49 protein-coding genes, 1 tRNA gene and 2 pseudogenes (1 of these 52 cut by a window edge) are annotated in these 57,154 nt (G+C 65.5%); 30 read left to right on the top strand and 22 right to left on the bottom strand.

What is annotated here, in order from left to right; translation table 11 throughout:
• The 4 genes and pseudogenes from yidC to EPB08_RS21425 all read left to right on the top strand — a co-directional run.
• On the top strand, positions 1-1,040 hold the 3' portion of the coding sequence (gene yidC, locus EPB08_RS19575; protein ID WP_130620813.1) for a membrane protein insertase YidC. The gene continues 655 nt to the left of window position 1, outside the view; 1,040 of the gene's 1,695 nt are visible here — the last part of the coding sequence; its start codon lies off the left edge, out of view; its stop codon occupies positions 1,038-1,040.
• A 400-nt stretch (positions 1,041-1,440) separates the two neighbouring features.
• A complete protein-coding gene (gene mnmE / locus EPB08_RS19570) occupies positions 1,441-2,781 on the top strand; it encodes a tRNA uridine-5-carboxymethylaminomethyl(34) synthesis GTPase MnmE (RefSeq protein ID WP_130620812.1) in 1,341 nt (446 codons plus the stop codon).
• Positions 2,782-2,886: 105 nt separating this feature from the next.
• Positions 2,887-3,183 (top strand): annotated as a pseudogene (locus tag EPB08_RS21430) (DNA translocase FtsK); the annotation flags it as partial.
• 780 nt (positions 3,184-3,963) lie between these two features.
• A pseudogene (locus EPB08_RS21425) lies at positions 3,964-5,433 on the top strand (DNA translocase FtsK); the annotation flags it as partial.
• A gap of 17 nt (positions 5,434-5,450) precedes the next feature.
• Here EPB08_RS21425 and rtcR read toward each other — a convergent pair.
• Positions 5,451-7,052, bottom strand: a complete 1,602-nt coding sequence (gene rtcR, locus EPB08_RS19560) for an RNA repair transcriptional activator RtcR (RefSeq protein ID WP_130620810.1) — start codon at positions 7,050-7,052, stop codon at positions 5,451-5,453.
• 170 nt (positions 7,053-7,222) lie between these two features.
• Between rtcR and EPB08_RS19555 the strand changes: the two genes are divergently transcribed.
• From EPB08_RS19555 to rtcA, 4 genes are all read left to right on the top strand, one after another.
• Positions 7,223-8,773 carry a TROVE domain-containing protein gene (locus tag EPB08_RS19555; protein ID WP_130620809.1) on the top strand — a complete coding sequence of 517 codons (1,551 nt, stop codon included), beginning with the start codon at positions 7,223-7,225 and terminating at the stop codon, positions 8,771-8,773.
• A 514-nt stretch (positions 8,774-9,287) separates the two neighbouring features.
• Positions 9,288-9,428 (top strand) — tRNA-OTHER (locus EPB08_RS21110).
• Between the two features lie 281 nt (positions 9,429-9,709).
• Positions 9,710-10,930 carry an RtcB family protein gene (locus tag EPB08_RS19550; protein ID WP_130620808.1) on the top strand — a complete coding sequence of 407 codons (1,221 nt, stop codon included), beginning with the start codon at positions 9,710-9,712 and terminating at the stop codon, positions 10,928-10,930.
• 17 nt (positions 10,931-10,947) lie between these two features.
• A complete protein-coding gene (gene rtcA / locus EPB08_RS19545) occupies positions 10,948-11,961 on the top strand; it encodes an RNA 3'-terminal phosphate cyclase (protein ID WP_130620807.1) in 1,014 nt (337 codons plus the stop codon).
• Positions 11,962-11,964: 3 nt separating this feature from the next.
• Here rtcA and rbsK read toward each other — a convergent pair whose 3' ends face one another.
• The gene (gene rbsK, locus EPB08_RS19540; protein WP_130620806.1) at positions 11,965-12,858 is read right to left on the bottom strand and encodes a ribokinase; all 894 of its coding nucleotides are present in this window, start codon (positions 12,856-12,858) and stop codon (positions 11,965-11,967) included.
• Between the two features lie 97 nt (positions 12,859-12,955).
• Positions 12,956-13,390, bottom strand: a complete 435-nt coding sequence (locus EPB08_RS19535; RefSeq protein WP_130620805.1) for a hypothetical protein — start codon at positions 13,388-13,390, stop codon at positions 12,956-12,958.
• A 142-nt stretch (positions 13,391-13,532) separates the two neighbouring features.
• On the opposite strand from EPB08_RS19535, the gene EPB08_RS19530 reads away from it, so the two are divergent.
• On the top strand, positions 13,533-14,231 hold the full coding sequence (locus tag EPB08_RS19530) for a glutathione binding-like protein (RefSeq protein ID WP_130620804.1): 699 nt from the start codon (positions 13,533-13,535) through the stop codon (positions 14,229-14,231).
• A 123-nt stretch (positions 14,232-14,354) separates the two neighbouring features.
• Positions 14,355-16,643 (top strand): S9 family peptidase, encoded by a 2,289-nt coding sequence (locus tag EPB08_RS19525; RefSeq protein WP_130620803.1) that lies wholly within the window; start codon positions 14,355-14,357, stop codon positions 16,641-16,643.
• A 202-nt stretch (positions 16,644-16,845) separates the two neighbouring features.
• Here the strand turns inward: EPB08_RS19525 and EPB08_RS19520 are convergent, their stop codons facing one another.
• The 7 genes from EPB08_RS19520 to lptM all read right to left on the bottom strand — a co-directional run bounded on the left by EPB08_RS19520 (position 16,846) and on the right by lptM (position 22,587).
• The gene (locus tag EPB08_RS19520; RefSeq protein WP_130620802.1) at positions 16,846-17,460 is read right to left on the bottom strand and encodes a hypothetical protein; all 615 of its coding nucleotides are present in this window, start codon (positions 17,458-17,460) and stop codon (positions 16,846-16,848) included.
• A gap of 36 nt (positions 17,461-17,496) precedes the next feature.
• Positions 17,497-18,837, bottom strand: a complete 1,341-nt coding sequence (gene hslU / locus EPB08_RS19515; protein ID WP_130620801.1) for an ATP-dependent protease ATPase subunit HslU — start codon at positions 18,835-18,837, stop codon at positions 17,497-17,499.
• A gap of 129 nt (positions 18,838-18,966) precedes the next feature.
• Positions 18,967-19,500 (bottom strand): ATP-dependent protease subunit HslV, encoded by a 534-nt coding sequence (hslV, locus tag EPB08_RS19510; RefSeq protein ID WP_130620800.1) that lies wholly within the window; start codon positions 19,498-19,500, stop codon positions 18,967-18,969.
• Positions 19,501-19,736: 236 nt separating this feature from the next.
• On the bottom strand, positions 19,737-20,621 hold the full coding sequence (gene xerC, locus EPB08_RS19505) for a tyrosine recombinase XerC (protein WP_130620799.1): 885 nt from the start codon (positions 20,619-20,621) through the stop codon (positions 19,737-19,739).
• Positions 20,622-20,628: 7 nt separating this feature from the next.
• Positions 20,629-21,312: a DUF484 family protein gene (locus EPB08_RS19500; RefSeq protein WP_130620798.1), complete on the bottom strand. Its 684-nt coding sequence runs from the start codon at positions 21,310-21,312 to the stop codon at positions 20,629-20,631.
• Between the two features lie 64 nt (positions 21,313-21,376).
• Complete coding sequence (gene dapF / locus EPB08_RS19495; RefSeq protein WP_130620797.1) at positions 21,377-22,225, bottom strand: diaminopimelate epimerase; 849 nt, start codon at positions 22,223-22,225, stop codon at positions 21,377-21,379.
• A complete protein-coding gene (gene lptM / locus EPB08_RS21315; RefSeq protein WP_229238427.1) occupies positions 22,225-22,587 on the bottom strand; it encodes an LPS translocon maturation chaperone LptM in 363 nt (120 codons plus the stop codon). The genes dapF and lptM overlap by 1 nt, the downstream gene beginning before the upstream one ends.
• A 158-nt stretch (positions 22,588-22,745) precedes the next feature.
• Here lptM and EPB08_RS19485 point away from each other — a divergent pair, with 158 nt between their 5' ends.
• Positions 22,746-23,429 (top strand): hypothetical protein, encoded by a 684-nt coding sequence (locus EPB08_RS19485; protein ID WP_130620796.1) that lies wholly within the window; start codon positions 22,746-22,748, stop codon positions 23,427-23,429.
• A gap of 507 nt (positions 23,430-23,936) precedes the next feature.
• Here the strand turns inward: EPB08_RS19485 and EPB08_RS19480 are convergent.
• Positions 23,937-24,410, bottom strand: coding sequence for a GNAT family N-acetyltransferase (locus tag EPB08_RS19480; RefSeq protein WP_165418551.1), 474 nt, complete (start codon positions 24,408-24,410; stop codon positions 23,937-23,939).
• Between the two features lie 193 nt (positions 24,411-24,603).
• Here EPB08_RS19480 and EPB08_RS19475 point away from each other — a divergent pair, with 193 nt between their 5' ends.
• Positions 24,604-26,088, top strand: a complete 1,485-nt coding sequence (locus EPB08_RS19475; protein ID WP_130620795.1) for a RimK family protein — start codon at positions 24,604-24,606, stop codon at positions 26,086-26,088.
• A 290-nt stretch (positions 26,089-26,378) separates the two neighbouring features.
• Here EPB08_RS19475 and EPB08_RS19470 read toward each other — a convergent pair whose 3' ends face one another.
• On the bottom strand, positions 26,379-26,633 hold the full coding sequence (locus EPB08_RS19470; protein WP_130620794.1) for a hypothetical protein: 255 nt from the start codon (positions 26,631-26,633) through the stop codon (positions 26,379-26,381).
• Positions 26,634-26,800: 167 nt separating this feature from the next.
• Here EPB08_RS19470 and aroE point away from each other — a divergent pair, with 167 nt between their 5' ends.
• Positions 26,801-27,631: a shikimate dehydrogenase gene (aroE, locus tag EPB08_RS19465; RefSeq protein ID WP_130620793.1), complete on the top strand. Its 831-nt coding sequence runs from the start codon at positions 26,801-26,803 to the stop codon at positions 27,629-27,631.
• A gap of 34 nt (positions 27,632-27,665) precedes the next feature.
• On the opposite strand, the gene EPB08_RS19460 is transcribed toward aroE, so the two are convergent.
• A complete protein-coding gene (locus EPB08_RS19460; RefSeq protein WP_130620792.1) occupies positions 27,666-28,622 on the bottom strand; it encodes a transporter family protein in 957 nt (318 codons plus the stop codon).
• 402 nt (positions 28,623-29,024) lie between these two features.
• On the opposite strand from EPB08_RS19460, the gene EPB08_RS19455 reads away from it, so the two are divergent.
• The 4 genes from EPB08_RS19455 (at position 29,025) to EPB08_RS19440 (ending at position 32,946) form a co-directional block, all read left to right on the top strand.
• Positions 29,025-30,791, top strand: coding sequence for a peptide-N4-asparagine amidase (locus EPB08_RS19455; RefSeq protein WP_130620791.1), 1,767 nt, complete (start codon positions 29,025-29,027; stop codon positions 30,789-30,791).
• Between the two features lie 152 nt (positions 30,792-30,943).
• Positions 30,944-31,948 (top strand): energy transducer TonB, encoded by a 1,005-nt coding sequence (locus tag EPB08_RS19450; RefSeq protein WP_130620790.1) that lies wholly within the window; start codon positions 30,944-30,946, stop codon positions 31,946-31,948.
• Between the two features lie 47 nt (positions 31,949-31,995).
• The gene (locus tag EPB08_RS19445) at positions 31,996-32,286 is read left to right on the top strand and encodes a hypothetical protein (RefSeq protein ID WP_130620789.1); all 291 of its coding nucleotides are present in this window, start codon (positions 31,996-31,998) and stop codon (positions 32,284-32,286) included.
• A 123-nt stretch (positions 32,287-32,409) separates the two neighbouring features.
• Complete coding sequence (locus EPB08_RS19440) at positions 32,410-32,946, top strand: hypothetical protein (RefSeq protein WP_130620788.1); 537 nt, start codon at positions 32,410-32,412, stop codon at positions 32,944-32,946.
• Between the two features lie 4 nt (positions 32,947-32,950).
• Here EPB08_RS19440 and EPB08_RS19435 read toward each other — a convergent pair whose 3' ends face one another.
• The 3 genes from EPB08_RS19435 to EPB08_RS19425 form a co-directional block, all read right to left on the bottom strand.
• Positions 32,951-33,280 (bottom strand): low molecular weight protein tyrosine phosphatase family protein, encoded by a 330-nt coding sequence (locus tag EPB08_RS19435; protein WP_130620787.1) that lies wholly within the window; start codon positions 33,278-33,280, stop codon positions 32,951-32,953.
• On the bottom strand, positions 33,277-33,813 hold the full coding sequence (locus EPB08_RS19430; RefSeq protein WP_130620786.1) for a gamma carbonic anhydrase family protein: 537 nt from the start codon (positions 33,811-33,813) through the stop codon (positions 33,277-33,279). The genes EPB08_RS19435 and EPB08_RS19430 overlap by 4 nt, the downstream gene beginning before the upstream one ends.
• Before the next feature lie 154 nt (positions 33,814-33,967).
• Positions 33,968-35,710: a patatin-like phospholipase family protein gene (locus EPB08_RS19425; protein WP_229238426.1), complete on the bottom strand. Its 1,743-nt coding sequence runs from the start codon at positions 35,708-35,710 to the stop codon at positions 33,968-33,970.
• Positions 35,711-36,093: 383 nt separating this feature from the next.
• On the opposite strand from EPB08_RS19425, the gene EPB08_RS19420 reads away from it, so the two are divergent.
• From EPB08_RS19420 to EPB08_RS19375, 10 genes are all read left to right on the top strand, one after another.
• Positions 36,094-38,136, top strand: coding sequence for a M3 family metallopeptidase (locus EPB08_RS19420; protein WP_130620784.1), 2,043 nt, complete (start codon positions 36,094-36,096; stop codon positions 38,134-38,136).
• Positions 38,137-38,188: 52 nt separating this feature from the next.
• Complete coding sequence (xth, locus tag EPB08_RS19415; protein WP_130620783.1) at positions 38,189-38,968, top strand: exodeoxyribonuclease III; 780 nt, start codon at positions 38,189-38,191, stop codon at positions 38,966-38,968.
• Between the two features lie 22 nt (positions 38,969-38,990).
• Entirely contained in the window at positions 38,991-39,668 is a 678-nt protein-coding gene (locus EPB08_RS19410; protein ID WP_130620782.1) for a YecA/YgfB family protein, read from the top strand.
• 162 nt (positions 39,669-39,830) lie between these two features.
• Positions 39,831-40,664, top strand: a complete 834-nt coding sequence (locus tag EPB08_RS19405; protein WP_130620781.1) for a pirin family protein — start codon at positions 39,831-39,833, stop codon at positions 40,662-40,664.
• Positions 40,665-41,025: 361 nt separating this feature from the next.
• Positions 41,026-41,484, top strand: a complete 459-nt coding sequence (locus tag EPB08_RS19400; protein WP_130620780.1) for an SPFH domain-containing protein — start codon at positions 41,026-41,028, stop codon at positions 41,482-41,484.
• 164 nt (positions 41,485-41,648) lie between these two features.
• A complete protein-coding gene (gene rsmG, locus EPB08_RS19395; protein WP_130620779.1) occupies positions 41,649-42,284 on the top strand; it encodes a 16S rRNA (guanine(527)-N(7))-methyltransferase RsmG in 636 nt (211 codons plus the stop codon).
• Positions 42,285-42,323: 39 nt separating this feature from the next.
• On the top strand, positions 42,324-43,190 hold the full coding sequence (locus EPB08_RS19390; RefSeq protein WP_130620778.1) for a ParA family protein: 867 nt from the start codon (positions 42,324-42,326) through the stop codon (positions 43,188-43,190).
• Positions 43,191-43,192: 2 nt separating this feature from the next.
• Entirely contained in the window at positions 43,193-44,065 is an 873-nt protein-coding gene (locus EPB08_RS19385; protein ID WP_205746412.1) for a ParB/RepB/Spo0J family partition protein, read from the top strand.
• Between the two features lie 1,200 nt (positions 44,066-45,265).
• A complete protein-coding gene (locus EPB08_RS19380) occupies positions 45,266-45,982 on the top strand; it encodes a glycosyltransferase (RefSeq protein WP_130620777.1) in 717 nt (238 codons plus the stop codon).
• A gap of 99 nt (positions 45,983-46,081) precedes the next feature.
• Positions 46,082-46,450, top strand: a complete 369-nt coding sequence (locus EPB08_RS19375) for a DUF488 domain-containing protein (protein ID WP_130620776.1) — start codon at positions 46,082-46,084, stop codon at positions 46,448-46,450.
• Here EPB08_RS19375 and EPB08_RS19370 read toward each other — a convergent pair.
• Both EPB08_RS19370 and EPB08_RS19365 read right to left on the bottom strand, forming a co-directional pair.
• Positions 46,428-47,387: a patatin-like phospholipase family protein gene (locus EPB08_RS19370; RefSeq protein WP_130620775.1), complete on the bottom strand. Its 960-nt coding sequence runs from the start codon at positions 47,385-47,387 to the stop codon at positions 46,428-46,430. The two genes, EPB08_RS19375 and EPB08_RS19370, sit on opposite strands and share 23 nt — an antisense overlap.
• A gap of 127 nt (positions 47,388-47,514) precedes the next feature.
• A complete protein-coding gene (locus EPB08_RS19365; protein WP_130620774.1) occupies positions 47,515-48,498 on the bottom strand; it encodes a helix-turn-helix transcriptional regulator in 984 nt (327 codons plus the stop codon).
• Positions 48,499-48,641: 143 nt separating this feature from the next.
• Here EPB08_RS19365 and EPB08_RS19360 point away from each other — a divergent pair, with 143 nt between their 5' ends.
• Both EPB08_RS19360 and EPB08_RS19355 read left to right on the top strand, forming a co-directional pair.
• Positions 48,642-49,544 (top strand): hypothetical protein, encoded by a 903-nt coding sequence (locus EPB08_RS19360; protein ID WP_130620773.1) that lies wholly within the window; start codon positions 48,642-48,644, stop codon positions 49,542-49,544.
• A gap of 112 nt (positions 49,545-49,656) precedes the next feature.
• Positions 49,657-50,469: a DUF481 domain-containing protein gene (locus EPB08_RS19355; protein ID WP_130620772.1), complete on the top strand. Its 813-nt coding sequence runs from the start codon at positions 49,657-49,659 to the stop codon at positions 50,467-50,469.
• Positions 50,470-50,621: 152 nt separating this feature from the next.
• Here EPB08_RS19355 and hemC read toward each other — a convergent pair whose 3' ends face one another.
• The 4 genes from hemC to EPB08_RS19335 form a co-directional block, all read right to left on the bottom strand.
• Positions 50,622-51,539 (bottom strand): hydroxymethylbilane synthase, encoded by a 918-nt coding sequence (hemC, locus tag EPB08_RS19350; RefSeq protein ID WP_130620771.1) that lies wholly within the window; start codon positions 51,537-51,539, stop codon positions 50,622-50,624.
• 106 nt (positions 51,540-51,645) lie between these two features.
• Positions 51,646-52,350, bottom strand: a complete 705-nt coding sequence (locus EPB08_RS19345) for a LytR/AlgR family response regulator transcription factor (protein ID WP_130620770.1) — start codon at positions 52,348-52,350, stop codon at positions 51,646-51,648.
• Complete coding sequence (locus EPB08_RS19340; protein WP_130620769.1) at positions 52,331-53,404, bottom strand: sensor histidine kinase; 1,074 nt, start codon at positions 53,402-53,404, stop codon at positions 52,331-52,333. The genes EPB08_RS19345 and EPB08_RS19340 overlap by 20 nt, the downstream gene beginning before the upstream one ends.
• 45 nt (positions 53,405-53,449) lie before the next feature.
• A complete protein-coding gene (locus EPB08_RS19335; RefSeq protein ID WP_130620768.1) occupies positions 53,450-54,115 on the bottom strand; it encodes an alpha/beta hydrolase in 666 nt (221 codons plus the stop codon).
• 259 nt (positions 54,116-54,374) lie between these two features.
• Here EPB08_RS19335 and EPB08_RS19330 point away from each other — a divergent pair, with 259 nt between their 5' ends.
• Positions 54,375-56,810 carry a S9 family peptidase gene (locus tag EPB08_RS19330; protein ID WP_130620767.1) on the top strand — a complete coding sequence of 812 codons (2,436 nt, stop codon included), beginning with the start codon at positions 54,375-54,377 and terminating at the stop codon, positions 56,808-56,810.
• The last annotated feature ends 344 nt before the right edge of the window (positions 56,811-57,154 follow it).

Below are 57,154 nucleotides of genomic sequence, written 5' to 3'. Positions count from 1 at the left end.
AGAAGAGCTGGTGGCAGAACTTCAGCGACCCGTCCTCGCACAGCTTCTATGGCGCGGCCTGGTACAGCCCCGAAGACAAGATGTCCACGCTGCCCTTCACCGACTTCGCCAAGAAGCCGCTGAACCACGCGATCACCGGTGGCTGGGTATCGATGCTGCAGCACTACTTCTTCGTCGCCTGGATTCCGGGTGCACAGGACGCCAACACCTACAGCACCAGCGTGATCAACCCGGATACGGCCCAGCCGGTCTACCTGATCCGCGCCGTGGGTCCGTCGCTGAGCGTGGCCCCGGGCCAGAGCGTTGCCACTGCGTCGCGTCTTTATGTCGGTCCGAAGCTGCAGGGCACGCTCGACACCGTGGCGCCGGGCCTCGATCTCACCACCAACTACGGCTTGCTGACCGTGGTGGCGCAGCCGCTGCACTGGCTGCTGTCGCAGCTGCACGCGATCAGCGGCAACTGGGGTGTGGCGATCATCCTGCTGGTGCTGCTGCTGAAGGGCGCGCTGTGGAAGCTCACGGCCGCGCAGTTCCGCTCCGGCGCCAAGATGCGCAAGCTGCAGCCGCGCGTAACCGCTCTCAAGGAGCGTTACGGCGACGACAAGATGAAGATGCAGCAGGCCATGATGGAGCTGTACAAGAAGGAGAAGGTCAACCCGATGTCGGGCTGCCTGCCGATCCTGATCACCATGCCGGTGTTCTTTGGTCTGTACCGCGTGCTGATGGAAAGCGTGGAACTGCGCCACTCGCCGTTCTTCGGCTGGATCCATGACCTCTCCGCGCCCGATCCGTTCTTCGTGCTGCCGGTGATCTACATCCTGGTGATGCTTGCCACGCAGTGGCTCACGCCGGCTGCCGCGGGCATGGACCCGGCGCAGCAGAAGATGATGAAGGTGATGCCGGTGGTGTTCGGCTTCATGTTCCTGTTCTTCCCGGCCGGCCTGGTGCTGTACTGGGTGGTCAACGGCCTGACCAGCCTGACGCAGCAGTGGCTGATCACGCGCAGCGTGGAGCGCGCGGACGCGGCCAAGGCAGACTGAGTACCGCCGCAGGTTGGAGAAAAAGGCCGCTGATGCGGCTTTTTTCTTTTTGCGCCACGGAGGCGGCTCTCGTTCGTCGGCACAACTCACCTCCCCTCTTTCTGTAGGAGCGCACCCTGTGCGCGAGGCCTTTCGCCTCGGTCTTCGGGTGTTGTTGTTCTGGCTTGGGCCTGGCCTAAGGCTGGGTTGGAGCCAGGTTGCCGATTAAGCCGCGGGCAGAGCGTTAGTGGTGGGTGGCTACCGAAGTTGGCCACCCGCTCTGAAAAATGAAGAACATGCTTACCGGTGCGAGGTACGGCCGCGCACAGGGAAAAGAAAAGCGGGCAAGGACACGATCACGCGGCCCGCAGGCGCCAAACCAAACTCCTCAGCAGCGCGACCACCCTGCATAATTCGATTCATGATTTCCACCGACACCATAGCCGCCATTGCGAGCGCACCCGGCGCCGCCGGTGTCGGCATCCTGCGCGTGTCAGGCCCGGCCGTGCCGGCTATTGCCTGTGAGCTGCTCGGTCGCGAGCCGGAGCCGCGTCGCGCGCACTTCACACCTTTCCGCGACCGCGACGGTGAATTGATCGATCGCGGCCTGCTGCTCTATTTCCCGGGCCCCGCCTCTTACACCGGTGAACACGTGCTGGAACTGCAGGGTCACGGCAGCCCCGTGTTGCTCGATGCGCTTTTGCGTCGTGTCTGTGCGATGGGCGCGCGGTTGGCCCGGCCCGGCGAGTTCACAGAACGAGCCTTCTTGAACGGCAAACTCGACCTGGCGCAGGCCGAAGCCGTGGCCGACCTGATTGCCGCGCGCTCGCAGGCGGGCGCGCGTGCCGCCCTGCGTTCGATGGAAGGCGTGTTTTCGCACAAGGTGCACGAGCTGCTGCAGTCGCTGATCGGATTGCGCGTGCACATCGAAGCAGCCATCGATTTTCCCGAAGAGGAAATCGACTTCCTCGCCGATCCCGCGATCATGCAGAAGCTTGATGCTTTGCGCGCACGGCAGGCCGAACTCCTTCGTGAAGCGCAACGTGGTGTGCGGCTCAACGATGGCCTGCGAGTCGCGATCATCGGACGTCCAAATGCCGGCAAGTCCAGTTTGCTGAATGCACTGTCGGGCAGCGATCGCGCCATCGTCACCGACATTGCCGGTACCACGCGCGACGTACTGCGTGAGCACCTGAGCCTCGATGGCATTGCGCTTGAGCTCGCCGATACCGCAGGCCTGCGCGAAACCAATGATCCGGTCGAACAGGAAGGCGTGCGCCGTGCCCACGGCGAACTCGCGCGCGCCGATGTCGCCTTGCTGGTGACCGATGCGCAGCACGCCGAACACGATCTCTCGCTGCTGGCAGACCTGCCGACCAGCGTCGAGCGCCTGGTACTGGTCAACAAGATCGACATCGACCAGGCCGGTGCGCGCTACGAAGAACGCGACGAAGCGATCTGGGTCTGGGCGTCAGCGAAAACTGGCGAAGGCCTGGACGCCTTGCGCGATCACCTCAAGCAACTGGCCGGCGCCGGCAGTGGCGAAGGAGCCTTCAGCGCACGCCGCCGCCATGTGCTGGCGCTGGAACAGGTCGAGTACCACCTCGATCGCGCAGACGAAGTGCTGCGCCTGACCCAGGCCGGCGAGCTTGCCGCCGAAGAACTGCGCCAGGCCCAGCACGCCCTAGGCGAGATCACCGGCACCTATACCAGCGACGACCTGCTGGGGGCGATCTTCAGTTCGTTCTGCATTGGAAAATAGCCCCAGTCTATTTCCGTCAGACTGTTACGGGCTTTTCTGCTGACGCTTATCAGGCATTGGCGCTAACATGCTGAGTTTGCACGCTGCGGCTCCGAACACTCAGGCATGCTTTCTTTTCTCTTTGGCGGCTTCGGGCTGTCCACCCTCTGGTTGGCTCCCCTGTTCTGGCGTCTCGGCCATTCGCTGGTCGCGCGCCGCAAGTTATCCACAGGCGGGCAGGGAACGATCCGCTTCTGGCTGGGCGCGCTGCTGGTGCTGGTCGCCAGCGCAACGCTCGAGGGGCTGGTTGTTGACCAGTACACCGATGATCCGCAGCTTGGCGGCACGGTGTGCCGCGCGCTCTCGCATGGCCTTGGCGGATGGCTCGGCGGATGGCTGACGACGTGCGTGATGCTGGCGGTGCTCGCCGCCGCGCTGCCGTGGTATCTCGGGGTTGGCTGGCGGGCGATCTTCCAGCGAATCTCTGCAGGCATCGATGTTCTTGCTGCCCTGCTTCAACACGCTGTCGACGGCATGGCGGCGCGACGCGGCAAGACGAAAAGCGGCCGTCGCGCCAGCGGCGCGGTGCGTCGCCGCGAGAGCGCTTCCGACAAGCCTCGTCGCACGCCTTCGGTCGAGCAACGCCGAACCCAGGCACCAGCGCCACCGGTGCCGCCGCGTACCGCGCCAGACCCTGATATTTCGCAATCGACCGTCCCCGCTTGGCCGTCCCGTGCGCGTCATGCCGCCCGGCAGGAAACGGTCATCCGCGAACCGTGGTTGATGCCCAAGCATGGGCGCGCCACCTCCCCGCCGGCCATGCTTTCGGGCCGTGCCACCGCCAAGACGACCATCGGTGCGAGTGCATTCGCACCCGCTGCGTCGTCCATCGTGTCGCGAGCTGCCGAAGCTGCGATGCGCGCAGAAGAACCGGCGCCGCCTATGGTCCCCGCGGCAACAACCGCCTTTGCACCGCCCCTGGCGGTGGATATCCAGGCAACGCCCGAACCGATGTTGAGCGCCACGGCGCCACCGACCGAGACGGCATTCGAGGTGGAGGTCGTACCGATCACGGCACCGATGTCGTCCGCGCCAGTACAAGGGCGCAGCATCGCGGCCAACGACGACGAGCTGGTTTCCGCGCAGGTGGTCGTTTCATCGCCGCGTCCCGTTGCCCCACCCCGCCAGCCTTCGAATGCCATGTTGCCGCCGCTTTCCCTGCTGGCGGCGCCGCGTTCCGAAACCGCGCTCATTGACGATGCACAGCTGGCGGAAACCGGCGAACTGATCGAGCAGCGACTGCGCGAGTTCAAGGTACCGGTATCCGTTGTCGGCGCATCGGCAGGTCCGGTGATCACGCGGTTTGAAGTGGAGCCGGCCGTGGGCGTGCGCGGCAACCAGATCGTCGCCCTGATGAAGGATCTGGCGCGCGGCCTGGGCAGGACGTCCGTTCGCGTCGTGGAGACGATTCCCGGCAAGACCTGCATGGGGCTGGAGCTGCCGAACGAACAGCGCCAGATGATTGCGCTGTCCGAGATTCTCGACTCCGTCGAGTACCGCGATTCCGATTCGCTGCTCACGCTCGCGATGGGCAAGGGCATCACCGGCGAACCGGTGGTGGCGGATCTCGCCAAGGCGCCGCACATGCTGGTCGCAGGTACCACGGGTTCGGGCAAGTCGGTCGCGGTGAACGCGATGATCCTGTCGATGCTGTACAAGGCCACGCCAGATGACGTGCGCATGATCATGATCGATCCGAAGATGCTGGAGCTTTCGGTCTACGAAGGCATTCCGCATCTGCTCGCGCCCGTGGTCACCGACATGAAGCTCGCCGCCAACGCGCTGGCCTGGTGCGTGGGCGAGATGGAGAACCGCTATCGGCTGATGTCCGACCTGCGCGTGCGCAACCTTGCCGGCTTCAACCAGAAGGTGCGTGAGGCACGGGCGTCTGGACGTCCGTTGATGAACCCCTTCCCTGTGCATCCGGAAGTACCTGAGCTGCTCGATACATTGCCGATGATCGTGGTAGTGATCGACGAGCTGGCCGACCTGATGATGGTCGCGGGCAAGAAGATCGAAGAACTGATTGCGCGACTGGCGCAGAAAGCACGTGCCGCGGGCATTCATCTCATCCTCGCCACGCAGCGACCGTCGGTGGATGTGATCACCGGTCTGATCAAGGCCAACATCCCCACGCGCGTCGCCTTCCAGGTATCAAGCAAGATCGACTCGCGCACTATCCTCGACCAGATGGGAGCTGAAAGCCTGCTCGGTCAGGGCGACATGCTGTTCCTGCCACCGGGCACGGGTTATCCACAGCGCATCCACGGCGCCTTCGTTGCCGACGAGGAAGTGCATCGCGTGGTGGCGCATCTCAAGTTGTACGGTGAGCCGGACTACAAGGACGAGATCCTCGCGGGACCACCGAGCGAAGGTTCCGGCGAGCTGTTCGCCGAAGAAGGCGGCGATGCCGAACTCGATCCGTTGTACGACGAAGCCGCCGCGTTCGTGTTGCGCTCGCGCCGTGCCTCGATCTCTTTCGTGCAACGCCAGTTCCGCATTGGATACAACCGCGCGGCGCGACTGGTCGAGGCGATGGAAGCTGCCGGGCTCGTATCGTCGATGGGCATCAACGGTCAGCGTGAAGTGCTGGCGCCTGGGCCGTCGGATTGACCACGGCTCAGGGTGGCCTATCTTTCGGACAAACCGGTCACTGCAGCCCAGTCGAGATCGAAGCGGGCCAGGTACTTTCGAAGACGGTCGGTGTCGTTGCTACTGGACTTGCGTTCGCGTGAGGCGGCGAAGAGCTGGCGCCCGGCATCGGAGAGATGTCGGCTGCGACGACAGACCTTGATCACTTCGCGCAGCTGCAACTGGTCGAACAGATCGACTTCGTGCAGGCGTTCGCCCAGCAAAGCAGGCAGTGGATCGTCACCGGTTTCCTCGTGTCGCCACAAGCGGCGCAGTCGCGTGAGTTCTTCGTCCACGGTGTCCACGGTGATGCGCCCCGCGGGTGCTAGCGTGGCCATGCGCGTGAGCGATGCGCTCAGGTCGCGAAAGTTGCCTTGCCACGTCGCTTCGCCTGAGGTGGCGAAGCGCAGGTAGCGGTCGCGTGCTTCGCGGTTGAAGGTCACGCGCTGGTTGTGTTGTTGGGCGTGACGCTCCAGCTCGTAGTCGAGGTTGGGCTCGATGTCTTCCACGCGCTCGCTGAGGCCGGGCAGGTGGAAGCTCCAGATGTTGAGGCGCGCATAGAGGTCGTCGCGGAAGCGGCCTTCCGCCACGCGGCGGCCGAGATCGCGATTGGTGCCGGCGACCAGCTGGAAGTCGCTTTCCACTTCGCGGTCACTGCCCACGGGGAGGAAGCGCTTGTCCTCCAGGGCGCGCAGCAGCATGGCCTGTTCGTCCGCGCCCAGTTCGCCGATTTCGTCCAGGAATAGCAGGCCCTTGTGCGCACTGCGCAGCAGGCCGGCGCGCTCGCCGACGGCGCCGGTATAGGCGCCCTTGGTGTGGCCGAACAAGGTGCTCATGGCGCCGTCACCACGCAGGGTGGCGCAGTTCACTTCGACGAAGCGGCCGCTGAGTTCGTGGCGCGCTTTCTTCAGTTCGAACAGGCGACGTGCGAGCTGGCTCTTGCCCGCGCCGGTGGGGCCCATCAACAGGATGGGCGCGATGGAGCGGCTGCCCACGGTTTCGATCTGTTCGATCATCCGGTTGAACGCCGCATTGCGGGTGGCGATGCCGCTCTTGAGGTGGGTGCGGTCGTCTTCCTGCTCCGTCTGGAAACGTTGCGCGAGGCGGTCGTAGCGGGACAGGTCCAGGTCGATCACATTGATCGACCCGCCGTTGCTGTCGGCGTGTTGCTTGCGCGGCGGCGATACCTGCAGCAGGCGCGCCGGCAGGCGTCGGCTTTCGGTGAGCAGGAACAGGCAGATCTGGGCGACGTGCGTGCCGGTGGTGATGTGGACGTAGTAGTCCTCGTGGTCCGGATCGAACGGATAGCGTCGCGCGAAGTCGTGCAGCGCGCCGTACATGGATTCGAAATCCCAGGGATCGGCCACGTAGGTGTCGTGCAGCTTCACCTCTGTCTCCGGCGACACCTGGCCGAGGTCCTTGCGCACCAGTTCGGCGAGCTTGCCGTAGCGGCGCTGGTCCACCATCAGCTCCAGCCGGTGGACCAGGAAATCCTCGTGCATTCCCAGCGCCACCGTGGGGCGCCATTTGTCCCAACGCCCCGCGCCCTCGCCGGCGTCGAGCTGGGTGCCGAGAAAACCGATCACGACCTGCCTCTTCATGGTGCGACCAAAAGATAGAAAGTTATCTACGAGTATATAAACAGGTTGACCTGGTTGTGGTCGGTTTTGTGGGTAAGTGAGATTAATTGTAGTTAAAACAATTGGATAACTGTTGGATAAGTGGTTGGCACGGCTCCTGCTCTATCCACTGGGCAAACGGAGAAACGGCCATGTCGAACCTTCAACTCTTCCAAAGCTTTCGCGGTGCCCGGGTTGCCCGAGCCAGCGCTATCAACGAAGCCGGCGGCGCCGCCTACCAGCGCAGCCCCGAGGCGACCCTCGCGCTCTATGCGACCACCGGTTGCCTCAACGGCACCTTCTATGCGGATGCGCAGACCCAGCTCGATACGCTCGTCGGGATGTGCGATGCGGTATCGCCGGCCTTCGTGGCCAAGGTGGCGCTGTATGCCCGCAAGCACGCCCACATGAAGGACGTGCCGGCGTTGTTGCTCGCTTACCTGGCGTGTCGCGATGGCGCGTTGCTGGAGCAGGTGTTCGACCGGGTGATCGACAACGGCCGCATGCTGCGCAACTTCGTCCAGATCGTGCGCAGTGGCGTGCTCGGTCGCAAGTCACTGGGCTCGCGTCCCAAGCGCCTGGTGGCGAACTGGCTGACCAGGGCGTCGATGGAAGCGTTGATGTCGGCGGCCATCGGCGAGCAGCCCTCGCTGGCAGACGTGATCCGGATGGTGCACCCGCAGCCGCAGGATGCCGAGCGCGAGGCCTTGTATGCCTGGTTGATCGGCAAGCCCTGCGCGGTGGACAAGCTGCCGGCGATCGTGTGCGAGTACGAGGCGTTCAAGGCCGATCCGTCGGGCGACGTGCCGGACCTGCCGTTCCAGTACCTCACGGCGATGCCGTTGTCGGGCACGCACTGGAAGGCGGTGGCGTCGCGCAGCTCGTGGCAGGCCACGCGCATGAACCTCAATACGTTCCTGCGCAAGGGCGTGTTCGAGGACGAGCAGTTGGTGAAGCAGATAGCCGCGCGCCTGCGTGATCCGGCAGCCATCAAGCGGTCGCGGGTGTTCCCGTACCAGCTGATGGTGGCGTATCGCGCTGCGGTGGGAAGCATGCCGGAGGCGATTCTCGAGGCCTTGCAGGATGCGATGGAAGTGGCAACGGCGTCGGTGCCGACGCTGGCAGGCAACGTAGCGCTGGCGATCGACGTCTCCGGTTCCATGGCGTCGCCGGTCACCGGCTATCGCCGTGGCGCCACCACCAGTGTGACGTGTGTGGAGGTGGCGGCCTTGATGGTCGCCTGCATCAAGCGCGGCAACCCGAAGGCGCGGGTGATTCCCTTCGCCGAAACGGTGCGCGAGCTGAAGCTCAACGCCCGGGACAGCGTGCTGACCCAGGCGCAGCAGATGGCCCGCATGGTCGGTGGCGGTACCAGCGTCAGCGCGCCGTTGGCGCTGTTGAATCGCGAAGGCGTCGCGCCCGATCTGGTGGTGATCGCGTCGGACAACCAGAGCTGGGCGGATACGCGTCGCGGCGGTGGTACCGAGACGATGCGTCAGTGGGCCGCGCTGAAGGCGCGCAACCCCAAGGCACGCCTGGTGTGTATCGACCTGCAGCCGACGGCGACCAGCCAGGCGCAGGAAGCGCCGGATGTCACGCACATCGGTGGCTTCAGCGATGCGGTGTTCGCGCTGTTGGCGGACGTTGCACGAGGTGACCAGGCGCGTCGCTGGGTCGAGCGCATCGAGGAGATGGATCTGTAGCCGCCATGGAAGGCGGTGTTCTACCCCGGCAGGAATGAGCCTGCCGGGGCCAGGCTCCGGATGAGCCAGAAGAACAGTTTCGCAACGAATGCCGATGGAACTACACGGATAAGGCCTTCGGGCCCAGGGGTTCGAATCCCCGCCTGCAATGCAGGACGTTTCATCAACGATTGTCGTTGCACTTGCACGCGTTACGGCAAGGAATGCTGAAACGATATGCGCAGAGAGGTTGCCAGGGATGGCGTCGATACACCCGGTGGGAATAGGCCCGCCGGGACAGGCCTCACGCAAGAATAATGAATCAAGGAGTTTGTTCTGCAACGAATGCCAACGGAACTACATCTGGTAAGCCTTCGGGCGAAGGGGTTCGAGTCCCCTCCTGCACTGCAGGAAACGTTTCGTTACCACTTGTCGTTGCACCTTTTGTACTGGTTCGGCAGCGAATGCCGACGGACCTACTAGCCTGTCACGCTCCTGGTTGCGGGTTCGAATCCCGCCGACGTCAACCTCGGTTGCGTCGTAGCTCAACGGTTAGAGCAGGAACGGTTCGTCACTCTTTGTCGCTGCATCCGGACCGAACAACGCAGTAAACGTTTCAACCGCGGCGAATGCCGATGGACCTACTGTGTCGCGGGTTCGACTCCTGCCGACGTTGCCCGTTCGGAACGTCGTAGCTCAGTGGTAGAGCAAGATGCGGTTCGTCATGCCTTGTCGTCGCACTCATATCAACCAACGCTACACCAGCTTCAACCGCGGCGAATGCCGAGGGACTTACTAGCCTTCTAAGCTCCAGGCCGCGGGTTCGACTCCCGCCACCGCCGACACTGTGGCGGTGTAGCTCAGCGGATAGAGCGGGATGGTTCCTCAACTCTTGTCGTCGCATCCTGTTAAAACCTGGCTGGCGCAGAACCGCCGGCCTCCAGGGAAGTTATCCACATGGAATCGCAGAACTACAACGTCATCAACGAAGCGGGCGCCGTGCCGATCAAGCTGTGGACGCATGGCGTGCCGCTGGAAGACGAGGCGCGCGCGCAGCTGCTCAACATCGCTCGCCTGCCCTTCATCCATCGCTGGGTCGCCGTGATGCCGGACGTGCATCTGGGCAAGGGCGCCACCGTGGGCTCGGTGGTGCCGACTGTCGGCGCCATCGTGCCTGCCGCGGTGGGCGTCGATATTGGTTGCGGCATGATCGCCGCGCGCACCACGTTGACCGCCAGCGACCTGCCCGACAACCTGGCCGGCATCCGTTCGGCGATCGAGCGCGCCGTACCGCACGGTCGTACCGTGGGCGCGCGCGACAAGGGGGCGTGGTCCACGCCGCCGCAGGCCGCGCTGGACGGCTGGAGCAGCTTGCACGAAGACTTTGCGCGCATCGTGGAAAAGCATCCCAAGCTTGGGCGCACCAACAACCTCAACCATCTCGGTACGCTCGGTACGGGCAACCACTTCGTGGAAGTCTGCCTGGATGAGGAGCAGCGCGTGTGGTTCATGCTGCACTCCGGTTCGCGCGGCGTGGGCAACGCCATCGGTACGCACTTCATCGAGCTGGCCAAGCAGGACATGCGCCGCTGGATGATCAACCTGCCTGACCAGGACCTTGCGTACCTGCCCGAAGGCAGCGATCACTTTGGCGACTACGTGTTCGCGGTGGACTGGGCGCAGCGCTTTGCACGCACCAACCGCGTCATCATGATGCGGCACGTCGTGGAAGCCGTGCGCAAGGTTATCGACAAGCCCTTCGATGCCGAGGCGGAAGCCGTGAACTGCCACCACAACTACGTGAACCGCGAGCATCATTTCGGCAAGGACGTCCTGCTGACGCGCAAGGGCGCGGTGAGTGCGCGCAAGGGCGAGCTGGGCATCATCCCCGGTAGCATGGGCGCGAAGAGCTTCATCGTGCGCGGACTGGGCAACGCGGACAGCTTCCATAGCTGCAGCCACGGCGCCGGACGCGTGATGAGCCGTACCGCAGCGCGCAAGCAGATCACGCTGGAAGAACATCGCGCGGCAACCGCCCATGTGGAATGCCGCAAGGATGCGAGTGTGATCGATGAGTCACCGGCCGCGTACAAGTCCATCGATGCCGTGATGGCGGCACAGCAGGATCTGGTGGAAATCGTTCATACCTTGCGCCAGGTGGTTTGCGTCAAGGGTTGAGTGCTAAGGACAGGAAGATGTTGGAGATCAACGGAAAGGAAGGCGGTGGCCAGTTGTTGCGCACCGCGCTCGCACTCAGCCTGTGCACGGGTGAGGCGTTTCGCATGGAGCATATCCGTGCGAAACGCCCGCGTCCGGGTTTGATGCGCCAGCACCTGACGGCCGTGCAGGCGGCCCGCGACGTGGGCAACGCCACCGTCGCGGGTGCCGAGCCTGGTTCGCTCACGCTGGAGTTCACGCCGGGTGCCGTGCGTGGTGGCGACTATCACTGGCCCATCGGCACGGCGGGCTCCACCACGCTGGTGGTGCAGACTGTGCTGCCAGCGTTGTGGATGGCGCGCGTCGATGCCCGCTTGCTGCTGGAAGGCGGCACACACAATCCGCTGGCGCCCAGTGCGGACTTCATGGTGGACAGTTTTCTCCCGCTGATGCGGCGCATGGGACTGCAGGCGCATCTACGCCTTGAGCGCCACGGCTTCTATCCGGCCGGCGGCGGCGCTGTCTTGATGGATATCTCGGCGAGCAAGGCGCCTGTACCCCTGCATGTGCCCGAACGTGGCGAGGCCATCGGTATGTCTGTGACCGCACTGATGTCCTCGGTGCCGGGACGCGTGGGCGAACGCGAACTCGACGCCGTGAGGCGCCGGCTGCCGATCGCGGATGAGCATCGCCATATCCGTCAGGCCATCGGCTCTCCAGGACCTGGCAATGCCCTGATGGTGCGCGTGCAGTGCAGCGAGGTCACGGAGTTGTTCACCGCCTTCGGCGAGCGCGGTGTGACCGCTGAGCGCGTCGGCGAACGGGTGAGTGAAGAGGCGCGTGCCTACCTTGCAAGCGGTGCGGCCGTGGGACCGTATCTTGCGGACCAGTTGCTGCTGCCGCTGGCCCTGGCCGGCGGTGGCAACTTCACCACGCAGGCGCCCACCGAGCACTCGCGTACCAATGCAGCGCTAATCGAAAAATTCCTGCCGGTGCAGATCGATTTCGATGAACTCGGCGAGGATCTATGGGCCGTGACTGTAAGCGCCTGAAACTTAGGCGCGAGCGGTCAGAAACGCATCGAGTTCGCCGCGCGTGGGCATGCCACCTTGCGCGCCCAGCCGGGTAACCGACAGGGCCGCAGCCGCGCAGGCCTTGCGCGCTGCCGTCGGCAAGCCCTCGTGGAGAAACACGGCGAACGCGGCGTTGAACGTATCGCCTGCCCCGGTGGTATCGGCGACATCGACCTTGAAACCGGCCTGATGCACCGGCTCGCCTTCCTCGCGGAACCACGCACCGTCTCCTCCACGCGTAAGCACCACGGGCGCGGGCGAACGGCGCATCAGCGAGTGGAAATTCTCGTCGGCATCCGCGCCAAGCAGGATGGCGAGTTCATGCTGGTTGGGCGTGAGGTAGCGTGCGAGCTTGAGCCATTCCACCGGCAGCTTCCGTGCCGGTGCGGGATTGAGGATCACCGGCTTGCCCACGCGTTGCCCGAGCCGCAAGGTGGCTTCCACGCTCTCCGGCGGAATCTCCATCTGCACGAGGATCACGTCAGCGTGATCGAACGCCAGCCGTGCGCCTTCGATCTGCGCCGGTGTCACATGGGCGTTGGCGCCGGGCACCACCACGATGTTGTTGTCGCCTTCGGCGACGGTGATCGAAGCGGTTCCGCTGCTGCTGTCTGCGATGCGTGCGACATGCTCCAGCTGCACGTTCTCGCGCGCGAGTCCTTCGCGCAGCTGCTCGCCGAAGGCATCGTCGCCCACGGCGCCCACCAGCGTGACTTCGGCACCCAGTCGTGCCGCGGCGACGGCCTGGTTCGCGCCCTTGCCACCGTGCACGGTGAGGAAGCGCTCGCCCAGGATGGTTTCCCCGGGTGCGGGAAAACGTGGTGCCAGCGTCACCAGGTCCATATTGATGCTGCCGACCACGACGACGCGAGTCATAGGTGCTCCATCACGATGCTACGGAAAGCGTAAGAGGATACGTGATGGCAAGTGCCGCGGCACCGTCGCTGCCTGGGCGACGCTGCCGCGATCAGGCTCAGGGGTGAGCGCCGCTGCTGCTCGATGACGCGGGCATATGCTGTCCACGACGCTCCTCCATCCGCTCCATGGCCTTCTCGCGCATGGCTTTCGCCTTGGCCCGTTGCTGATCGTTGAGCACGGCGTCCATCTGCTCAGTGCTGTCCTGCACGATCGACATCGCTTTGGCGCGACGGTCAGCAGGCCTGAGGCTGCTGTCGCCGCGCAGCGCCTGCATCTGCTGGTCACGCTGCTGCAGGATGGGAAGGATCTTCGCCTGCTGATCGGAGGTCAGCTGCAATTGTTTGGTGAGATGTTCCAGCTGTTGCTGTGGATCGGCGGCACGTTGGTGCTTGGCCGCGGGTTCGGTGGTTGCCGTGCCCTGCTGGGCCCAGGCCGTGCCGGCAAGCGCGAGGCCCAGCGAAAGCAAGACGAGGTGAAACTGACGTGGCATGGTCGTTCTCCTGTCGGATTGGCCAGTGCGGGAACGCGGGTGCGGAGCGGTGCGTTGACCCGTCGCGGTCCGGGCGGTGTTGCTTGAATCCCAGCCTATCGCCCCGAACATCAATGAATCGTCCGCACCAAGGTCACCGCCCATGATCGAGCTTCACTACTGGCCCACGCCCAACGGCCACAAGATCACCCTGTTCCTGGAAGAGTCTGGTCTGCCTTACACCATCAGTCCGGTGAACATCGGCAAGGGCGAGCAGTTCCAGCCGTCATTCCTGGCCATCTCCCCCAACAACCGTATGCCGGCAATCGTCGATACCGCGCCGGCCGATGGCGGAGATCCGATCAGCGTGTTCGAGTCCGGCGCGATCCTGCAGTACCTCGCCGAAAAGAGCGGCCGCTTCCTTCCCGCCGATGTGCGCGAGAAGAACACGGTGCTGGAATGGCTGTACTGGCAGGTGGGCGGCCTCGGGCCGATGCTCGGCCAGAACCACCACTTCAACCGCTATGCGCCCGAGAAGATTCCTTACGCAATCGACCGCTACATCAACGAGACACGCCGTTTGTATGGCGTGTTGAACAAGCGTCTGGAAGGCCGCGCCTTCATCGCCGGCAGCGACTACAGCATCGCCGACATGGCCGCGTATCCGTGGATCGTGGGGTACGAAAACCAGGGCATGCGGCTGGAGGATTTCCCGCAGCTGAAGACCTGGTTCGAAGCCATCCGCGCGCGTCCTGCCACCCAACGTGCCTACGCACTGGGCGAGCAGATCAAGGACAAGTTCGACCTCACCACGGATGAGGCGGCGCGAAAGATCCTGTTCGGTCAGGGGGCCAAGGCCTGAGCTGTCCGCGACGCATCGAACCTGATGCGTCGCTTTTTCCCGAAAATCGCTGGCTTCCCCGGGCTCGACGCGTTCTAATCGCCGCTTGTTCTTACGTACGACGCGTCGCCCAAGGAAGTTCCCATGCGCGCCCTTTTGTTTGCCGCCCTCACGATGGTGGCCCTGCCGACCATGGCCGAAAAACTCACGATCGAACGCATCTTCGACGGTGGCAGCCTTGCCGGCGCCGCGCCGCGTGGCCTGCAGATCTCGCCCGACGGCACGCGCGTCACCTTCCTGCGTGCCAAGCCGGACGACCAGTTCCAGCTGGATCTGTGGGAATACCAGCTCAAGGACAACAAGACGCGCCTGTTGGTCGACTCGAAGAAGCTCGAGCCCAATGGCGAGCAGCTTTCCGATGCGGAGAAAGCGCGCCGCGAGCGCGAGCGCACCGCGGGCCTGCATGGCATCGTCAGCTACCAGTGGTCGCCCGACGGCAAGCAGTTGTTGTTTCCCATCGGCGGCAAGCTCTACGTGTATTCGCTGGCCACGCCCGATGCCGCGCCCAAGTCGCTGGACACGGGCGACAACGTGATCGATCCGAAGATCTCGCCGAAGGGCCGCTACGTGTCCTATGTGCGCGACCAGAACCTGTGGATAACTGACCTCACCACCGGTGAGGCAAAGCAGCTCACCCACGATGGCGGCGGCACCGTGCACAACGGCGAGGCCGAGTTCGTGGCGCAGGAAGAAATGGATCGCAGCACCGGTTACTGGTGGGCGCCGGACGATTCCTCCATCGCGTTCGAACGCTACGACGAAGCTCACGTGCAGGTGACCAAGCGCACCGAGCTCTACGCCGACCACACCGACGTGATCGACCAGCGCTATCCGGCCGCGGGCACGCCCAACGTGACGGTGAAGCTGGGTCTGGTGGCGCCGACCGGCGGCCAGCCGCGTTGGATTGACCTGGGCAAGGACGCCGACATCTACCTCACGCGCGTGAACTGGCTGCCGGACGGCAAGCACGTCTCCTACCAGCGCATGCCGCGCAACCAGCAGCGCCTCGAGCTGCGCCTGGTCGACGCGAAGACGCTGGCGCAGCGCACCCTGCTCACCGAGACCAGCGACAACTGGATCAACCTCAACGACGACCTCACCTTCCTCAAGGACGGCAAGTCGTTCCTGTGGGGCAGCGAGCGTACGGGTTACCACCACCTCTACCTGTATGGCATCGACGGCAAGCTCCGCCACGCGGTCAGCGAAGGCGAGTGGCCTATCGACGGCCTGCTGGCGGTGAACGAGCACAGCGGCATCGTCTATGTCAGCTCCAACAAGGACGCGGTGCCGGAGCGTCAGGTCTATGCGCTGAGGCTGGATGGCAGCACGGCCAAGGCGCCGGTGCGCATCAGTCAGGGCGCGGGCACGCACTTGGCCGAGTTCGCCCATGACGCCAGCTTCTATGTGGATAACTTCTCCAGCGTCGACACCCCGCCGCAGGTGAGCGTTCACAAACCCGACGGCGCGCAGCTCACCTGGATCGAGCAGAACAAGCTGGACGAGAAGCACCCGTTCTGGCCGTATCGCGACAGCCTGATCAAGCCGGAATTCGGCACGCTTAAGGCCGCCGACGGACAGACGCTGTATTACCGCGTGTACAAGCCGGCCGGGTTCGATCCGAGCAAGAAGTACCCGGTGTTTGACACCTACTACGGCGGTCCCAGCGCACAAGTAGTCGCCAACACATGGGGCGACTACTTCAACCAGTACATGGCGCAGCAGGGCTTCGTGGTGTTCAGCCTGGACAATCGCGGCATGGCCCGTCGCGGCCATGTGTTCGAGGCGCCGATCTACCAGCAGCTGGGTGCGGCCGAGGTGGATGACCAGCTGGTGGGCATCCAGTGGCTGAAGTCGCAGCCCTGGGTGGATGCGAAACACATCGGTGTATTCGGCTGGAGCTATGGCGGCTTCATGACCACCATGATGCTGGCCAAGGCGTCCGACCAGATCGCCGGGGGCGTGGCCGTGGCGCCGGTGACCAACTGGCGCCTGTACGACACCTTCTACACCGAGCGTTACCTGGGCCGTCCGCAGGACAACGATGCCGGCTACACGCGCAGCTCGCCGATGGCGTGGCTCGATGGCCTCACTGCCAAGCTCTACCTGGTGCACGGTATGGCGGACGACAACGTGCTGTTCCTCAACTCCACCGAGCTGATGGCGGAGCTGCAAAAGCGCGGCACGCAGTTCCAGTTCATGGCCTACCCCGGCGCCAAGCACGGCCTCAACCTGCCGGGGCAGCGCACGCACGTGTATCACCTGATCGAGAATTTCTTCCAGCAGCAGGTGAAGGGTGGGGCGCCGGCCACGCGCGCGGTGAAGGCGCCGACGCAGGATCCGATGCCGGCACCGGCGCCGGCGACAACGCGCTGAACCCCTGGCGGCGTTGATGTGGGAGCGCACCCTGTGCGCGACCGCGGACCCGCATTCAAACCGGGGTTGCCGGTTTTCGCGATCAGGCCATGCCACGCGTTTCGCTCCGCCGGGCTGTCGCGCACAGGGTGCGCTCCCACAGGGAAACGAAATCGAGATGGAAATAAAAAGGCCGGCTTCTCAGCCGGCCTTTTGCTTTCGATTACTGCACGTGCCCTACGCCCGAGTCGCCCTGCTCCAGCGGCGGTGGCGTACCCGCCACTGCAAGCAGCGACGTGGCGTAGCCGTCCTCGATGCTGACGGTGGAGACCTCGTCCCACGAGAAGAACGAAGGCTCGCGGAGCCATTCGGCGTCCGGCGAGATCTCCTGCATGTTGAAGCCGTCTTCTTCGACGCCGACCAGGCGACCGATGTAGCAGACCTCGGCCTCGTCCTCGCTGTCCACATGCACGCCGATCACCGGGGCCTGCGTCGCCGCGGCCTGGATCACGCCGCGGATATCGTCCAGCGGGAAACCCCGGGGAGGACGTGGCAGCAGGTGCTTGAGGGCGAGCGCCTTTTCCATGAAGGGCGCATGTTTGTCGGGCGCCTCCAGTTCGGAGACGTCCCGGTGGCGCATCACATACATGCCGTCATAGGTGATGCCGTCGCCGACCACCCACAGCAGGAAGAATTCGCGACCGACACCGCCCACGTAACCGCAGAAGCTGCCGTGTTCGAGTTCGCCGCGCCACAACCGGACCAGCTGGTGCTTCTGCTGCGCTTCGCGCAGCTGGGCACGCTGGCCGGTGGTCTTCAGTTCGATCACATTACTCATGGGCACAATTTTAACAGCTGGGGCCTGACCCCTTGTTTACAGGATGTAACGGCTGAGATCCTCGTCCTTGACCAGGGTTCCCAGGTTTTTATCCACATATTCGTCGTCGATCACGTAATTTTCGCCGGATTTGTCAGCAGCTTCGTAGGAGATCTTCTCCAGCAGCCGCTCCATGACCGTGTGCAGGCGGCGGGCGCCGATGTTCTCGGTCCGTTCGTTCACCTGGAAAGCGACCTCGGCCAGGCGGTCGATGCCGTTCTCGGTGAACTGCACGGTGACGCCCTCGGTGCCCAGCAGGGCGACGTATTGCTTCGTCAGCGCGTTGTGCGGCTCGCGCAGGATGCGCTTGAAGTCTTCCACCGACAGCGCGGACAGCTCCACGCGGATCGGCAGGCGACCCTGCAACTCGGGGATCAGGTCCGAAGGCTTGGCCAGCGAGAACGCGCCCGAGGCGATGAACAGCATATGGTCGGTTTTGATCGGGCCGTACTTGGTCGACACGGTCGAGCCTTCCACCAGCGGCAGCAGATCGCGCTGGACGCCTTCGCGGCTCACGCCCGCGCCGCCCCACTCGGAGCGCTGGGCGATCTTGTCGATCTCGTCGATGAAGACGATGCCGTTCTGCTCGGCCGCCTGCATCGCCTGCGCGCGCACCTCTTCCTCGTTGAGCAGCTTGGCGGCTTCTTCGTCGATCAGCAGCGGACGCGCGGCCTTGATCGCCAGCTTGCGCTGCTGCGTCTTGGCGCCACCGATGTTCTGGAACATCTGACGCAGCTGCTGGCCCATCTCCTCCATGCCCGGTGGCGACATGATCTCCACGCCCACATTCATGGCGAAGTCGAGTTCGATCTCGCGGTCGTCCAGTGCGCCTTCGCGCAGCTGCTTGCGCAGCTTCTGGCGGGTGTCGTTCTGGGCGTCATTGGCCGGGGCCGGGTCATGGCTCCAGTCGGACGGCTGCTGGCGGCGCGGCAACAATGCGTCGAGGATGCGGTCCTCGGCGCGGTCTTCGGCGACCGAGCGCACGCGCTTCATGGCCTGCTCGCGGGTGAGCTTGTAGGCCACGTCGGCGAGGTCGCGCACGATGGACTCGACGTCCTTTCCGACATAGCCCACCTCGGTGAACTTGGTGGCTTCCACCTTCACGAACGGCGCGTTGGCCAGCGAGGCCAGGCGGCGTGCGATCTCGGTCTTGCCCACGCCGGTGGGGCCGATCATCAGAATGTTCTTGGGTGTCACCTCGTCACGCAGGCCCGGCTCCAGCTGCATGCGGCGCCAGCGGTTGCGCAGCGCGATGGCCACGGCGCGCTTGGCGTCGTGCTGGCCGATGATGTAGCGGTCGAGTTCGTTGACGATTTCGCGAGGAGTGAGTTCGGACATGGGGTCACCGGAAGGTTTGGTTTTTGCCCGTCATCCCTGCGCACGCAGGGATCCAGTGGATTTGCCTTGAAGGCGCTGGGCCCCGGCTTTCGCCGGGGCGACGGAGGGGAAGGCCGTCGCGCCAGGCGCTTACAGCTCTTCGATCGTGGTGTTGTGGTTGGTGTAGATGCAGATATCACCCGCGATCTTCAGCGCGCGCTCGACAATCGCGCGTGCATCCATGTCGGTGTTCTCCATCAGCGCCAAGGCAGCCGATTGCGCATACGGGCCACCCGAACCGATGGCGATCAGGCCATGCTCGGGTTCCAGCACGTCGCCGTTGCCGGAGATCAGCAGCGAGGCTTCCTTGTCGGCCACCGCCAGCATGGCCTCGAGGCGGCCCAGGCGGCGGTCGGTACGCCATTCCTTGGCCAGCTCCACTGCCGCGCGGGTGAGGTTGCCGCCGTGCTTGTCCAGCTTCAGCTCGAACAGCTCGAACAAGGTAAACGCGTCCGCCGTGGCGCCGGCGAAGCCGGCCAGCACGTCGCCCTTGCCCAGGCGGCGGATCTTGCGCGCATTGGCCTTCATCACCGTGTTGCCGAGGGTGACCTGGCCGTCGCCGCCGATCACGACGCGGCCGTTGCGGCGCACCGAGACGATGGTGGTGGCGTGAAAGGATTCCATGGGAGCTCCGGAGAGTACGAATCTGCCAGAGGTGGGGTCGGGGCGGGCAAATCCAACCGGCCACACGGTCTGCCCCCTGTGGGAGCGCACCCTGTGCGCGACCGCGGCGCGGCGGTGAGGCCTCGGTAGAGGGTTGTCGCGACAGGCTATGGTTGCTGGATGGGGAGCGGCATCACCGCTCCGTAGGCTTGTCGCGCACAGGGTGCGCTCCCACAGGGAGAGCGGCGGTGCCAGGCCTACTTCCGCTTGGCGCGGGGATGGGCGGCGTCGTACACCTTGGCCAGGTGCTGGAAATCCAGGTGGGTATAGATCTGGGTGGTGGCGATGTCGGCGTGGCCGAGCAGTTCCTGCACGGCGCGCAGGTCGCCGGAGGATTCCAGCATGTGGCTGGCGAAGGTGTGGCGCAGCAGGTGAGGATGCACGCGCTTGGGCATGCCCTGCAGCAGCGCGATCTTCTTCAGTCGCAGCTGCACCGTGCGCGGGTTGATCGGCGCACCGCCGCGTCCCTTGAACACCGGCTGCTCGGGCACGACGCCTTCGGTTTCGCCCAGCGCCCTCAAGGCGGTCACGGCATGGCGCCCGACGGGCACGATGCGCGTCTTGTTGCCCTTGCCCAGCACGCGGACCTCGCCGGCGTGCAGGTCCAGGTCGATCCAGCGCAGGCCGGTGAGTTCGGAAAGGCGCAGGCCGGAGGAATAGAACAGCTCCAGCATGGCGCGGTCGCGCAGGTTCAGGGCGCCCTCGCCCTGCGCCTCCACCAGCGTGCCGGCTTCGTCGACGTCGAGCACTTCAGGCAGCTTGCGGTGCACCTTGGGCCCGTGCACGCCCGCCACGGGGTCATGGCCGAGCGACCCTTCGCGGGTCAGGTGACGGAACAGGCTGCGGCAGGACGACAACAGGCGCTGCAGGCTCTTGGGCGACAGGCCGCCACGATGCTCGCCGGCCACGAAGCCGCGCATGCGGTTGGGTTCGAGGTCGTCGAAACGGGTGACGCCTTGCGTTTCCATCCAGCGCAGCAGCTTGGACAGGTCGCGCCGATAGCCTTCCACCGTATGCACCGACGCCTTGCGCTCGTTCGCCAGTCGGGCGAGCCAGGCGTCGACCTGCTCCTGCGGTTTCATCCCCGGATTACACGCCTTCCTGCGAGCGCCGCAGCGCCGCCGAGACGGTGGCCGCGATCATCTTGAGGAACAGCGTGCCCATGCCGGGCTGGAAGTGGTCCACGTCGCCGCTGCCGATGGCGAGGATGCCGAATTCACCCAGCGGCATGATCGCGCTGGAGCGGATTTCGGGCGCGCGGTCGCCAAACAGGCGATACAGCCGCTCGGCCGAAAGTCGTCCGGCGATCGGTTCGTGATTGGCGATGAAATCGGCGAACTCCGGCATCGACGCGCGGCCGCCCGGTACATGGACCAGCCAGTCCGCGGGCGGCAGGCCGATGTTGCCGAACAGCACCAGGCGCACGTGGTCGGTCTGGAAATCCTCGCCCAGGCGCGTCACCACGCTGCGCGCGGCCACCGCGGGCGTGCTGGCGCGCAGCACGGCCACGTTGAGATCGTGGATGCGCTGCATCAGGCGCTCGTTGTCCGCCGCGATGCTGATCAGGCCGGCGAGCTGGCGCTCCAGCTCGGCGTTCTTCTCGCGCAGGCTCTGCAGCTGGTAGGCCGCCAGCGAGGCGACCGAACCCTGTTCGCGCGGCAGCGTGAGCTGGGCGGCGAGATCGGGAAAATCGGTGAGGAACTCCGGGTGCCGGCGCAGATAGGCCGCCACGTCGCTGGCGCTCAAGGTTTCGGCGAGTGCGGTGTCGGACATGCGGGTTACCTCGACAGGATCGATACGTCGTAGGCCCGAGTGTGCGATGTCCGGGTGTCCGCTTTCAACGTGCTGGCGAACTATCCAACCATTCGCCTTCGAACACGAAGGCGGCCGGACCGGTCATCCACAACGTGTGGCCGGGCCCTGCCCACTCGATGGTCAGCGTGCCGCCCGGCAATTCCACCCGGACGCGCTCGTCCACCTCGCCGCGGCGACGCAACACCGCCATGGCGGCGCAGGCGCCGGTGCCGCAGGCCTGGGTCCAACCACTGCCGCGCTCATGCACGCGCAGGCGCAGGTAGTCGCGCCCCATCGCCTGCACGAAGCCGGTGTTGGCGCCTTCCGTGAAGCGCTCATGCGTGGTGAGCAGCGGGCCGAGGTGGAACAGCGACGGCGCGTGCAGGTCGGGCACCACCACCACGGCGTGCGGATTGCCCATCGAGACCGAGCCGATCTCCAGCATCTCGCCGCCGACGTCGATGGCATAGGCATCCGCCTCGGCGTTCGCCGCGAAAGGAACCAGCGCGGGATCAAACGACGGCACGCCCATGTCCACGGTCACCTCGCTGGGACCGCTGAGGCGCACCGTCACCGGGCCGGACGGACTCTCCACCCGCACCGTGTCACCCACGGCCAGCTCGCCCGCGCGATGCAGCCACGCCGCGACGCAGCGGACGCCGTTGCCACACTGGCCCGACGGCGAGCCGTCGGCATTCCAGATGCCGTAATAGAACGCGCACGAGGGATCGCGCGGCGGCTCGATGCTGATCAGCTGATCGAAGCCCACGCCGGTATGGCGATCGGCGATGTCGCGGATCTGCGCCTCGCTGAGCGCAAACGGCTGCGCGCGGCAATCGACCATGACGAAGTCGTTGCCGATGCCATGCATCTTGGAGAACGGCAGCTTCATCACATGAACTTGCCGCCGGTGATGCGGCCGTCCTTGTCCAGCTCGGCGAAGTAGCGGCTGTTGTTGGTGCGGAATTCGCGCGTGGCGACCGTGCCAGGCAGTACCAGCAGCACATCGGGATACATCGCGTGGAACTGGTCAGGCGTCGGGTGGGTGGCGATGAAGGTGTCGAAGGCCGTCATGTCACTGACGAACCCGTGTACCGCCCCCGGCGCCAGCGCGACCGGTTTCGCGGCGGGAGCCACGGGCGCTGCGGCAGGTGCCGGCGTGGGCTTGGGCGTGTACAGCGGTCCCTTGTTGCCGCAACCGGCCAGCAAGGCCAGCCCGGCGCACAGCGGAAGCAGCAGGTGGAGTCGACGCATCGCAGGGTTTCCGTAGGGAACGGACGGAGTATAGGGAAGCCTCAAAATGGTGGCGAGCCAGCCGTGGAAAAGCGCATTCACGCCACGTTCTCCCCTGGGCTGCCGTTATCATGGCCTCGTCGCCGCCCTGCGCGGTACGGAAGTCTGAACTCACGACGATGGATTGGACCGCGCTGCTGCGTCTGCCCACGACGATCCTGCTGATCCTGGCAGCGATCGCCCTGCTCTTCACCCTGGTGCAGCTGGTCATCCTGCGCAATCGCCTGCACGACCACCAGAACCTGGCCGCCGCAGGGCGCACCTTGCTGGTGCTGATCGGGTTCGCACTCACCCTGGTGCTGACCGGCATGGGCTTCGCCCTGCGCGGCTATCGCCTGCTGGCGGACGAGACGCCGGTGGTGGAGATCGAATCCCGCATCCTCTCGCCGCAGCGCTGGGAGCTCATCCTGCACTGGCCGGATGGCACCATCCGCCAGATACCCGTGGCGGGCGATGCATGGCGGGTGGATGCCGTGGTGCTGAAGTGGAAGCTGCCGGCGCTACTGTCGGGTGTGCCGCCGCTGTACCGGTTGGACCGTGTCTCCGGCCGCTATGACGATCCCAACGATGAGGCACATGCGCCGCGGACGGTGACCGATTTCGGCGAGGCCGGCGGGTTCGACCTGCTCAACCTGCATAAGCAATACCCGCAATGGGTGCCCAACGTGGACGTGCTGTTCGGCAGTGGCGTGTATTTGCCGCTGGTGGACCAGGGGCATTACACGGTGAGCCTGATGCGTACGGGCGCGCTGGTGGCGCGGCCGGATGAGGCGACGCAGCAGCGCATCGCGCAGCCGTTCTGATTTTTTTGCGGGGACCGGCGGCACATGCTATTCGCCGCCAGCCACTCCCCTTGTAGGAGCGCACCCAGTGCGCGAAGGCTCTCGCCAAGCCTTCGTTCCTGTGTACTCCGGGTGGGGTGCGAACACCTTTCATGACGCGAGCTGTCACTCCCTCTCCCTCCGGGAGAGGGCTGGGGAGAGGGTGCGGTTCTAGCCTCAGCGGGCAGACCTGCCATCCCAGTACGGTTAGGCGTCAGAGCGTTCGTCGCCTCCGATGCGCTAGCGCCAGGTTGCCGCTTACGCAGCGGGCGTTTCGATCCCCTGCCGGTGCTCGAGTCACTTTTCTTTTGCTGGTCCAAAAGAAAAGTAACCCAAAGAAAACGACCTGATGAGCTGGCGGCGGAATGGTGGGAAAAACCTTGGAGTTTCCGGAGCCCGGATTGCGACCGCCTCCGCCGCCAGGCAGCGGCTACACCGCAACGCGCCATGGCGTAGAGGACTTAAAGCGATGCCACGCGTGAGCGAGCATCACCCCACCTTCTTCTCATACCGCCAGGCATCCGCCCCGTCGCCGTAATAGTGCTCATAGTGGCCGATGCGTACGTAGCCGAGCCGCTCGTAAAGTCGGATCGCGTCGTTGTTGTCGGTGCGCACTTCCAGCCGCAGCACCTTGCAGCGCCGCCGCTTCGCCAGTTGCTCGGAGGCTTCAAGCAAGGCCGAACCCACGCCCTTGCCACGCGCTTCCGCATGCGTGGCAATCGAATACAGCCGCGCCACCTTCGTGCCCTTGCGGAAGAACACCACGGCGGTGCCGAGGAAGCGGCGGTGGTTGGCGCTGGCGACCAGCACCTGGGCGGTTTCGCTGTCGAGATGCCGGCGGTATTGCTCGCGGCTCAGGCGGTCGGTGGCGAAGCTGCTTTCCTCGAGCGCCACCAGGTCATCGAGATCGGATAGTTCGGCACGGCGCACGCGCACGGCGGCGGTCGCGGGCATGGGGGTCATCAGGGGCGGATCCCATCGAGCGCAGAGTGGACCAAGCGGCGCACTCTAGACCTCGGAGACGCATGCGGCAATCGTGACCTTCGGCGCATTTAGGGCGGCTTCATAGCCACGCCCATTCCTGTGCCACACTGCGGCCCTTGCGCCGTGCCGCCTCGTTCCCCACGCGACGACACTTCCAACCGCCCGAGGTGTCATGACCCGTCTCGTCATCGTCGTCGAGAAAGCTTCCGACTGGAGTTCCTACTACCCCTCCGTCGACGTCGTCACCGCCATGGACTACCTGCGCGAGCCGGTAGGCGTGGACGAGGAACGCACGCACGTCCTCAACCTGTGCCGCAGCTACAAGTACCTGGGCACTGGCTATTACGTCTCGCTGCTGGCGGAGGCGCGCGGACACCGCGTGATGCCCACGGTGCGCACGGTGAACGACCTGCGCCGCCGCTCGCTGTACGGCCTGGACATCGAGGATCTCAGCACCAAGCTCACGCACTTCCTGCCGGCCGGTGGCCGCGACACCACTGACTTCGGCATCCTGGTCTACTTCGGGCAGACCGCGTATCCCGCGCTGCAGGATCTTGCGCGTCAGGTTTTCGAAATGTTCCCTTGCCCGCTGCTGCGCATCGAGTTCGAGCGCGACCGCGTGTGGCAGGTGAGTGCGATCAAACCGGTGGGCCTGCACACGCTGGTGGACCAACAGGAAGACGCGTTCGCCGAGGAGCTCGACCGCTTCAGCAAGAAGCTGTGGCGCAAGCCCAAGGCGCGCAAGCAGTTCCGCTACGACATCGCGATGCTGGTCGATCCGGCCGAGGCGATGCCGCCGTCGAACAAGAAGGCGTTGAAGTCCTTCATCGCGGCGGGCAAGGAGCTGGGGATCGAGGTCGATCCGATCAACAAGAACGACTACCAGCGCCTGGCCGAGTACGACGGGCTGTTCATCCGCGAGACCACGGCCAGCGACAACCACACCTATCGCTTCGCGCATCGCGCCGAACGCGAAGGCATGGTGGTGATGGACGATCCGGCATCGATCCTTCGCTGCACCAACAAGATCTTCCTCAACGACCTGATGGTGTCGCGAAAGCTCGCGGTGCCCCGCACCGAGATCCTCTATCGCGACGACGCCAAGGGCCTGAAGGACGTCGCCACCCGCCTCGGCTACCCGCTGGTGCTGAAGATTCCCGACGGTTCGTTCTCGCGCGGCGTGGTGAAGGTGGAAAACGAACAGGCGCTGGGGAAGGCCACCGCCGAGCTGTTCCAGCACAGCGCGCTGCTGCTGGCACAGGAATTCGTCTACACCGAATTCGACTGGCGCATCGGCGTGCTCAACAACGAAGCGCTGTACGCCTGCAAGTACTACATGTCGCGCGGCCATTGGCAGATCTACAACCACGGCGCGAAGGGCACGGCCAAATCCGGCGGTTTCGAGACCATTCCCGTGCGCGAGGCGCCGGTGGAAGTGGTGAAGCTGGCGCTCAAGGCCACGCAGGCGGTGGGCGATGGCCTCTACGGCGTGGACCTGAAGCAGGTTGGCGACAAGCCGGTGGTGATCGAGGTGAACGACAACCCGTCGATCGATGCCGGCGTGGAAGACGCCTACCTGGGCGAAGAGCTGTATGGCCGCATCATGCAGGAATTCCTGCGACGCATGGAGCGCAAGCGGCTGGGCATCGTCGACTAGGACCTTCCGTAGCGGCCCTTGTGGGAGCGCACCCTGTGCGCGACTGCGACGCTGCCTTCTTGCCGTGTCACGACATTAGGCGTCACCGCTTCGCATTCGTCGCGCACAGGGTGCGCTCCCACAATAAAGACGTCGATGAGCATGGGGTTATTCCGGCAGCCCGTCCCTGGGCTGCCGTCACGCCGGCGCCATCCTTTGCGCCGCTCCTGCGAAGGTGCCCGCCATCCCGGCCATCGCAAGACGTCCCACATCGCGGCGCTCCGCGCCGCGGGATCCACTGCCAGGTGAATTCAGTTCCAGATCAGTCGCGAAGCGGCACGGCGGCGCGGGCGCATGGCGCGCAGCAACTGGCGCGGCAGCGCCGGTTCCAGCGTCAGCAGCAGCACCAAGGGCGCGCCCACCAGCCAGAACGCCGGCGACCAGCCCAGCGTTTCCGTGCGGACCGGTACCAGGGTGGTGATCAGTAGCGCGCTACCGGCCAACAGCCACAGCAAGGCCGCACCAAGCAGGCGTTCGTGATGGGTGATGGAGGTATTCGGGCGCATGGGCTTCGGTCCGTGGGTGTCGATGGACCAAGCCTGCACGGCGCCCATCTCAAAACCTGCGATGGCAACCGCGACGCCGTTTCGCAGACACCCAAAGGAGTCGGTACCGCTAAAATGGGAGGCCCGCCCGGCTACCCGGAGGGGTATCAAAGCCACTAGGAGCTCGCATGAGTGCAGGACAGTTCGCGGTGTTTGGCCACCCCATCAGCCATTCGCTGTCGCCGCAGATCCACCAGGCTTTCGCCCGTCAGTTCGGGCTGGACCTGGAATACCGCACCATCGATGCCGCACCGGCGGACTTCGCCGCGGCCGTTCGCGAGTTCTTCGCTGCGGGCGGCCGTGGCGCCAATGTGACCCTGCCACACAAGGCCGCCGCGTTCGAGCTCGCTGACGAGAGCAGCGAGGCAGCGCGCCGCGCCGGCAGCGCCAATGTGCTGACCCTGCTGCCGGATGGCCGCCTTGCCGGACACAACACGGATGGTGACGGCATGGTGCGCGACATCACCGAGCGCCATCAGGTGGACCTGCGCGGTCATACGGCGCTCATGCTGGGCGCGGGCGGGGCTGCTCACGGGGCTGCCTGGGCCCTGCTCGATGCCGGCGTGGAAACGCTCACCATCGTCAATCGCACGCCCGAAACGGCCGATGCCCTGGCCGACGCCATCGGCGATCCGGTCCGTGCCCACACGCGCTATTGGGAAGACCTCGCCGACCTCGGCGCCTTCGACCTGATCGTGAACGCGACGTCCGCGGGCGTGCTGGGCAAGTCACTCGACCTGCCTTTCGCCATCGTCGGCAATCGCGCCCTGTGCTACGACCTTTCCTACGGCAAGGCCGCCACGGATTTCCTCGCCTGGGCACGTACGGCTGGCGCCCGCTATGCCTTCGACGGGCTCGGCATGCTGGTGGAAACGGCCGCCGATGCGTTCGAGTTGTGGCACGGCAAGCGCCCGGATACCGATCCGGTCTATCGGGAGTTGCACAAGCGCTACGGTTGATCCGGCCTGGGGCCTAATCGATCGGCATGCCGGTTCAGAGATGCAGGGTCGCCGACACCAGCATCGGCTGGTCCGGATGCCCGTTCGGGGAGCGGAACTCGTAGATCCAGCGAGCCTGCAATTCGAGGCCGCTCCCCAGCCAGCGGCTGCTCCAGCTGAGCTGCGGACCGACACCCATGGCCGTTCCTGCGCTCATGCTCGTCCCGGGCAAGCTTCCGGCCGCCGGCGAAAAGTCGACGTACGGTTGCTGGATCAGTGCGGCCACGCCGCCGTAGCCCCAGCCGCTGGCATTGCGATGCATCACCAGCGCCTCGATGCGGCCGACGGCGACATTCTGGTAGCCGTCGGTATCGGACCGGGAAAAGCTCCCTACAGCCACCACGGTGGAGCCGCCGGCATCGGACGAGGGCACGATCTTGGTGTAGGCAACCTTGGGCGTTAGCGTCCATATGTTCGCGCTCGCGGTGATCAGGCGAGCAACCCGCGACGGCTGGGTACTCATGCTCATCTGCAGCGATACGGCGATACGGTCGGTCGCGCTGATTCGATAGCTGGCCGCGAATGGGGTGAAGTCCACCACGCGAGGATCATCCGTGTCCGTCCAGTGGGGCGTATCCCAGGCGGTCGGTGCGGAGACTGAGGCCGGCGCAGGCGTGACATCGGGGACGGCGATGGCGGAGGCGACCGTCCAGCGTCCGAACGTCCTGGACGACACCTGGAGAAAGCCGGTGTTGGGGAACATGTGCCCATCGGCGACACCCATGGCGACCAGGTTGGCCTGGGTGAACGAGCTCGTCCCGGTGAGGGAGGCGGGGCCGAAGGTTGCGGTAGTTACCTGGGGTGTCCTGCTGGATCCCAGTGCATTGGCATACGGCAAATACGACGCCACCGTGCCGATTCCATCGGCATCCTGAGCGGTGGCGGATACGGGCATCGCTCCAGCCAAGGCCAGCAACGAAACCGCGGCCGTCCCAAGTACGTTCGGTGACATCCTCTTGCCCCCTAGGGAAGGAGCCGTCGTCAACCAACGCATTCGTAACCGCCACCGGATCTGTCCAACCCACCGGTGACGACGACGATCCACGCAAGACCCGGGAGGGTCCTGCCTCACTTGCAAGCGAAACAGTCAGAACGTTCGCCATTTAGGCACGGCGACCGTCAATCGCGCGTGCATTACGTTTGAAGCCTTCCTCCATAGGTTCACCAACGACGGCAAAAGGTTGCTCGCCCTCTTAGTGACGATTTCTTCACAGTGGCAAACGTCGCCGTTTCCATCACGGTTTCGAAAGCGATCGCAAAGACTTTTTTTGGACGTCCATAACCAACACACCGCCACCACATCACTGTGATAGCGTGCTGCGCCGCAGGGGGCACGACTCGGGGAGAGAACGTCATGGTGCCTTGGGGATTTGTCCGTCATCGTCTGGCGGTGGCTGCGTTGCTGGTCTTGCTTGGCGGCGCGGTCGCGCCGGCCAGCGCAGATCCGGCGATTGGCTCGAACAATGTGGTGACAGCGGACCCAACGGTGCCGCGACCACCGGGTCAGCCGTGCGTGGTGAACTTGTTCACCAACGTAAGTTTTGACGACTTCAACGCGAGGCCTTATGGCTATGCGCCGCCTGCGTCGTGCAAGGGTGCGTGGGCGAAGGTGGTGCTTGAAGCGGATTTCTCGGTGACGGCCGGTCGCCAGTACGACCGCACCGCCACGCTGTGGCTGGCGGGTGTGAATCTCCTCTTCGGCACCACGTCGGAACCCTCGGCTGCGGTGTCCCCGGCATGGCATGTGGAGCGCGACCTTACCGATTATTCGGCTTTGCTGCGCAGCGCGGGCCAGGGCCAGGCCGTGATCGGCAACCTGGTCAACGCCACCTATACCGGCGTGATCCATGGCAGTGCGCGCTTGCTGTTCTACCCGGCGACGCCGGCCGCACGCGCGGCAGAAGTGCCTGATGCGGTGTATCCGCTGGGCGCTGATCCGGTCGGCGGCACGGCCTCGCTGAATTCATCAAGCGACAAGCTGGCCAGGACGCTCACCCTGCCGACCAACATGGAGCGCGCCTATCTCGATGTGTTCACCCAAAGCCAGAGCGGTGACGAGTTCTGGTACACCTGCGTGCCCGATGAGTATGCCGCGCAGGCGCAGGAATGCGGCGGGGGCAATTTCCGCGAGGCGGAAATCAGCATCGACGGCCAGCCCGCCGGTGTGGCGCCGGTGTATCCGTGGATCTACACCGGCGGCATCGATCCCTACCTGTGGCGTCCCACGCCTGGCGTACAGGCCCTGAACTTCATGCCGTACCGCGTGGACCTCACGCCATTCGCCGGCCAGCTCAGCGATGGCAATCCGCATGAGGTGGCGCTGCAGGTCGCCGGTGCCAACGGCTATTTCTCCGCCACGGCGACGCTGCTGGTCTATCGCGATGCCCATGCCAAGCAGGTCACCGGCAAGGTCACGCGCAACACGCTGGTAGACCAGGCGCCGACGCCGACCATCGGCAGCACGCTCGCCACGGACAGCAGCGGCAACACGGCTGGCGACATCACCACGAAACTGGATCGCCGTTTCGTGATCGAGGGCTATGCCAACACTTCGCACGGGCGCGTGACCAGCTCGGTGACGCAACGCGTGGGCTTCGACGATCGCCAGACCTTCACCATCACCGCGAGCATCTATCGCCAGCAGACCTGGCAGCGCACCTGGTCCGACAGCGTGAGCGAGAGCCGGCTGGGCAACCTGCTCACCGCGCAGCGCAGCCAGCGCTTCAGCTACCCCTTCACGCTCGACTACAACCAGCAGCTGGCCAGCGATGGCAGCCTCAGCGCGGCATCCACGGTGCACCAGGGCTATAGCCAGCATAGCGAGAGTCGCCTGTTCGGCATCAAGCTCTACGACTCCCATGTCGAGAACAGTGTCGACAGCGCGGACACGCTGGTGTTCGACGCCAGCGGCGCCCTAGCCAGCCACAGCGGCCAGCAGAGCGCGCAGGCGTTCCGCTTCCGGGATTCGCTGGGCGGTTGCTATCGCACATCGCTGACCACGAAGGCCGGCGCACTGGCGAGCTACGACGATGGAAAGGGGTGCCCCGGAGGCCAGAACCGGGTGTCCTGGTTTGCCCATCCTGATGGCTCACCGGACAGCAGCCTGCTGCCGGGCCACTGAGCAAGCGTTGCGCACACGCGGCGGTCAGAACCGCGTGTGCGCTGCGTCACAACTGGCGCAGGCAGGCAACATCTTCGCAACATGGCCTCACTAAAGTGGCGCGCCCGTCGACGCGCTGGTGCGTCGGCCTCCCTCCCCCGGTGTCTGCCGCCATGTCACCCGCCTCGTCGCACCATCGTCATCGTGGCGTCGTCCGCCACGGGTTGTTGATCGTCATCGTCCTCATCGTCGCTGCCGCTGCGGCGATCTTCTGGAAACTCAAGTACAGCGCTGGCACTGACGAACCGGCCCAGGACGTGGTGGCCGCCTCGGGGCCGATCGTGCGCGAAGGCGCCGGTACCGACGAACTGCTGCAGCACGCCCGCCAGGCCCTGGCTGCGCAGCGTCTGCTGGCGCCGGCCGGAAACAACGCATTCGAGTCGTACCTGGCTGTGCTCAAGCGCGAGCCCGGCAATCGCGCGGCGCAGGACGCCCTGCGCGAGACCTTCCCGTTCGCGGCGCACGCTGCCGAACAGACCATCGACGAAGGCAGCGATGCCGAAGCGCAACGCCAGATCGAGTTGCTCGCCAGGGCTGATCCGCAGAACTACACACTGACCCTGCTGCAATCGAAGTTGCAGGCACGGCGCGATGCAATCGCTCAGCAGGCGCAGCAGCCAGCAAAGCGCGAAGCTCCGGCCGCCGTGGTGGCAAACCATGTCGTGGCGCCGGTCCCGGTCCCGGCGGCACCCGCCGTGCAACCCGCACCGACACCACCTGCCCCCAAGCCATCGACGGCCCTCACGCCGGCGGAGCAGGCCATTGCACGACTGCAGGTGGAATCCACCACGGTCGAGGCGGCGCCGCGGTCGACCGTGCGTGCCCGTCCCGTCTCGACGGACGCGAACGGTAATGCCGCACCAGTACTGACGAAGCGTGTCGAACCGGTTTATCCGGCCGAGGCGCGACGCACGCGGCGGCAAGGCTGGGTCGATGTGGTGTTCACCGTGCAGACCGACGGCTCGGTCACCGGCGCCAGCGTCGCCGATGCCGACCCCCGCTACGTGTTCGATCGCGCGGCACTCGTTGCGGTGTCGCGCTGGCAGTTCACGCCGGGCGCGCAGGACGGCAAGACGGTGGTTTCCCAGGTGCGCCAGCGCATCGAGTTCCGCCTCTGAGTGCGCCAGGCGCATAATCCGCGGCGAGCCCGTCACGGAGAGATGCCATGCACCGTTCGCTGATCACCGCCGTTCTCGCCACGGCGTTTGCGCTCGGCGGCTGCCACGAGATGACGCAGCCTGAGCCTGTCGTCGTGCACGGCTACGTCACCGACATGAAGGCGTTCGATGCGTTCATCGCGACGCATCCGACGCCCGATCAGTTCCGCGCGCGCTATCCCGACGTGCTGCTGGTGATGCCGGGCGGCGTCACCACGCTGGAGTTCCGTACCAACAACAGCCGCTACTATCCCGAGCTGGACAAGGACGGCCGCATCATCGGCGGCCACTTCAGCTGATCGATGCGTTTGGACGTCCAGACAAGTCACATCGCTGACATCTGGCGTCGCTAATGTGACAGTTCCGCCGGGGCGATTGAGGAACAGTCGGCCCTGCGCGCGGTATTCCACTGCAGCGGTGCCATGTCCAGTCCAGTGTCTTCTGCGCCGAACCGGCGCGTACTTGTGGTTGCTTCCCTGGTCGCGGCGTTCGCCGTCGCGGGCGGCGTGTTCTGGTGGCTGGGCGGCGGCAAGACCTCGGTCATTGCCTCCGCGGGCGGCCAGGCTTCGGATGGCAAGGACGACAGTGGCGTCACGATCCTGCTCGATCTCGCCAAGACGGCGGTGAACGAGCAGCGCCTGGTGGCGCCGGCGGGCAGCAACGCCTACGAGTTTTATCTCTCCGTGCTTCAGCTCGACCCGCAGAACAAGGCGGCAATGGAACAGCTGCACGATGCCTTCCCGGCCGCGTCGGCCGACGTGGAGCGTTCGATCAACGATAACAGCCTGGACGAAGCGCAGCGCGAACTGTCACTGTTGCGCGAATTCGACAGCACCAACTACATCCTGTCGCTACTGGGCGGCAAGCTCGATGCGCAGCGGCAGATCCAGATCCATCAGGACGAAGCGCGCGCCGCGGTCATCCAGGCACAGCAGTCCGCGGGCGGCCCGGCGCAGTAAGCGCTCAGCGCAGCAGCGGTCCCACCTTGCGAAGCAACAGCTCGACCAGTTCGGGCTGCATATGGTCGTAGCGGTCGGGGATATCCAGGCAGACCATGCGCTTGCCGCGCAGCTGCGATCCGTGGCGCGCCTGCAGGCGACGGCGATGCGGGCTTTCCATCACCACGATGAGGTCGGCCCAGACCAGCTGGTCGGCGGATAGCGGCGTTTCCGCGTCGTCGGCCAACCCGGCGGAATCGACCTCGATGTCGGGCCAGTTCGCGAACACCGCCGCGGCAGTAGGACTGCGCAGCCGGTGGCGACTGCACAGGAACAATACGCGTCGCGGCTTCATTGCGCGGCGAGGTACTCGTCCTTCAGCCGCACGTAGTGGTCGGCCGAGTAGTGCAGCTGCTCGATTTGCTTGTCGGTGAGCACGCGCACGCGCTTTGCCGGATTACCCAGCCACAGCTCGGCCTCGCCCACCACTTTGCCCGGCGGGATCACGCTGCCCGCGCCGACGAAGCCGTGTTTCTTCACCACTGCGCCATCAAGCACCACCGCGTGCATGCCGATCAGGCAGTAGTCCTCGATGGTGCAGGCGTGCAGCACGGCGGCATGGCCGACGGTGACGCCCTCGCCGACGATGGTGGGCGTGCCACCCGGCGTATACGGACCATCGTGCGTGACATGCACGATGGCGCCGTCCTGCACATTGGTGCGCGCACCGATACGGATGAAGTTGACGTCGCCGCGCAGCACGGCGCCGGGCCAGATCGACACGTCATCAGCGAGTTCGACATCGCCGATCACGCTGGCCATCGGGTCGACGTACACGCGCTGGTGCAGGGTGGGCCAGATGCCCTTGTATTTGCGTAGAGGATCCATGCGCCTATGGTAACCCCGTCGCCCGTCTTATCACCTGTAGGAGCGCACCCAGTGCGCGATCGCGGCATCGCATCATCGCTGCAGTTTCAGGTTTCCGCGACATGCCGCTCACGGCGTCAGCGCTTCGTTGGCTTTTCGCGCACTGGGTGCGCTCCTACAGTGGCTGCTGTTTCTCCAGCATCTTCATGGTGTGCACGTAGCCGGCGTCGACCGCGCGTTGCCAGTCCTTCCAGTCCAGCATGCCGATGTGTTCCAGCGGTGGCGTGATGAGCAGGTCCGCGCGTTCGCGTCGGTGCTCGCTCGGGCCTTCGCTGTTGACCATGGCGGCGCGTACCAGTGTGGACACCAGGCCGGGACGACGGATGTCCTGATTGCGCCACAGCAGCTGCCACCAGGGAGGCGTCGCGAACTCCTCGGCGGTGGTGAGCAGCGAGATCTCCGCACGGATGTCGATGGCGGTGATGTGCGCAATGCCATCGCAAGCCATCACGTCGGTGGGCAAATTGTCGACCAGAGCGCCGTCCACATAGACGCGCCCCTGGTTCAGCACTGGCGGCAGGACGCCCGGGATGGCGCTGGACGCGCGCAGCCACAGCCACAGCGGTCCCCGCCGATGCACCACCATGCCCTCGCCCGACAGGCAGGTGGAGACGCAGAAGAACGGCATGCTGAGGTCTTCGATCGCGAGTGCGCCGAAGGCGTGGCGCAGCATGCTTGCCGCGCGCCGGCCGCGGGTGAGTGCCACCACCGGCACGGTCCAGTCCGACAGCGGGCGGCCTTCCACGAAGTGGCGGTGGAAGTCCTCCACCATCTCCTCCAGCTCCCAGCCCGCGGCGACCCCGGCGCCGATGATGGCGCCGATACTGGTACCGCCGACGGCATCGAACGTACGACCGGCCTCGTGCAACGCGCGCAGGGCCCCGAAGTGCGCCACGCCACGGGCGCCGCCGCCGGCCAGCACCAGTCCGCGGGCGTGGCCGCTGACCAGGCGCGCCAGCCGGGCAATATCGGTACGTCCGCCGACATGATGGTGCTGCAGCTCGCCGCTGAACTGGCTGCGCCAGCGTTGGGCGGCGCCCAGGCTGGGCTGTCGTCCGGCATGCAGCAGGATCAGGTGGCGTGTGCGGTGGCCGGCCAGGGCGGGGTCGCGCGGCATGGCCTCGGGCCAGGGGTGCGCCGCTCGCGAGGCCATGGCCGGCAACAGCAGCACATCCGCCTGGCGCAGGCAGCGCTGGCGCCAATGGCTGTCGCCGGTGCTGTCCAGATAGATAAGGAAGCGCACCTGCGATTCCTTCTCGGCGAACCAGTCGCTGCCCCGTCCGGCGCCGTGCTCGGCGTCGATCACCAGGCAGCTGCCCCACTGTTCAAGCTCGATCGCCAGCTGCATGGCCAGCGAACGCGCCGGCACCTCGGGGTCCGCCGGCAGCAGCGCAAAGGTGCGCGGCGCATCGGGAGGCTGGTCGCCGCGCATGCGTTCCTGCAGCCGCGCAATGGCCAGGCGCGCCACCCCCAGCATGGCGTGCGGATGTTCGCGCACCAGGGCCTCGAAGGCGACGCGATCCAGCCGCAGCAACTCGGTATCGCGCAGGGCGCGGGCCGTGTGCTGTCGACTTTCGCCGGTGATCAGTCCGACTTCGCCCACGCTGTCCCCGGCGGCCACCAGGCGCACCCGTTCGGTGGGTCCGTCGAACACGCCCAGACTGCCCCGCACCACCAGGTACAAGGCATCGGCCGGGTCATTCCGGTGGAACAAGGTGCGGCCGCCGGGGAGCGAAAACCAATGGAGTTCAGGGGCCAGCGCGGCGAGCGCCTCGTCCCCCAGGTGCCCGAACACGTCGCTTCGACGCAGCAGAGCGGAGAAATCAGGCATAAGGCGACACTGGGCAAATATCGCCATCGTCACCCGTCCTGTCTGTTCGCAGGGCACAGGGCGGTTGGCGAAGGCAGACTGGTTGTCTGTCGAGGCAACGGACCGAAGGCCTGTGGACAGACACGACGGGCCCCACGCACTGGATTTGAATGGATGGGGTGATGTCTGGAAGGCCCGCTGGCGGCGCCGCCCGGCTTGACAAGACGGCCAGTCTTGTCGGCGCCGTGCGGCGCCGCCAGCGGGCCTTCCAGACATCATGACGGTGGTGATATTTGCCCAGTGTCGCCTTACGCATGCCGGAAGGTTAGGCAGGGGATGTGACAAATCATGAGCGCAGGCTGGCTAGACGCTGGCGGCGCGCTTGATTTCGCCAGATCGGGTCGCCACGCTGGCGCGACTGGAGGAATTCAATGGAACAAGACAATCCGCTGCTGGCCGATGACGCGCTGCCGGCGTTTTCGCAGATCCGACCCGAGCAGGTCACCCCCGCCATCGACACCATCCTGGCCGACTATCGCACCGGTATCGATGCGCTGATCGCCCCCGGCGCGCCGCACGATTTCGCCAGCGTGATGCTCCCGCAGGAACGTCTCGAGCAACGCCTCGCCCGCGCCTGGGCGCCGGTGAGCCACCTGCACTCCGTGGCCGACAGCGAAGCGCTGCGCAAGGTCTACGGACCAGCGGAAGAAAAGCTCACCGACCACGCCATCGAGCTGGGCCAGAACCGCGCGCTCTACCAGGCCGTGCAGGCGCTGGCCGATGCGCCCGACTTCGCCAGCCTGCCGCGCCCGGAACGTGCGCTGGTGGAACACGCGTTGCGCGACTTCCGGCTGTCCGGCGTGGCGCTGGAAGAGCCGGCACGCACCCGCTTCCGCGAGATCGGCGTGGAGCTCAGCCGCCTGTCCACCGAGTTTTCCAACGCCGTGCTCGATGCGACGGATGCGTGGCACGAGCACATCACCGACGAACGCGACCTCGCCGGCATTCCCGAATCCGGCCGCGCGGTGCTGCGCCAGTACGCCAAGGAGCAGAAGCTCGAGGGTTACCTCGTCACGCTCAAGCAGCCCAGCGTGCAGGCCGTACTCACTTACGCCGACAACCGTGGCCTGCGCGAACGCGTGTACTGGGCGTACCAGACGCGCGCTTCCGACCAGGGACCGCACGCCGGCAAGTTCGACAACAGCGAACGCATCGACCGCATCATGGCGTTGCGCTTCGAGGCAGCCCAGCTGCTCGGCTTCGCGAACGCGGCGGAGGAATCGCTGGCCACCAAGATGGCGGCATCACCCGCCCAGGTGATGGAGTTCCTGCGTGATCTCGCCGAACGCGCCAAGCCGGTGGCGCGCGCCGAGCTGGTGGAGCTGCGCGACTTCGCCACCACCGAACTCAAGCTCGACAACCTCGAATCCTGGGACGTGGGCTACGCCTCGGAGAAGCTGCGCCAGCAGCAGTACGACCTGGACGAGGAACAGCTCAAGCCCTACTTCCCGCTGCCGGCGGTGATCGACGGCCTGTTCGGCCTCACCGAGCGCCTCTACGGCATTTCGCTCAGCGTGCGCGACGACGTCGATACGTGGCATGCGGACGTTCTCTACTACGACGTGCGCGATGCGGATGGGCGCGTGTTCGCTGGTGCCTACGTGGATCTCTATGCACGCAACGGCAAGCGTGGCGGCGCATGGATGGACGTGTGCCGCGCCCGCTTCCGAGATGGCGACCACGAGCAGCTGCCGGTGGCCTTCCTCACCTGCAATTTCGCACCGCCGACCGAGGGCCGCCCCGCGCTGCTCACGCACGACGACGTGCTCACCCTGTTCCACGAATTCGGCCACGGCCTGCACCACCTGCTTACCGAGATCGCGCTGCCGTCCATCGGTGGCATCGACGGCGTGGAGTGGGACGCAGTGGAACTGCCCAGCCAGTTCATGGAGAACTTCGGCTGGAACCGCGAAGCGCTGGACTTGTTCGCGCGTCACTACGAAACCGGCGAGCGCCTGCCCGACGAGCTGTTCGAGCGCATGCTGGCGGCGCGGCATTTCCATGCCGGCCTGTTCCTCGTGCGCCAGCTGGAATTCGCCATGTTCGACTTCCTGCTGCACCTGGAGTACGAGCCGGCGAAGGGTGCGCGCGCGATGGAGGTGCTGGAGCACGTGCGCCACGACGTCGCCGTACTGCATCCACCCGCATGGCAGCGCTTCCCGCATGCGTTCTCGCACATCTTCGCGGGCGGCTACGCAGCCGGTTACTACAGTTACCTGTGGGCCGAACTGCTGAGTGCCGATGCGTTCGGCGAGTTCGAGGAACACGGGGTGATCGACCGCGCTACCGGCGACCGCTTCCGTCGTGAAATCCTTGCGGTGGGCGCCAGCCGCCCGGCCATGGAGAGCTTCGTCGCCTTCCGCGGCCGAGCGCCGGAACCCGAGGCGCTGCTGCGCAGCCACGGCCTGGCATGAGCATCGCGACCGCCATCCGTTCGCGGGCGGCGGTCGCGGTTACAATGCGCCGATGAAAATCGCCTCATGGAACGTGAACTCGCTGAAGGTGCGCATGCCGCACCTCACCCAGTGGCTGGCCGATGCGCAGCCGGACGTGGTGGCGTTGCAGGAAACCAAGCTGGAAGACGCGAAGTTCCCCGTCGATGAGCTGGCCGCGGCCGGCTATCGCGCGGTGTTCTCCGGCCAGAAGACCTACAACGGCGTGGCTCTGCTCGCGCGCGCAGACGTGCATGGCGAGTTCGGCGATGTCGTCACCGACATTCCGAACCTGGACGATCCGCAACGCCGCATTCTCGCCGCCACCGTCGGTGGCGTGCGCGTGGTCGATCTCTACGTGGTCAACGGCAAGGCAGTGGGCGACGAGAAATACGCCTACAAGCTGGACTGGCTGGCCAAGATGCGCGAGTTCCTCGCCCGCGAAATCGAGCGCCATCCGAACCTGGTGGTGCTGGGTGATTTCAACATCGCGCCGGATGATCGCGACGTGTACGACCCGGTCGCCTGGGGCGAAGACATTCTGTGCTCGCCGCCGGAGCGCGAGGCGCTCAAGCGCATCACCGACCTGGGCCTGCACGACAGCTTCCGCCTGTTCGAACCAGCCGGTGAACACTACACTTGGTGGGACTACCGCCAGGGTGCGTTCCGGCGCAACATGGGTTTGCGCATCGACCTGATCCTGGTCGGCGATGCATTGAAATCCGCCGCAAAAGCCGCTGCCATCGATCGCACGCCGCGGACCTGGGAGCGACCTTCGGATCACACGCCGGTAACGGTTGATCTGGATATCTAGCAAAACGAAACACGGGTAGCTGATGAATACACCCAAGACCGACTGGCCCAGTTCGCTGGACGACAACGAACTAGAGGAACTGGACCAATACCTGCGCGCCCATGTCGGCGAGGGCGACTTGCTGCTGGACGGCGTGCACGGTCTGCTGTCGGCGCTGGCGGTGGGGCCGCTGCAGGTGCTGCCGGAAGAGTGGTTGCCGGAAGTGCTGCACGAACCGTTCGCGGATGAGACCGAAGGCAACCGCGTGCTCGCCTTGCTGGCGAAGCTCAACGACTCGATCAACGCCGAACTCGACGTTGACGCATACGAACCCATCCTCGGTGAAGTGGAAACCGAAACCGGCCCGGTGCTGTCAGCCGCTGGCTGGTGCGAAGGCTTCAGCCGCGGCATCGACCTGCGCGCCGGCCTGTGGGAAAAGCGCCTGGCCGACGATCCACAACTGATGGAAATGCTCGGTCCGGTGATGGCGCTGGCAGTGGACGAAGGCATCCTCAACGCGGATGCCGAGTTCGAAAAGCTCAGCGACGAGGAATACGACGAGTGCCTGACCCAGGTGCCGACCGTGCTTGGCGCGGTGAACCATTACTGGCACGAGCATCCCGCCACCGAGGCGGAACTGGAAGCGGCAGTGAAAGTGACCAGCGAGAGCGAACCGCACTCCCCGCCACCGCGCCACCGTAGCGGGCACTGGGTGCATTGAGGGCGGGAGTGATTGGAAAGGAGTAAGGGAAGGGCGCGTTACCGCCCTTCTCCGGTTACCCACTCCTCGCACTGCGCGAACAATCCGTTCCCGTTTCATGTCTTGGGTGGAAGCACGCGCAGCATCATCATGGTGGGCAGTCCAAATCCTTGGAGACCAGCCATGACCGAACGCAGCATTCTTCGCCGCATCCGCGGCACCGACACGTCCGATGGTGCGGGCGTGAAGCTCAAGCGCGTGATCGGCCAGCCGGGCCTGGACATGCTCGATCCGTTCCTGCTGCTGGACGAGTTTCGTTCCGACCAGGCGGGCGATTACATCGCCGGCTTTCCCGAGCATCCGCATCGCGGCTTCGAGACCGTGACCTACATGCTCGCCGGCCACATGAAGCACCACGACAACCACGGCAACAGTGGTGACCTTGTGCCGGGCAGCGTGCAGTGGATGACCGCGGGCCGCGGCATCCTGCATTCGGAAATGCCCGAGCAGGAAGACGGCCTGATGTGGGGTTTCCAGCTGTGGGTGAACCTGCCGGCGAAGGACAAGATGATCGCACCGCGCTATCAGGACATCGGTCCGGAGCGCATTCCGGTCGCGCGTCCGGCGGAAGGCGTCGAGGTGAAGGTGATCGCCGGCGAGTTCGCTGGCGCGACCGGCCCCGTGGCGGAGATCGTCACGCAGCCGATCTACCTCGACATCGCCGTGCAACCGGGTGCCTCGGTCACGATTCCGCTGCCGGAAGGCCACGCGGGCTTTGCCTACGTGTTCGACGGCAAGGACGCGGAGGTGGCCGGTGAACCGGTGGCCCGCAGCGAGCTGGCGGTGCTGTCGCGTAGTGGCGACTTGCGCATCGCAGCCCGGGACACGGCAACCCGCGTGTTGCTGGTGGCCGGCCACCCGCTCAATGAGGCCGTTACCCGCTACGGACCGTTCGTGATGAACACGCCCGCTGAGATCCATCAGGCGATCGCGGACTTTCGCGCCGGCAAGTTCTGATCCGCCCCGGAGCAGCCCTGCTAGAGGCTGCTCCGACTCCGCCGTTGAAGAAGCCACCCCTGCCAACGGAAGGGGTGGCTTTTTTGTGGGCGCGCTTAACATTCAAGCCGATTTTTCGCCGGCCGTTAACCTTTCGTAGGACGAAGTTGGTGAATAAATCACCACTTGGCCCGGTCGATGCATGCCCTTCTTGCCTGCCACTTGGTTCACAAAATCAGACACATACGCCAAAAGTGCAGTTGTTAGAAGGCCTTAGGTTGTCGTTAAATTGAGATTAATCTAAGGGGGCCCAATCGGCTGTACCATCAATCTACAGTCGATGCGGAAGATCCACACATAACTCGTTGTTTTCGCTAATGCCATGAATGCACTCATTACTCTCGTTGTCCTGGCCCTGATCGCGATGTTCGCCACCGCGATCAAGCGCGTACCGGCCGACCAGGTGCATAGCCTCTATCGGCGCGGCAAGCCCTACCGACTGCTCCAGCCCGGCGTCCACATGACGCTGCCCCTGGTCGACCACGTCGAGCACCACATCAACCTCAGCGGCCAGGTACTCCGTTTCCAGGAGCCGCTGCCGAACGCCCATGACGTGCGTGGCACGGTCTACTGGCAGGTGCTGGAGCCCGAGCGCGCCGATTCGGTCATCGAGCAGGCCGATCAGTTGATCCGTGGTGGCGCGTTGGCCGCGCTGCGCGAGGAGCCCGAGGCTTTCAGCGCTGATCGTCGCGACCTGGGTTCGCGCCTCAAGCAGGTGATGAACACCGCCCTGCGCGAGCGCGGCATGATGGTGACGCGCGTGGAACTGGAATTCGCCTGACCGGGCAGCAAGCCGGCAGGCCAAAAGGCGAGGTGGCCCACAAGATCGCCCGCCCAGGGGAGACCCTTTAGAACCCGCTTCGGCGGGTTTTTCTTTGCCCACGCTGGCGTCAGCGGCTGCGCGCCCGGATACTTGCGGCCCCGTTTCTCCAAGGTGTTCCCGCCATGACCGCCCGCCACGACCTGCAAACCCGGCTGGAACACGGCATCGCCGCGCTGGGCGTGCAGCTGCCGGCCGGCGCGGTTGAGCGGTTGCTCGACTACCAGGCCCTGCTCGCGCGCTGGAACGCCACCTACAATCTCACCGCCATTCGCGACCCGGCCGAGATGGTGAGCCGGCATCTGGTCGACTCGCTGGCGATCCTCCCCTACGTACAGGGCGCCACGCTGGCGGATCTCGGCACCGGCCCTGGCCTGCCCGGCATCCCCATCGCCATTGCCACACCGGAACGCCAGGTGTTGCTGGTCGACTCCAACGGCAAGAAGGTCCGCTTCCTGCGCGAGGCCATTCGTTCGCTGAAGCTGGAGAACGTGCGCGCGGTGCAGTCCCGCGTGGAAGAGGTGGAAGGCCAGTTCGATTGCATCACCGCCCGCGCCTTCGCGAGCCTCGACGACATGCTGACCTGGGGTGGTCATCTTTTGACCAAGGACGGCATATGGCTGGCCATGAAGGGCAGGCATCCCGAGGAGGAGCTGCCCGGCGTGCCGGAGGGCTTCGAGGTCCGCGCCATCCATGCGCTCGATGTGCCGGATGTCGGCGGTGAGCGGCATCTCGTCGTGCTCGGCCGGACAGGCTGCTAATCTAGCCCCCTTTTCCATCGTCCACGGTAACGACGACACATGGCTCGCATCATCGCTGTCGCCAACCAGAAGGGCGGCGTGGGCAAAACCACCACCGCCGTCAATCTCGCCGCTGCGCTGGCTGCCGCCAAGCGCAAGGTGCTGCTGGTCGATCTCGACCCGCAGGGCAACGCGACGATGGCGTCCGGTGTCGACAAGCGCGAAGCCAAGCCCAACGGCTGCGAAGTGCTGCTGGACGAAGCGCCGATCGACAAGGCGATCGTCCGCACCGAGGCGAACTATGACCTGCTGCCCGGCAACGGTGACCTCACCGCGGCCGAGCTGAAGCTGATGGACGCAATCGCGCGCGAGAGCCGGCTCAAGGAGCAGCTCGAAAAGATCGCCGACCGTTACGACACCATCCTGATCGACTGCCCGCCGTCGCTGCACCTGCTGACGCTCAACGCGCTGGCCGCCGCGAATGGCCTGCTGATCCCGGTGCAGTGCGAATACTTCGCGCTGGAAGGCCTTTCCAGCCTGCTCGACACGGTGAAGGCCGTGCGCCAGCGCCTCAATCCCGCGCTGGAAATCGAAGGCCTGCTGCGCACCATGTACGACGTGCGCAACAACCTCGGCAACGAAGTGTCGGCGCAGCTCACCCAGCATTTCGGCGACAAGGTGCTGCGCTCGATCATTCCGCGCAACGTGCGTCTCGCCGAAGCGCCCAGCCATGGGCAGCCGATCCACCTGTACGACCGCAGCTCACGCGGCGCCATCGCCTACATCGGCCTCGCCGGCGAAATGATCCGTCGCGAGCGCGGGTTGAACGCGGCCACGCAGGATGCCGCGAACGAGGTGGTGACGCCGATGCTGCACGACGACTCAGACGCGACGCTCGACGACATCGTCGACATCCATCAGGAGTAAGCATGTCCGCTGCGAAAAAACGGGGCCTGGGACGCGGGCTCGATGTGCTGCTGGGCGGCAACGACGAACCCGGCAAGCCCTCGGTGCTCGAGCAGGAAGGCGAGCTGCGCACGCTGCCGATCCAGCAGATCCAGCCCGGCAAGTACCAGCCGCGCCGCCACTGGAACGACGAGGCGCTGGACGAACTGGCCGCCTCCATCCGCGCGCAGGGCCTGATCCAGCCGGTGGTGGTCCGCGCCATCGGCAACAACATGTTCGAGCTGATCGCCGGCGAACGCCGCTGGCGCGCCGCCCAGCGCGCGCAGCTGCACGAGCTTCCGGTGCTGGTGAAGGACGTGCCGGAAGTGGCCGTGCCGGCCATGGCGCTGATCGAGAACATCCAGCGCCAGGACCTCACTCCGCTGGAAGAAGCCGACGCGCTGAAGCGCCTCATTGACGACTTCGACCTCACGCACCAGCAGGCTGCCGATGCGGTGGGCCGCTCGCGCGCTTCCGTGTCCAACATGCTGCGCCTCACCGAACTACCGGTGTCGATCAAGCGCCTGCTCGACGAGGGCAAGCTGGAGATGGGCCACGCGCGCTGCCTGATTACGCTGCCGGAGAGCATGGCCGAAGGCCTTGCCCTGGAAGCCTCCCGTCGCGGCTGGAGCGTGCGCGAGCTGGAAGAAGCTGCTCGTCGCGCGCAGACCGCGCCCAAGGGCAAAGCCAAGAACGCTCCCGCTCGCGATCCGAACGTCGATGCGCTGGAACGCGAACTGGCCGAGCGCTTTGCTACCCGCGTGGAAGTGGCACATGGCCGCGGCGGCAAGGGCAAGCTGGTGATCCACTATCACAGCAACGACGAGCTGGATGGAATCCTGGGGAAGATTCGCTGAGGGATGGCTGGCGCGGTGGCTGGCTTGGCTGCGCCTCGGGGTCCTTTTTGGCGGATGGGTAGATGGGGGCTCGCGACGTGGTCGCGGGCCCTTTCTTTTTGGCGGTCTTCTGTAGGAGCGCACCCAGTGCGCGATCGCCTTTCGCCTCGGTCTTCATGCTCGTCATTCCTGCGAAGGCAGGACAAGCGCGTAGCGCGCAGAACGCCCGTAGGGCGGCCCCGAAGGGGCGAGCGTAGCGAGTCATCCCGTGACTTTGGCCTTTGGTAGCTTCGTTATGGCCAGGGTGCCGCTTACGCAGCGGGCGTTTCGATCTCCTGCCGGAGCTCGAGTCACTTTTCTTTTGCTGGTCCAAAAGAAAAGTAACCCAAAGAAAATGACCTGAAGAGCTGGTAGCGATATGTAGGGAAAAGCTTTGGAAGGTTGCGGAGCCCTGATTGCGACGGCCTCCGCCGCTGGCGAGCGGCTACACCGCGACGCGTCGTGGCGGTGAGGACTTAAAGCGGGCTTTGGTGCCTTTGAGTGCTCTTGCGAGATTGTCCCCTCACCCCAGCCCTCTCCCCGGAGGGGAGAGGGAGAAGTGGGGTGGTTCGCGGAGTGCATTTGTCGTGCGCCAGTCCTGCCTTAAGTCCTCAGCGCATGGGCGTGTTGCGGTGTAGCCGCACCCTTGGAGGTAGCACGCCTCTGATTCGGCTTGCCACAGTCCTCCGGCGCTTCTATCCCTCGTACCGCTATGAGCCCTGGCTCTGAAGGCCATTTTCTTTGGGTTACTTTTCTTTGACTCCGGGCATCCTGCCCTCCGCCCTTCGGGCCGGCTTCGCCGTTAGCACGCGCTCTTGCGCGTGCGTGGGCCAGCAAAAGAAAAGTGACTCGAGCGTCCCACGGGACTAGCTTCGCGTCGCCGGCAGGGGATCGAAACGCCCGCCGCGTCCCACAGGGACTAGCTTTGCGTCGTAAGCGGCACCCTGGCGATAGCATGGCTACCGAAGGCCGAGTGACAACAAGAACTGATGACCGACGCCAAAGGCGGTCGCGCACAGGGTGCGCTCCCACAATGAGCGCCGAGCCTCAACAGCCTGGCCAGGTAGCCAGTGCGGTGGGATGCGTACCCCTCAGTCCACCCCACACCTGACGCCAAGCCTTCCACCCACTAGAATGGCGCCCTGGCGCCAAGCGCCCCCTGCTTCAGACAAGGCTTTCCCCATGCCCCAACTGTCCGTCGTCGTGCCGGTATTCAACGAGCGCGACAACATTCCGCCGCTGCTCGCCGAAATCGCCGCTGCCCTGCGTGGCAAGGTCGACTTCGAGGTCGTGTACGTGGACGACGACTCCAGCGACGACAGCGTGGCGGTGCTTGCCGGTCAGAAGCCGAATTACCCGGAGCTGCGCATCGTGCGGCACCTGACCCGCAGCGGGCAGAGCACGGCGGTGTGGAATGGCGTGCGCGCGGCGCGTTCGCCGTGGATCGCCACGCTGGACGGTGATGGCCAGAACGATCCGGCCGACATCCCCAAGCTGCTTGCCGAGCGTGACAAGGCCCAGGCCAACGTGCGCCTGTTCGCCGGCTGGCGTACCACGCGTCGCGACAGCTTCAACAAGCGCATCTCGTCCAAGATCGCCAACGCGGTGCGTTCGCGCATGCTCAAGGATTCCACGCCGGATACCGGCTGCGGCCTGAAGCTGTTCGATCGCGACGTGTTCATGCGCCTGCCCTACTTCGACCACATGCACCGCTATCTGCCTGCGCTGGTGAAGCGCGCGGGCTTCCAGAGCACCAGCGTGCCGGTCGGGCATCGTCCGCGCACGGCGGGCACGTCCAAGTACGGCATGCTCGATCGCCTGTGGGTCGGCATCGCGGATCTGCGCGGCGTGGCGTGGCTGATGCGTCGTGGCAAGGTCACCCAGGTCGAAGAACTCTAAGACAACGTTCATCTCGCCCGATGCGGGCGGGTAACGAGCCGTCAACGCGTTTTTCATCGGCGTATGCTGATGATCCTTGCTTTGGCAGGCCGCCCGCCCATGAGCATTGTCGTCAAGCGCGTCTATGAACCCGCCGCCAAGAGCGACGGTTATCGGGTGTTGGTCGATCGCCTGTGGCCGCGGGGACTCAAGAAGGAAGACGCGGCCCTGGACGAATGGCCCAAGGAGCTGGCGCCTTCGCAATCACTGCGCAAATGGTTCGGCCATGATCCTGCACGCTGGGAGGGATTCCGGCATCGCTACGCGACCGAACTCGACGATGCCGCGGAATACTGGCAACCGCTGGCCAGCAAGGCGTCGCGGCGCCGCATCACGCTGCTGTTTGGCGCACGCGACGAAGACCACAACAACGCCGTCGCGCTGAAGAGTTACCTCGACGCCTGGCTCAAGGCACACGGGCCCCATTGATGCGATGGTTCGGCTGCCAGCCTTCCAGCGCTGTCCTGGCCTGCTGGCGACCCATCTCGATCAGTTCGCGTGCGCGGTAGAACTCGTAGACGCTCGCGACGTTGCGCGGCAGCCGGATCAACAGGTCCGGCTCGTAGGCCGCCAGGCGAAGGCGTGACAGGTTGGCCTGCATCAGGTCCATCGACTGCGTGAGCAGTTCGAGCATGCCGGGTTCGCGTGGCTTGTCGACGCCTTGCGGCATCAGCTTGCTGATGAAATCACCGATGCGCGAGCGATAACTGTCCGGATCCTCGGTGGGTGTGGCCGGCACTTCTTCGGGCGTGCTCAGGTCCGGTGGCCCATCCACGCTGACGGCGAACAGGTAATCGGCGGCCTCGCGGATCAGCGGCGTCACCGGTACCGGATTGAGCAGGCCGCCGTCGATCAGGCGGCGATCCGAGAGCACGTAAGGGCGGAACACCGTGGGAATGGCGATGGACGCGCGGATGGCGTCGAACAGCGGGCCGCGGGTGAGCCACACCTCGCGTTCGCGATCGAGATCGGTGGCAACCGCGGTGAAGGCGAGCGGCAGGTCTTCGATGCGCGCATCGCCGATGAGCTCGCGCAGGGTCTCGATGATCCGCTCGCCCTTGATCAGGCCACCGCCGGAAAAGGTCCAGTCGACCAGCTTGAGCACGTCCATCTTGGCCAGCGCCGAGACCCATTCGCGATAGATGTCGAGCTTGCCCATCGCATAGATGCCGCCGATCAGCGCACCCATCGAGGTGCCGGCGATGGCGACGATGTCGTAGCCCTGCGCAACGATTTCCTCGATGGCGCCGATATGCGCCAGGCCTTTCGCACCACCGGAACCAAGTGCCAGCGCGACGGTCGGTTTTCGGATGGCAAGCGTATCGGTGGGAAGGGCTGAGGATTCGGCGATGTCGGTGGGCTTCATGAAACGCACGGCGGGGCGACGGACGATGGCGCTAGCCTCGCCCTGGCGTGTCGTAATGGCAAGAGGCGACGCCGGGGCACGCCATCGTCCTGGCGTGCGTGACCTCAAGTGCCGAAGAAGCAGGCGCTCAGCGCGGCGCCTGCTGGTAGCCGCCCAGAGCGAGCTGCAGCTGGATCTTCATTTCTTCGCGCAGCGACAGCGGCGCGACGACCTCTGCATCCGGACCATACTTGAGCACGTCCATCAGCAGTTCCTTGGAGTTGGAATAGGGCACCTGCAGCTCGTAGCGACCGTCGGTCAACCATTCGCCCTTCTGCTGCGAATGCCAGTGCTCGTCAGCCACCCAGCGTGCGGCGTGCTGCGAGAAGCGGATGGTGGCCCAGGCCTTGGGTGCGCCGGCGAAAATGCCGTAGCTGGAGGCCAGCGCGCCGTTGAGTTCCTGCTCGGGCACGTCGCGCGCGGCGTCTTCCAGCGCCTGCGGCTCGGCGATGCGATCCACCGCGAAACTGCGCAGCGCCTCGCGGTCGTGGTCCCATACATCGAGGTACCAGTTGTCGCGATAGTGGGTCAGGCGTTGCGGCGACACGCGGCGATGGCTGTCGGCGTTGGTGGTGCGCGCGCGATAGCGGAAACGCAGCTGCTTCCGCTCGAGCACCGCGCCGGCGACGATGCGGAACACCTGCTGGTCCAGCTTGCGTTCGCCCCACGCGATGACGCGGATGCGTTCGATTGGCAAGGCCTTGCCGCTGCCCTGGTCGGACAACAGGTGTTCAATGCGCGCCTTGAATGGCGCGAGCGCACCCGCAAGTACACCCGGACCACTGCGGCCGATCAGCTCGTTCAGCGCGAGCAGCGCGGCGAGTTCGTCGGAGGTCAACCACAAGCCCGGCAGTTCGAAGCGCTCGCCCTCGCCCACCGCATAGCGGAACGCGGCATGTTCGCCGCCCGCGCTTTCGATGGGGGCGCCGAGTGCGTCGCGCAGGAAGGCCACGTCGCGATACAGCGTCGCGCGCGAGCATTCCAGCTCGTCCATCAGGCGCGGCAGGGGCACCGGATAGTGCGCCGATTTCAGCAACCGGTGCAGGGTGAGAATGCGCTCGTAACGATCCATGAAATGATTTTCGCCGGCTGTCTCCGCGTAGCATGCGCACCGTTGGCAGTCGCCGCAAGTACATCGGATGGTGGAAGTGGATGGCATCACGCCGTGGTGATGCATCCATGATCCGCCCTTCACGCACAAAAGACACAAAACTCATGAAGCAGCGCCGCGCGACCAAGCAGCACGCCGTCTTCGACTCGGACGAAGGCTCTCCACTCGTCCAACGCCGTCGGCTGGGAAGCACCTTGCTGGTGGTATCCGGCCACGACGGTTTCGGCCTGTGGATGCTGGCCGGACTCGCGCTGGCGGTCGGCGTATTTCCCGATGGCCGTGGCGATGCGCTGGTGGCGCTGGCACTTGGTGGCGCGCTGGCGATCGCGGGCCTGGTCGCCGCCTGCCTGCATTCGCCGTGGATGCCCAGCTGGCATGGCTGGATCATTGGACGCGGCTCACGGCCCACCCGTGATGCGTTGATCGCCCTCGCGACCCTGCTGCCGGTGATGGCCGTGGCCGGTCTGGTTCGCGGCGACAACGCGTTCTGGGCCACGCGACTGACCGGCGCGGCGCTCGCGCTGAGCAGCCTGGTCAGCATCATCATCACGGCCCGCGGCGACGCGCGGCGGCAGGCGCCCGGCCTCGACGAGCGTCTGGCCACGCAGTTGCCGCTCAGCCGCGTGGTATCGGCCACGTATGGCGGTGGCCTGTGGCTGTGGTCATGTGTCGCAGCACAGGAGGGCGAAGACGCCATCCGCCATCCCATGCCCTGGATCATCGGCCTGCTGCTGCTGGCGCTGCTGCGTGGCCTGATCGAAAACCTGCGCTGGCAGGCCGTATTGCCTCACATGCCGGGGCCCAGGACGCGCTTCGAACTGCAGCCGCGGCGCTATCTGGCGGCCCTGATGGCGTACGCCATTCCCTGCCTGGGACTGGTGCTGGCCAGCTTCGGCCGGGGGGTGATGCCGATCACCCTGCTGGCCGCGGTGAGCTGCATGATCGGTATGGCGACCGAGCTTAGTTTGTATGATGGGGCCCTGGCGGCACTCCCTGACAGCCGCTGATTGGCTCCGTGGCGCCATTTCCGCCCCGCGTGAGGCGCCCGATTCACTGGCAGTTCAATCCGCTCCGCTAAGGTGGCGGCTGCCTTATTTTAACGAAAATGGAACGAATACCATGAAGAACACCCTGATGGCGGGCGCTTTGCTCGCGGCGCTGGTGAGTTTTGGCGCGCAGGCTGATGATGCGCCGGCCACCAACCCCGCCGACAACGGCGGCTGGACCGGCTCAGGCGAATTCGGCTTCGCGTCCTCCTACGGCAACTCCCGTTCCGAGAACGCCAACGCCAAGCTTGGCCTCAGCCAGGAAAACGACCTCTGGAAGAACAACTTCTTCCTCAACGGCCTGCGCTCCAAGGGCGATGTCGAAGTGCAGGACCAGCAAGGCAACACGATCGATCGCCTCACCACCACTGCCAATCGTTACGACGCGGGCGCTTCGGTGGGCTACAAGCTCGATCCGCGCAGCTACATCGTGACCGCGGCGCGTTACGAGCATGACGACTTCGGCGCCAACCTGTGGCAGGGCATCGTCTCGGTGGGCTACGGCTACATCGCGCTGAAGACGGAAAGCACCGAGCTGTCGTTCGAAGCCGGCCCCGGTTACAAGCAGTACCGTCCGGCCGATATCGATGAGACGGTGAACGGCGAAACCGTGAAGGTGAAGCAGGATTCGCAGAGCGAAGTGGTCGGCCGCGGACTGATCAACTACAAGTACCGCCTCACCACCAACACCGCGCTCGAAGACACGCTGCTGCTCGAAGCGGGTTCGAAGAACAAGTACTACCAGAACGACATCGGCCTGTCGGTCAGCATGACGCGCAAGATGGCGCTCAAGCTTGGCTACCAGGTGCGCTACAACAGCGACGTGCAGCCGGGCACGGACAACACCGATACGTTGCTGACCACGAATCTGGTCTACAACTTCTAAGCGTCATGCGACGGCCGTGCTGTGGGAGCGCACCCTGTGCGCGACCGCAGCGCAGTGGCGTGATCGTTTCAGCCGGCTGTCGCGATCACGTATTCCGCGCACGGGTTTTGTGGGCTCGTCGCGCACAGGGTGCGCTCCCACAACAAAGGTGGTTACGGCCCCAGCAATGCGCCGGCGCCTTGCTCGAACAAGGCCTCGGCCACGCGCTTGCCCAGCGCCTCGGCCTGGTCGCCTTCCGCCTGGGCTTCGGCCAGCAGCAGTCGTCCGCTGCTCACGTCACCCACCATGCCGCGCAGGTGCAAGCCGCGTTCGGTGAGGGTGCACCAGGCACCCACCGGCACCGTGCAGCTGCCGCCCAGGGCGTGGTTCATCGCGCGCTCGGCCGTCACGGCCAGCCGCGTCTGCGCATCGTCCAGCGCGGACAGCAGTTCGAGCACGGCCGGCTGGTCGCTGCGCGCCTCGATGGCGATGGCCGCCTGACCCGGTGCCGGCAGCCAGTCCGGCGCGGTGAGGCGACTGCGGATGCGCGAGGACAGTCCGAGTCGTTCCAGGCCCGCGCAGGCGAGCAGGATCGCGTCGTAGTGGCCGGCGTCCAGCTTGGACAGGCGCGTGCCCACGTTGCCGCGCAGATCGAGCAGGGTCAGGTCGGGCCGGGTGGCACGCAGCTGCGCCTGGCGGCGCAGCGAGGACGTGCCCACGCGGGCGCCCAGCGGCAGCGCGGCGAGATCCGCGTAGTCGTTGCTGACGAAGGCGTCGGCCGCATCCGCGCGCGGCAGGATCGCGGGCAGGGTAAAGCCCGGTTCCAGTTCGGCCGGCACGTCCTTCAGCGAATGCACCGCCAGATCGGCGCGTCCTTCCAGCATCGCCACTTCCAGTTCCTTGAGGAACAGGCCCTTGCCGCCGATGGTGGCCAGCGGCTTGTCCAGGATCTCGTCACCCCGCGTGGACATCGGCACCAGCTCGACCACCAGGCCGGGATGGGTCGCGCGCAATTCGGCGGCAACGTGCTCGGCCTGCCACAGGGCGAGCGCGCTCTTGCGGGTGGCGATGCGCAGGATGGATGGCGTCATGGGGCTCTCGGTGGAGGCGGCGCACGATGCGTCGTCGGGGATCGACATTGTCGCGTAATCAGGCCGCCAACGCAGTGCCCGTGCGCGTCGCACGAGGTCGCACGTGCTACCCCATGCGCAACAGCTTGCGCAGCGCAGGCAGGTTGCGGCGGCTCACCTCGGGCGTGAATTCGGTGCCGCTGAGGCGGGCCAGGACACGGCCGTCGGCGAGTGTCTTGAGCCCGACCAGCCGCTGTGACGGCACCAGGCAATTGCGGTGCAGGCGGATCAGCTGGTCCGGGTAGGCCTCTTCCAGCTGCCGCAGCGACTCCTCCAGCAACAGCTGCCCGCCGCGGTGTTGCACCACCACGTACTTTTCCTCGGCCAGCAGGCTGATCACGTCGTTGAGCGCCACCCTCACCTGCTCGCCACGCAGTCGACCGTGCAGGTAACTCACCGTTTCGCGCGGCAGCTGCTGCAGGCGCTGGCTGGCGCGTTGCAGGGCTTCGTTGAGCCGCTCCAGGCGCACGGGCTTGAGCAGGTAGTCGACCGCGCCAAGATCGAACGCGTGCAGCGCATGGTTCTCATAGGCCGTGCAGAACACCACCAGCGGGCGCTTGCGACCGGCCAGGCGCTGCGCGAGCGCCGTGCCGGTGAGGCCGGGCATGTTGATGTCCAGCAGCAGAACGTCGGGTTGCAGGTCGCCGAGCGCGGCCATCGCCGTGTCGCCGTCACTGACGCTGCCAACGACTTCGACGTCGTTGCATTCGCCAAGCAGCGAGGCGAGGCGCGCGCGTGCCAGCGGTTCGTCGTCAACGATCAGTACGCGCATGGAAACCTGCTTGTCCGGGAAGTTGCAGCCGCACCACGAAGCGATCGCCGACCGGGCCGACCGTGACGCGCCCGCGTGCGCCGTAACGATAGGCTACGCGCTGGCGCACGTTGTCCAGCCCGTGGCCGTGGCCGCCCGGCGTGGGTACGCCGGACAGTGGATTGTCGATCTCGATCAGGATGCCCTCGCCTTCGCGGTGCCCGCGCAGGATGATCTCGCCCCCCTCGCGCAGCGGCTGGATGCCGTGGCGCACCGCGTTCTCCACCAGCGGTTGCAGCAGCAGGCGCGGCAACGGGTAGTCCGCCGGCAGGTCGTGCAGCTCGCGGCGTATGCGCAGGCGTTCGCCCAGGCGCAGTTGTTCGATGTCGAGGTAGCGTTCGACCAGGCCCAGTTCGTCGCCCAGCGTGCCGTCGCGCGTGCTGTGTTCGCCCAGGGCTGCGCGGAAGAGCTCGGAAAGATCTTCCACCGTGCGCTCCGCCGCTGCGGGGTCGACGCGCACGAGGGCCGCCACGGTATTCATGCTGTTGAACAGGAAGTGCGGACGGATGCGTGCCTGCAGCGCCGCGACCTGTGCCTGCGTCACGGCTTCCAGGCGGGTCTGCCATTGCGCCTGCAGGTAGAAGTAGCGCAGCATCGCCGCGCCGAGCAGCGCGGCGATCGCGGTGTTGTTGAGCACGAAGTCGCCGGTGGTGTCCGTGAGCAACTGCATCTGCATCGCCCCGTCCATCCAGTGCACCACGACGCTGCCGGCGCCGACGATCAGCACCATCACCAGCCACACGCCGGCATAGGGTCCGTGGCCGGGCAGCCGTTGCAGCCAGGGGCTGAGCTTGCACAGCGCGACGCCGATCACCAGGGCCAGCCATTCGGCGAACAGCGTGCCGACGCTGTAGCCGCGCCAGCCATGGCTGTTGTTGGGCGCCAGCCACATCACGGTGACGGTGACCGCGGCCACCACCAGCAGCGCAAAGATCACCGGCGCGCTGCAGAAATCAGGCAGCGGGTGGGGACCCTTGCGGATGGGCGCGTGCGGATCGTCGTTGGACTCCCTCATGCGGCGGAGTATGCCGCATGCGTGTGGGTGCATCTGCGATCCGGCTCAGTCCGCCAGACGAGCGCTCATCCAGTTGCGCAGGTCAGTCACTTCCTCGGCGCATACCGAATGCGGCATCGGGTAGGTGTGCCAGGACACCTGGTAGCCCAGCGACTGCAACAGGTCGCGCGAGCCGACGCCGCGGGTGAGCGGCACGATCGGATCCCCGGTGCCATGGCCCCAGAAGATCGGCGCCACGGCGTTGGCTGCGGTGCGCTCTTCCGCAAACGAACCCTGCATGGGCAGGTAGGTGGACAGCGCGATGATGCCGGCCAGCCGGTCGGCATGGCGCAGGCCCGCGGCAAGCGCGATGGCGCCGCCCTGCGAGAAGCCGGCGAGCAGGATGCGGCTGGTGGGCACGCCGCGCTCGTTCTCGCGAGCGATCAGGGTTTCGACGCTGGCGATGGACGCGCGCATGCCGGTTTCGTCCTGGCGCGATACCAGGTCCACGCCGACGATGTCGTACCACGCGCGCATCGGCATGCCGCCGTTGACCGTGACCGGACGCACCGGCGCATGCGGAAACACGAAGCGCAGCGCAGGCCAGTTCGGGTCGACCAGTTCCGGCACGATGGGGGCGAAGTCGTTGCCGTCCGCGCCCAGGCCATGCAGCCAGATCACGCTATGCGTCGGGTTGGCGGAGGTTTCGATCTCGACGGTGGGAAGGGACATGGGGATCTGCCGGGGGAAGGGGGATCTTTACAGCCTGCCAGGCGGCACGCCACGAAACTCACTCAACGCGCCACCTGCACTTCAGCCGACAGGGAACCTGTTCAAGGTGAGGCCGCGCGGTGCTGTGGGGGAAGCAACCGGGCGGCAAGGCTAGCCAACAAGACTAGCTGCCTAGGTGGCTACTTTGAACCCATACCAACGGCGCTTGCCAGCCTCGCGCGTGCCGCTATGCTCCGCCCTTTTGACTGTGGAGCCTTCCATGCGCCAAATGCTGTTCGCTGGCCTTGCCGCCCTCGCCGCGTTGCCCGCGGCTGCCATGTCGCCACCTGCGCCAGGCGGACAGCTGGACCTGGAAACCGTCATGGCCAATCCGGACTGGATCGGTGCCGCGGTGGAGTCGCCCTACTGGAGCGCGGACGGCCGCAGCCTGTACTACGCACTCAAGCGCGATGGCAGCAAGGTGCGTGACCTGTATCGCGTCGATCCCGCCAGCGGGCAGAGCGTGAAGCTGGAACCGGCCGCGATGGCGCAGGCGGAAGGCCCGGCGGTGTTCGACCGCTCTCATCGCCATGCCGCCTATATCTTCCACGGCGACGTCTTCATGCTGGACCTCACCAGCGGCCGTCGCGTCCAGGTGACGCAGACGACGGAGGCGGAGTCCTCGCCGCGCTTCTCCAGCGACGGCCGCACGCTGCAGTACCGCCAGGGCATCAGCTGGTTCACCTATGACCTGGCCAGCGGCGTGACCGCGCCGGCCGCCGTGCTGCGCTTCATCGACGACCCGCAGGCCAAGGAGCCGGATGGCCTGGGCCGCGAACAGCTGTCGCTGTTCAAGTCGCTGCGCGAGAACAAGTCGGACAAGGACGCCCAGCGCTCCCGTGACGACGAACTGATCGCCGCCGATGCTGGCCGCGCACCCAAGCCGATCTACCTCGGCGAAGGCGGCGAGCCGGCCGATACCGAGCTTTCGCCCGATGGCCGCTGGATGGTGGTCGTCACCAAGCCCAAGGGTGCCAAGGGCGGCAAGCGCCCCGAGGTTACCCACTATGTCACCGAGTCCGGCTATGCCGAGCAGCAGGAAACGCGCACCTACGTGGGCCGCGACGATCCCGCGCCGCAGTCGCTGGTGCTGGTGGACCTCAAGTCCGCGAAGTTCTATCCGCTGAAGACCGACGGCCTGCCCGGCATCAAGGACGACCCGCTCAAGGACATTCGCGCCAAGACCATCGCGGCCCTGCAGAAGGACGGCAAGAGCGACGAAGCCAAGGCGCTGAAGGCGCCGGACCTGCGTGCCGTGCGCATCGTTTCCAACGCCGAGGACGGCGGTGGCGGCGGCATCGCATGGAGCGACGACGGCCAGAACGTCGCCATCCAGCTGCGCGCCATCGACAACAAGGACCGCTGGATCGCCAGCGTCGACTTCGACAAGCACGCGCTGGTGCCGCAGCACCGCCTCACCGACAACGCGTGGATCAACTGGAACTTCAACGATTTCGGCTGGCTCAAGGACGGCCGCACGCTGTGGTATCTCAGCGAAGAAACCGGCTACTCGCAGCTCTACACCAAGTCGCTCGCCAGCAAGGCAAAGGCGCTGACCAGCGGCAAGTTTGAGGTGAGCCATCCGGTGCTCAGCGAGGACGGCCAGTGGTTCTACCTGCGCACCAACCAGGTCGCGCCGTACAGCTATGACGTCTACCGCGTGCCGACCAATGGTGGCGCACTGACCCGCCTCACGCAGTACCAGGGCATGGACGATTTCGCGCTGTCGCCGGATGGTCGCCAGCTTGCCGTGCTGCATTCCTCGCCCTACGTGCTGGCGCAGCTGGCCGTGCAGGATGCCGCCGGTGGCGCGCCGCGCGAACTCACCAACACCATGAAGCCGGAGTACACCGCGCACCAGTGGCTGCAGCCGCAGATCGTGCCGGTGCCCTCCTCGCATGGCGCGGGCACGATCTGGTCGAAGTACTACGGCCCGGCCGATGCCGGTGCAGCCGCATCGCGTCCGGCGGTGATCTTCGTGCATGGCGCGGGCTACCTGCAGAACGTCACGCTGTCGTACTCCAACTACTTCCGTGAGCAGATGTTCCACAACCTGCTGGTGCAGCAGGGTTATGTAGTGCTGGACATGGATTACCGCGCCTCCGATGGCTACGGCCGCGACTGGCGCACTGCGATCTATCGCCAGATGGGTCATCCGGAACTGGAAGACCTGCTCGACGGCAAGGCGTGGCTGGTGAAGAACCGCGGCGTCGATCCGAAGCGCGTGGGCATTTATGGCGGCAGCTACGGCGGCTTCATGACGCTGATCGCGCTGCTGCGCGCGCCGGGTGAGTTTGCTGCCGGTTCCGCGTTGCGTCCGGTCACCGACTGGACCAGCTACAACCACGAATACACCTCCAACATCCTCAACGATCCCCAGCTGGATCCGGAGGCCTACGCGACCAGCTCGCCGATCATGTACGCCGACAAGCTGCAGGATCCGCTGCTGATGCAGCACGGCCTGATCGACGACAACGTGCTGACCAGCGACACCATTCGCCTGTACCAGCGCTTCATCGAGCTGCACAAGAGCAATTTCTGGATGTCGCTGTATCCGATGGAGCGCCATGGCTTTGTCCATCCGGATTCGTGGTACGACGAGTACCGTCGTATTGATGAGTTGTTCAATACGTATGTGAAGCCGGTGAAGCAGTAAGCGGTGCTGGCTTTCTGATCTGCTCTCTTCTTGGGCAGTAGATGGGCGAGGGCTCGCGACATGTTCGCGGGCCCTTTCTTTTTCTCTCTCGCTTTTTTGTAGGAGCGCACCCTGTGCGCGACCGCTTTTCGCCTCGGTTCGCACCGTCATTCCCGCGAAAGCGGGAATCCAGTGACTCTGCTCTCGGCTTCCGCATGTAACGTCCCCGGAAGACTGCTCGCCTGCCGCGGGCTTCCGGACCGCTGCCGCGGCCCGGGTCACTTTCTCTTGCTTGCCCAAGAGAAAGTAACCAAAGAGAACGGCACCCCGCGTGGCGCTGGCCGGGCCTACGGCCCAGCCAGTCC

Origin of the sequence: Dyella amyloliquefaciens (assembly GCF_004296575.1) — a bacterium.
GTDB classification, from domain to species: Bacteria; Pseudomonadota; Gammaproteobacteria; order Xanthomonadales; family Rhodanobacteraceae; genus Dyella; species Dyella amyloliquefaciens.
Note: the sequence above shows the minus strand (reverse complement) of the source record. Positions and strands in the feature narration are given on the sequence as shown.

Coding starts and splice junctions, on each gene's coding strand:
- mnmE (WP_130620812.1), top strand. CDS start 1,441: ATGATTTCCACCGACACCATAGCCGCCATTGCGAGCGCACCCGGCGCC.
- rtcR (WP_130620810.1), bottom strand. CDS start 7,052: ATGAAGAGGCAGGTCGTGATCGGTTTTCTCGGCACCCAGCTCGACGCC.
- EPB08_RS19555 (WP_130620809.1), top strand. CDS start 7,223: ATGTCGAACCTTCAACTCTTCCAAAGCTTTCGCGGTGCCCGGGTTGCC.
- EPB08_RS19550 (WP_130620808.1), top strand. CDS start 9,710: ATGGAATCGCAGAACTACAACGTCATCAACGAAGCGGGCGCCGTGCCG.
- rtcA (WP_130620807.1), top strand. CDS start 10,948: ATGTTGGAGATCAACGGAAAGGAAGGCGGTGGCCAGTTGTTGCGCACC.
- rbsK (WP_130620806.1), bottom strand. CDS start 12,858: ATGACTCGCGTCGTCGTGGTCGGCAGCATCAATATGGACCTGGTGACG.
- EPB08_RS19535 (WP_130620805.1), bottom strand. CDS start 13,390: ATGCCACGTCAGTTTCACCTCGTCTTGCTTTCGCTGGGCCTCGCGCTT.
- EPB08_RS19530 (WP_130620804.1), top strand. CDS start 13,533: ATGATCGAGCTTCACTACTGGCCCACGCCCAACGGCCACAAGATCACC.
- EPB08_RS19525 (WP_130620803.1), top strand. CDS start 14,355: ATGCGCGCCCTTTTGTTTGCCGCCCTCACGATGGTGGCCCTGCCGACC.
- EPB08_RS19520 (WP_130620802.1), bottom strand. CDS start 17,460: ATGAGTAATGTGATCGAACTGAAGACCACCGGCCAGCGTGCCCAGCTG.
- hslU (WP_130620801.1), bottom strand. CDS start 18,837: ATGTCCGAACTCACTCCTCGCGAAATCGTCAACGAACTCGACCGCTAC.
- hslV (WP_130620800.1), bottom strand. CDS start 19,500: ATGGAATCCTTTCACGCCACCACCATCGTCTCGGTGCGCCGCAACGGC.
- xerC (WP_130620799.1), bottom strand. CDS start 20,621: ATGAAACCGCAGGAGCAGGTCGACGCCTGGCTCGCCCGACTGGCGAAC.
- EPB08_RS19500 (WP_130620798.1), bottom strand. CDS start 21,312: ATGTCCGACACCGCACTCGCCGAAACCTTGAGCGCCAGCGACGTGGCG.
- dapF (WP_130620797.1), bottom strand. CDS start 22,225: ATGAAGCTGCCGTTCTCCAAGATGCATGGCATCGGCAACGACTTCGTC.
- lptM (WP_229238427.1), bottom strand. CDS start 22,587: ATGCGTCGACTCCACCTGCTGCTTCCGCTGTGCGCCGGGCTGGCCTTG.
- EPB08_RS19485 (WP_130620796.1), top strand. CDS start 22,746: ATGGATTGGACCGCGCTGCTGCGTCTGCCCACGACGATCCTGCTGATC.
- EPB08_RS19480 (WP_165418551.1), bottom strand. CDS start 24,410: ATGACCCCCATGCCCGCGACCGCCGCCGTGCGCGTGCGCCGTGCCGAA.
- EPB08_RS19475 (WP_130620795.1), top strand. CDS start 24,604: ATGACCCGTCTCGTCATCGTCGTCGAGAAAGCTTCCGACTGGAGTTCC.
- EPB08_RS19470 (WP_130620794.1), bottom strand. CDS start 26,633: ATGCGCCCGAATACCTCCATCACCCATCACGAACGCCTGCTTGGTGCG.
- aroE (WP_130620793.1), top strand. CDS start 26,801: ATGAGTGCAGGACAGTTCGCGGTGTTTGGCCACCCCATCAGCCATTCG.
- EPB08_RS19460 (WP_130620792.1), bottom strand. CDS start 28,622: ATGTCACCGAACGTACTTGGGACGGCCGCGGTTTCGTTGCTGGCCTTG.
- EPB08_RS19455 (WP_130620791.1), top strand. CDS start 29,025: ATGGTGCCTTGGGGATTTGTCCGTCATCGTCTGGCGGTGGCTGCGTTG.
- EPB08_RS19450 (WP_130620790.1), top strand. CDS start 30,944: ATGTCACCCGCCTCGTCGCACCATCGTCATCGTGGCGTCGTCCGCCAC.
- EPB08_RS19445 (WP_130620789.1), top strand. CDS start 31,996: ATGCACCGTTCGCTGATCACCGCCGTTCTCGCCACGGCGTTTGCGCTC.
- EPB08_RS19440 (WP_130620788.1), top strand. CDS start 32,410: ATGTCCAGTCCAGTGTCTTCTGCGCCGAACCGGCGCGTACTTGTGGTT.
- EPB08_RS19435 (WP_130620787.1), bottom strand. CDS start 33,280: ATGAAGCCGCGACGCGTATTGTTCCTGTGCAGTCGCCACCGGCTGCGC.
- EPB08_RS19430 (WP_130620786.1), bottom strand. CDS start 33,813: ATGGATCCTCTACGCAAATACAAGGGCATCTGGCCCACCCTGCACCAG.
- EPB08_RS19425 (WP_229238426.1), bottom strand. CDS start 35,710: ATGGCGATATTTGCCCAGTGTCGCCTTATGCCTGATTTCTCCGCTCTG.
- EPB08_RS19420 (WP_130620784.1), top strand. CDS start 36,094: ATGGAACAAGACAATCCGCTGCTGGCCGATGACGCGCTGCCGGCGTTT.
- xth (WP_130620783.1), top strand. CDS start 38,189: ATGAAAATCGCCTCATGGAACGTGAACTCGCTGAAGGTGCGCATGCCG.
- EPB08_RS19410 (WP_130620782.1), top strand. CDS start 38,991: ATGAATACACCCAAGACCGACTGGCCCAGTTCGCTGGACGACAACGAA.
- EPB08_RS19405 (WP_130620781.1), top strand. CDS start 39,831: ATGACCGAACGCAGCATTCTTCGCCGCATCCGCGGCACCGACACGTCC.
- EPB08_RS19400 (WP_130620780.1), top strand. CDS start 41,026: ATGAATGCACTCATTACTCTCGTTGTCCTGGCCCTGATCGCGATGTTC.
- rsmG (WP_130620779.1), top strand. CDS start 41,649: ATGACCGCCCGCCACGACCTGCAAACCCGGCTGGAACACGGCATCGCC.
- EPB08_RS19390 (WP_130620778.1), top strand. CDS start 42,324: ATGGCTCGCATCATCGCTGTCGCCAACCAGAAGGGCGGCGTGGGCAAA.
- EPB08_RS19385 (WP_205746412.1), top strand. CDS start 43,193: ATGTCCGCTGCGAAAAAACGGGGCCTGGGACGCGGGCTCGATGTGCTG.
- EPB08_RS19380 (WP_130620777.1), top strand. CDS start 45,266: ATGCCCCAACTGTCCGTCGTCGTGCCGGTATTCAACGAGCGCGACAAC.
- EPB08_RS19375 (WP_130620776.1), top strand. CDS start 46,082: ATGAGCATTGTCGTCAAGCGCGTCTATGAACCCGCCGCCAAGAGCGAC.
- EPB08_RS19370 (WP_130620775.1), bottom strand. CDS start 47,387: ATGAAGCCCACCGACATCGCCGAATCCTCAGCCCTTCCCACCGATACG.
- EPB08_RS19365 (WP_130620774.1), bottom strand. CDS start 48,498: ATGGATCGTTACGAGCGCATTCTCACCCTGCACCGGTTGCTGAAATCG.
- EPB08_RS19360 (WP_130620773.1), top strand. CDS start 48,642: ATGAAGCAGCGCCGCGCGACCAAGCAGCACGCCGTCTTCGACTCGGAC.
- EPB08_RS19355 (WP_130620772.1), top strand. CDS start 49,657: ATGAAGAACACCCTGATGGCGGGCGCTTTGCTCGCGGCGCTGGTGAGT.
- hemC (WP_130620771.1), bottom strand. CDS start 51,539: ATGACGCCATCCATCCTGCGCATCGCCACCCGCAAGAGCGCGCTCGCC.
- EPB08_RS19345 (WP_130620770.1), bottom strand. CDS start 52,350: ATGCGCGTACTGATCGTTGACGACGAACCGCTGGCACGCGCGCGCCTC.
- EPB08_RS19340 (WP_130620769.1), bottom strand. CDS start 53,404: ATGAGGGAGTCCAACGACGATCCGCACGCGCCCATCCGCAAGGGTCCC.
- EPB08_RS19335 (WP_130620768.1), bottom strand. CDS start 54,115: ATGTCCCTTCCCACCGTCGAGATCGAAACCTCCGCCAACCCGACGCAT.
- EPB08_RS19330 (WP_130620767.1), top strand. CDS start 54,375: ATGCGCCAAATGCTGTTCGCTGGCCTTGCCGCCCTCGCCGCGTTGCCC.